Raw genomic sequence first — 50,669 nt, forward strand, 5'->3', positions numbered from 1 at the left:
TCGCGAGAGGTTTTTTGCCGCAAGACCTCGTTTTTTGTACTCCTCTTTAAAGGCATCACCGCACAGCAGCAACGGTAAGGTCCCATTTGCCGTGCAGGCACAGATGGTAAATGTCGTCACAATCGTGGTAGCCACCAGGCGGAATGTGGATTTAACGCCTTTTGTCAGCGCGTTTATCACGGTGTGCAGAGAGCCTGTCGCACTCATTGCCCCGGCAAAGCTGAAGGCGCTGAAAACGGTAACGAAGCTGCTAAACATTGAAATAGCGCCGCCTCGCTCCAGTAAGCGGGAAACATCGGAAGACAGTGTCGGCAGATTATCTCCGGTAAGCATTGCGAGCTTAAAGCCACTGACCACGGATTCGCCGACAGAGGATGCCGTAAATTGCTGAAAGACTAACGCCAAAATCATTGAGACTATCGTAGATAAAAAGAGCATCGGAATGGGCGGTCTTTTTGACAGTGAGCCATATAAAACGATGATCGGCGGGAGTAGCAGCAGAATATTAAAGTGATAAATCTGACCAATAGAATTCATCAAGTTGGTAATGTTTTCTGGCGCGCTGGACGAGGCATCAATGCCCATGCCCATATAGCTGTAAACGACGCAGCAGATAATAAAACCCGGGCCGGTAGTCCACAGCAGGTGGCCGATATGCGAGTACAGGTTTACCCCGGCAGCCAGTGCAGCCATGTTGGTTGAATCAGAAACCGGTGAGAGCTTATCACCAAACCAGCAGCCTGAAACAATAGCACCAGCGGCAATGGGCAGCGAGACATTCAGACCAATCGCTACGCCAATCATGGCAATACCAACGGTCCCGATAGAACCCCAGGAGGTACCGGTGCATACTGAGATTAGTGCCCCCAGCATAAATGCCGAAATATAGAAATACTGCGGGTTAATCCACTTCAAACCATAATAAATCATCATTGGAATAGTGCCTGACACCATCCATGCGCCAATTAAGAAACCGATACTGGCGACAATTAATATGACCGGCAGCGCTTCAGATATTTTATTGCAAATAGATTGTAGAATGTCATCCCACGTGTAGCCGTGAGCGATGGCGATAAACGAGGCGGTTGCCGTTCCCATCAGGATCATGGGTTCAGCACGAATATTGAAGATAAAATATCCGATGCTAATCCCGCCCAGCATGACTACCATGGGTAAAACTGACCAAAAGAAAGACAATGGCTTTCTGTTATTGGCGGTGCAGTTATTTAATTCCATAATTCCATCCCAATCGTTAATGGTTGAACACGTCAAATAAATACCTGCTACAGGTCACTCATGTCTGAGCAACATAGTTGCCAGAGCTCATGGCTGAACCCTATTTTATTAACTGCTGCAGATTATCTTTTTTGACCTGCTATTCTGGTGCTTATATTTTAGTAGTAAGGTAAGAGAACGTTTGTTGAATAAATTACCCCTCGGCATAAGGTGAATGATGTCGGCGTTGTTGACTCAATTTGCGATACTGCTGTGGCGGCATGCCGACGTATTTATGGAACGAGCTGTAGAATCGACTGCTGGAGCGAAATCCTGCAATTGTAGCGATATCCAGAATTGTTTTATCCGTATCGCTGAGTAAAGCCCGCACATGGTTAATGCGCATCGCGGTAATATACTGTTTCATCGTCAGTTGCATCACCCGGTGAAAAATACCCATCGCATAATTGGGATTGAGCTTTACGTGTTCGGCAATAGCATCGACAGTAAGCTGTTTGTCGCAGTTGGCGGCAATAAACTCCAGCATCTGGCTTACGTAAAACTGTGAATGCCGTGAAATACTGTTTTTCTGGGTGCGCGACGTTTTGTTACCCAGTACCGGCCGCCAGCCAGCGAGGCTAAAGCGCTTGAGCATTAGCGCGATTTCATCAATGGCTAACTGGCGAATTTGTTCGTTATCGCTATTGAGTTCATTCTGCCAACGCTGTACTTCAAACGCGCTCAGTTGCTGTGAAGCCAACGAAGTAATCACCATCCCGTGGGTCACGTGATTAATCAGCTCCCTGTCCAGCGGCCAGGACAAAAACAGATGCATCGGTAAGTTGAAGATGGCCATCTGTTTACAGTGCCCGGCATCCGTGAGTTGATGGGGAGTACAGGCCCAGAATAAGGTGATAAAACCCTGTTTGCTCTTCACCACTTCGTCATTAAAGAGATACTCCACATCACCATCAAATGGCACGTTCACCTCAACCTGGCCATGCCAGTGGCTGTAGGTCATAGCCAGCGGCGCCCGCAGTTCGACATCCATACGCTGATATTCGGAATAGAGCGCCAGCGGACTTCGCGACTTTTTCTCATAGCTGCGACACATATGAGGGTCGAGCGGCAGCTGCGGGGTACTTTTTGCCATTATGGTTGGGTTCCTGGATAGTGATTCCGGCCATGGGGTAACGCCAAAGCATGAACATAGCTTAACCGAAAAAAAACGTCGTTTTCTCTCCATTTTCGCGAAGTTATTCCCAAAAACTCAGATCCTGTGCCTGTCGCTTGCCGATCTGAGATAGCGGGAATGGCGAGCTGTAATCTCAAAAACGCTCAATCTGGGGAGTCCATGGCAAAGCAACATCGTTTATTTGCCCATAAATCGGAGTTGAAGCGATAGCCAGTATTCAGCGAATACCGTACATTTTTATTTGTATCCACAGCTTAAGGAATCATCATGTCCAGGCTTCGAACTTTGGCCGCGGCGGTAGTTGCCGTTGCTGCGATGACGATGTGTGCCACTCCTGTGTTGGCTAACCCCGGTAATGGCAACGGAAATGGTAACAGTGGCAATCATGGTAATAGCGGGAACAAGGGGAATAGTGGTCATAGCCAGAAAGGACACGCGGACCAAAAAAATAACGCACAATCAGAACAGCGTAAAAATTATGGTAAGCCGGACCATGTTGATAGTGACATCAGCTATAACGTGGCCAGGCAGTATGCCGTCAGATACGGTCTAACGGGCTATAAGTCACTGCCTCCAGGTATTGCCAAAAATCTGGCGCGAGGAAAACCGCTTCCTCCGGGGATCGCCAGGAAGAGCGTTCCGCCATCAATGTTGAATCAACTTCCGTATTACCCGGGCTATGAATGGCAGGTTATTGGCGATAATCTGGTGCTGATTGCACTGAGCACGGCGATTGTCACCGCTGTTATTAATGGTGTGTTTGATTAAGTTTCAACGCCATGTCCAGACGAAAGGCCATGTTATTAACATGGCCTTTTTGTTGTGCATTATTCACTAAGGATCACCTGCATAGTCAAAGAATTATATTTTGCACATTTCCCAGTTAATATCTGATAGTTCCGACACGGATCACAATCGCAATTAAATAAGTTGGCTTGCCGTTGGAGCATCTCCATTATGTGCCTTTTCTTAACAAGGATTACGTTTTATGAACATTCGGCCTCTCCTCGCCTTCACTTTCATCGGAATATTGTGGGGTGCGGGATCTTCACAGGGACAAGCAAAAGAGTGGAATAAAGAACCTGTGGCTGTTTTACAGCAGGGTGCTGAGGCGGGAGATGCGCAGGCGCAGTTTGTGCTTGCAACCGTGTACTTAAAAGGTAAAGAGGTAGAGCAGAATTTCAGTAAAGGCAGCGAGTGGCTGACCAAATCGGCTGAGCAGGGTAATGCGAGTGCTCAGCATCTGCTTGCACTGATGTACTATGAGGGCAAAGGCGGCCTGAAAGATGACAAGAAAGCGGCCGAATGGTTTAGCAAAGCGGCGGCTCAGGGGAATGTCGATGCCCAATACTATCTCGGTGTACTGTATTTCGAAGGTAAGGGCGTGCAGCAGAATGACAAGAAAGCTGTTGAATTGCTGACCCGTGCGGCTGAGCAGGGCAATCTCGATGCGCGTTATCTGCTCGCCTTAGTCTACTTTGATGGTGAGGGCGCGCGCTGGTATGACGGTAAGGTCATTGAGTGGTTTGACAACGAAGTCGGAAAAGGCAATAAGCAGGCCGTCGAGTGGTTAAGCATTGCTGCCGAGCGCGGAAACTATCATGCCATTGAGTGGCTCCATCGTGCGGTTGAGAAGGGCAATCCTGACGCAAAGCGTTTCCTTGAAAGTAAGGCGTCGCTATTAGAGGGCTACAACACCGTTAAGTCATTGAGTAAAGCGGCTGAACGAGGGGATGCCAAAGCGCAGGGATTACTGGGCAGAAAGTACTTTGAAGGTGATGGTGTCGGTCTGGATACTGACAAAGCTTTCGCGCTGTTTAAACAGTCCGCCAGCAAAGGGGACGCGCTGGGCCAGAGCATGCTCGGCGCGATGTATTACCTTGGCGAGGGGGTTGGCGTGGCTCAGGACCACAAAAAAGCGTTTGAGCTGTTTAATCAGGCAGCTCTTCAAGGGGATATGCTGGCCCAGGGCATGCTTGGCATGATGTACGCAAAAGGAGAGGGAACGGCCCAGGACAATAAAAAAGCGGTGGAGTGGCTGGAGAAAGCCGCGGCCCAGGGAGATGCAGGCTCGCAGAAAGATCTTGGCTTGATGTATTTAGAAGGTAATGGCGTTGCCCAGGATGATAAAAAAGCCGCTGAGTGGTTTGAACAGGCCGCAAGAAAAGGAAATGCGGAAGCTCAGGGGATGCTGGGAACCATGTACCTTGAAGGCAAAGGGGTAACTCAGGATTATGCTCAGGCGTATATCTGGAGTGCGGTGGCCTTTGCTAATGGGAATTCTGATGCACAAAATGGACTGGATATCGCGCAGAAGAACCTGAATCCGACAGCCCTGAAAGAAGCTGACGACAAGGCCAGACGCTATTTCGAGCAGCATCGAAATCAATCGGCCCTGTAACGCACTCGGTTGCACAGTATGGTTTTACGTGAGCCTCTTCGTTAAGAGGGGGAGGCTCACAAACCGTACAGTTTTATTTTTCTATAGAGCGTGGCAATGCTGATCCCCAGTTCTGTCGCGGCTTGTTTTTTCCCCTCAACGCTTGAGCCGAATCGCTGGATGACGTTTTCGATAGCTTCCCTTTCCGCCTGTTTTCCTTTGCTGGCAAGCTGACGGGGTTGCGCGGTCATCGTCGTTTTTCTACCGTCAGCGGCGGTGAGCAGGTAAGGGGGAAGATGGCTGGCGTTGATCCCGGCGGCTTCTCCGCGCATCACAAAAATGTATTCGATCACGTTGCGTAATTCACGAATGTTGCCCGGCCAGTGCCAGGCATAAAGGCGGTTAATAACGTCATCAGGCAGTTTTTGCGGTGGTCGCTGGTAACTGACCGAGAACTCATCGGCAAAATACTGTGCGAGGACCGCGATATCAGCCCGGCGTTCACGCAGGGAAGGAAGTACCAGAGGGACCACGTTCAGGCGATAGAAAAGATCTTCGCGAAACTGATTATTCTCCACCATCGCATTAATGTTTTTGTTGGTCGCGGCAATAATGCGCACATCAATATTGATGGTGTTATTAGAGCCAACGCGGGTGATCGCCTTTTCCTGCAAGACCCTGAGCAGCTTGGCCTGCAGGTGCAACGGCATATCGCCAATTTCATCCAGAAACAGGCTGCCGCCGTTGGCCAGTTCAAATTTTCCCATTCGTCCTTTGGGATCGGCCCCGCTGAATGCGCCACGAACATAACCAAACAGTTCGCTTTCCAGCAGTTGTTCGGGGATAGCCGCGCAGTTGATTGTCACGAAAGGCGCGGCTTTACGTGGACTGCTTTGGTGAATGGCAAAAGCCACGACCTCTTTCCCCGAGCCACTTTCCCCGGTGATGAGCACGCTGGCGTAACTGTTGGCGATTTTACCGATGGTGCTTTTGAGTTGCTCCATTGAGGGAGAGTGACCAATCAGTCGCACCTGCATGTCAGACTCATAAGGGGATGGAGTAAGGTTACTCAGGTAGTCGTGTGCATCACGAAAGATAACCATGGTTAAGCGATCGTTATCCTGCGAGGAGAGCGAAATTTGTTTGCACAGTACATGATGTTTCTGACCTTCAAGCGTCAGCCACGCTTCTTCATCGCCATACAGGCTATCCCCGGTTGTTTCAATGGTCAGTGGTAATCCCTGAACCTCACGGTTGAGGATGCGGTCGGCTGAATGATTGGCATGCCAGATAAGACCCTTGCCATCAATTGCCACCACGCCGCGGTCCATAGCATCGATCAGACGCCGAAATGCGCCAAGCGTTTCCTGCGCGCGTAAACGCTCCAGGCATTCAAAGACCTTACTGGAGATCATTACGGCGATTTGCTCAATAAAGGTGACAAATTTATCAATCTGGCTCAGTAACGTGTCACGCTGTGCCTGGGTTGAGCAAATAATCCCGATCACGCCAATCACGCGATTATTGAGAAAAATTGGTGCGTTCAAATCCAGCATTTCAGAACAGTAGTGGTGTTTTTCACATAACTGACACAGCGGATGCTCGCCGGGATTTTTGATCAGTACCGTTTCTCGCACCTGCAAAACGTGACGATAGATGTAGCCATTTTTGGCCACGTTCTCATTGAGCATATGCCGATATTTCCCGGTACCCGCGATGCGCATTAAAGATTCATCAATGATTTCAACGTCCGTGCCCGTTATGCCAGAAATAGCGTCGGCATAATTGCATATATCATCCTGAATATTGCTGAGTACTGAAATCATGGTACTTCTCCGGCAGTGTGTCGCATTTCTCAAGGAAAATGATAAATAGGCGAAGCAATGCAAAAATGATTTGCGAAAAATCAATCTATCACGCTGTTTTTGGATGTTTTTCTTATTTTATCTTCAGCGATCACACTATTTATCAATAATGAGAATTTATCAAAATGAGGCGATAAACTGACGCAGTGATGTTTTTTGGTGTCAATTTTTATTTCTATTTAATTTATTGAAATTAAAGCCTTTATTAAAATATTCATAAGAATTTACTCGGTTAATAAAAAGCTGGTAAGCATTTTGCTCTATTGCCAATACCGATAACGGAAATATCTCTGTATTGCACCGATTACAGGGAATGAAATACCAGGACAATGAGGTTTTATGATGCAGGAAAACTTATCATTTTTTATTAACCAGACACCGTTTACCGAACATCCGAACGCGCCGTTGGCACCGTTTAGCCGCCAGGAACTGGTAAAAGCGTTGAATTTTCATCGGTCTATTCCGGGTTACGCGCCGACGCCGCTGTATACGCTACCGGCGCTTTCACAAAAACTGGGCGTAAAAAATATCTACCTCAAAGATGAATCTCAGCGTTTTGGCCTGAAAGCCTTTAAAGCGCTGGGTGGCTCCTATGCGATGGCGTGCCATATCGCTGAATTAGTTGGTAAGGATATCAGCGAACTGCCGTTTGACGTGATGACCAGCGAAGAGGTACGCCACGATCTGCAAACCGTCACGTTTGCCACCACTACTGATGGCAACCACGGTCGCGGCGTGGCATGGATGGCGCGCCAACTGAAGCAAAACGCCGTGGTGTATATGCCGAAGGGCTCTTCGCAGCAACGTCTGACCTCTATCCGTAACGAAGGCGCTACCGCTGAGATCGTCGATATGAACTATGACGATGCGGTTCGTATGACCGCAGAACAGGCCGAAAAGTATGGCTGGATTGTGGTGCAGGATACCGCGTGGGAAGGATACGAAAAGATCCCGCAGTGGATTATGCAGGGCTACGGCACGCTAATGCTGGAGGCGATAGATCAGCTGCATCAGGTTGCGCCGACGCACATTTTTGTGCAGGCAGGCGTCGGCTCGTTTGCCGGAATGGTTCAGGGAATGGTGACGGCAGCCTGGGGGGAGAATCGCCCGAAAGTGATCGTCGCCGAAGCGTTAATTGCCGATTGCCTCTACCGCTCAGCCCGTTCGAAAGAGGGAGATGCCATTGCGGTGGGCGGTGATTTACAAACCGTGATGGCCGGTCTCGCCTGCGGTGAAGCGAACAGTATCGGCTGGAAATTGCTGCGCGATTATGCCAACGCATTTGCCTCCTGTCCTGATGAAGTTGCAGCGTTGGGCATGCGCATGTTGGGCAACCCGCTGGCAGGTGATCCACAGATTATTTCGGGTGAGTCAGGTGCGGTTACTACCGGTCTGCTGGCGCTGCTGATGACCTCGCCTGAACTGGCGCAAACGCGTGAGCAACTGGGGTTGGATGCGCACTCTCGTGTGCTGTTAGTCAGCACCGAAGGGGATACCGACCCGCAACAATATCTGGATATTGTCTGGGGCGGTCAGTACCCGGGCATCAACAAATAATTCCCTGATTGAGAGATATAACGGAGAAACCCATGTTATCTGCAAACCGCATTGAAGAAGTCATTAAAAACTGTCAGGCGCTGATCCAACAAAAAAGTTATTCCGGTCAGGAAGGGGAAGTGGTTAATGCCATAAAAACAATGATGCAGCATTACCAATTCGATGACATCCACGTTGATAAGTACGGCAACATTGTTGGCGGCATTGTCGGCAACCAGCCGGGGAAAACGCTGGTTCTCGATGGACATATCGATACCGTGCCGGTGAATGAAGAGAAGTGGTCCCGCAACCCATACGGCGGCGATATTGAAGATGGCAAAATTTATGGTCGCGGCACAACAGACATGAAAGGCGCCGTGGCGGCGATGATCTCCGCCGTGGGCTTTTTCGGTCAGGACAATCAGCGAAATTTTGCCGGGAAAATCTACGTTGCGTGCATCGTGCATGAAGAGTGTTTTGAAGGTATTGCTGCCCGCCTGGTCAGCGAGCGCTATAAGCCAGACTACGTGATCATCGGTGAAGCTTCCGAGTTAAACCTGAAAATTGGTCAGCGTGGCCGTGCTGAGATTGTGGTCGAAACCTTTGGTAAGCCCGCGCACTCCGCTAACCCACAGGCGGGGATTAACGCGGTGTACAAAATGGCGCAATTGATCGACAAAATTCGCACGATCACGCCGCCGACGCATCCGGTTCTGGGGCCTGGCATTCTGGAACTGACCGACATTAAATCTTCGCCGTACCCGGGAGCCTCGGTGGTACCGGATTACTGTCGCGCAACCTACGATCGCCGTTTGCTGGTGGGTGAAACCAAAGAAAGCGTGATTGCTCCGCTGGAAAATGCGCTTGCCGAACTTATTGCTCAGGATCCGCAGTTTAAGGCCCGAGTGTCCTACGCGGTGGGTCAGGAGTCTTGCTATACCGGCGCCGCGATTGAGGGAGAGCGTTTCTTCCCAGGCTGGGTGTACGACGAGTCCGACGAATTCGTGCAGGCAGCGTTGGCGGGCGTTCGCGAGGCTGGCTTTAATCCAACCATTACGCAGTACTCATTTTGTACCAACGGTAGCCACTATGCGGGCGAAGCGGGAATCAAAACCATCGGCTTCGGTCCTTCACGAGAAAACCTGGCACACACCATTGATGAGTATATCGAGATCGATCAGTTAACCGGCTCAGCCAGCGGCTATTACAGCATCATCCAGACACTCTATCGCCAATAAAAATAAAGATAACCACCTCTTACCTTACAGGCGGTGTCGCTCAGCAGCACCGCCATGGAGAATAACGATGAAAACCATTTTCAAAAACGGAAATGTAATCGATGGGACAGGCAGTGAAGGCAGAATTGCCGATGTGATGGTTGATGAAGGACGTATTGTCGAAATCGGTCAAATTGAAGTTGGCATCAATGAACAGGTAATTGATGCAACAGGAAAAATTATATGCCCTGGCTTTATCGATACCCATACGCACTCTGACCTGTCGGCCATTATTAACCCCGCGCTGTCGGCAAAAATTCGTCAGGGTATCACCACCGAACTGTTGGGCCAGGATGGCGTCGCCTTAGCACCGCTACCTGAAGAATATATTCCAGCCTGGCGTAAAAATATCGCAGGACTGGACGGTGACACCGACAAAATTGACTGGAAGTATAAAAATACAGACGGTTATCTCAATCTGCTGGCATCGCGTCATCCGGCGACAAACCTCGCGTATTTAGTTCCTCATGGCAACGTGCGCATGGAAGCGATGGGTCTGGATGGGCGTCCTTCAACCCGTGAAGACGTGGCGAAGATGTGTGAAGTCCTTGAGCGGGAGCTAAAGGCCGGGGCATTTGGACTTTCCACAGGACTTATCTATATGCCTTGCGCCTTTGGTGATACTGCCGAAATGATTGAACTATGTAAGGTCACGGCGAAATATGACGGGATCTTTGTGGTGCATCAGCGCAGTGAAGCTGACGATATTATCAACTCAACCCAGGAACTGATTGATATCGCCAAAGCCACTGGCGTCTGGCTACATATTTCGCATATGAAGGTTTGCGGCAAGAAAAACTGGGGGTTGATCGACCAGATGCTGGGCATGCTGGAACAGGCGCAGGAAGAGGGAATTCGTATCTCTTTCGACCAGTATCCGTATGTGGCGGGCAGTACGATGCTTGGCGTGATCCTGCCGCCCTGGGTTCACTCCGGTGGTACGGACAAATTACTTGAGCGTCTCGCCTCGCCCGAACTGCGCGCCAAAATGATTGATGATATTCAGCAGGGTATTCCTGGCTGGGATAACTTTATCGATTTTGCCGGTTTGGACCAGATTTTTGTCACCAGCGTAAAAACGGCAAAAAATCAGGATGCTGTCGGTTTGAACCTCGTCCAGTTGGGCGAGCTGCGCGGAAAAGATCCGTACAACGCCACCTTCGATCTGCTCTTTGAAGAGGAAAACGCCGTGGGGATGGTCGACTTCTACGGTACCGAAGAGCACGTGATTAAGTTTCTCTGTCGACCTGAGCAAAACGTCTGTACTGACGGCTTAATGGGGGCTGGCAAACCGCACCCGCGCGTGTTTGGCGCATTCCCTCGCGTACTCGGTAAATATGTCCGTGAAGAGGGATGTCTGAGCTGGGAAGCGGCAATCCGCAAGATGACGGGAAAACCTGCTGAAGTATTGGGTTTGCAGGATCGCGGACTGCTGAAGGTGGGTTATGCAGCGGATATTGTGATGTTCGATCCGAACACAATTACGGATAAAGGCACTTTTGTGGAACCCAATCAGTACCCGGAAGGGATTGAAATTGTCATGGTTAATGGGCGCATTGCCTTAATCAATGGCACGGAAAGTTATGCCTGTAGCGGTACGGTTATTAGAAAACAATATTAATAAATAACGCTAAACACGCATGGATCTATCGCGACTATTTATGGCCGCGGTAGATCACTACACCCTAAGGACATCATAATGAACCTACAAACGTCTTTACCTTCAGGTAAACCCAAGACCTGGAAAGCAAGATATACCGTCCTGACCCTGATCTGGCTGGCGTGGCTGCTCTCTTTTCTCGACAGAATGGTGATGAGCGTTTCGCTCCCTTATATTGGCAAAGATTTAAATCTTGATACGACTCAACAAGGTTTAATTATTAGTGCCTTTTTTATTGGTTATGCCGCGTTTCAAATTCCCGGTGGATTACTGGCGGATAAATTTGGCTCGCGCAAAATCATGGCCATTGGTATTGCATGGTGGTCTGTGTTCACCAGCTTAACCGGCGCTGTGCTGACGCTGCCGCTGATGTTAGCAGTACGGTTCTTCTTTGGTATCGGTGAGGGATGTTTCCCGTCGGCCTCATGGAAGATGATATCAACCTATTTCCCGTCGAAAGAGCGTGGTCGCGCCACGGCGATTCAGTCAACGGTTAACACCTTAGGCCCAGCGCTGGCGGTAGTTGTGGCGGCAAGCATCATCGGGGCATTTGGCTGGCACATGGTTTTTATCGTGCTGGGTATTCCCGGTCTGTTTATCGCGGCAGGTATCTACTTATTTACGCGTGACAACCCGAAAGATCACCCTGCCATTACGCAGCAAGACCTGGCGGAGCTGGCTGCTGACGATCAGGGGAGCCTGCAAAACACCAGCGCTATCGCGTTTAAAGACGTACTCAAAATGCCGGTGCTCTGGCAAATGGCCAGTATCTGGTTTTTGTTTGATATTACCTTCTGGGGTTTTTCAACCTGGCTACCAAGCTACCTGATTACCGTACGAGAGTTTTCTCTGGCAAAGACCGGTGTCATGGCGGCCATTCCCTTCCTGTTCGGGGCAGGCGGAACATTATTAGGCGGTTATTGCTCAGACAAATTCAAACCCCAGCGTAAAACGCTGTATGTCGTAACCTCTGTTATTGCCGCGGGATTCCTGTATCTGACTTTCAGCGTGAGCAGTGCAGATATGGCGGTGGTTTATCAGTGTGTCTCAGCCCTGTTCATGTTCTTTGCCATGGCGACGTTCTGGGGCATTCTGATGGATACGATCCCGAGCAACATCATGGGGCGGGCATCCGGTATTGTTAACTTTGGCGGCCAGATGGCAGGGGTTGTATCAGCGCCGATCATCGGCTGGCTTATCCAAAGTAGTGGCGGAAGCTATAACAGCGCCTTTATCTTTATGATTGCTGCACTGTTGTGCTCAGCTGTCGTTACGCTGACAGTCAAAAGCTCGCACGCAGTGGGAGCGTTGCCCAGTAAAGCCTGATTAATGTCTCTCTCTTGTGGCTCTGCTGTTCCAGAGCCACATTAAGGATTACGGAAATAAGTGATTAAGAGCCTATCCCATTAGGCTCTTAGTGGAAACTCAGGAATCGGTTTGAAAGAAATGCAGAGGATCTTTTAATCGTTTTCTCTAAGGAAAACAGTATAGGATTTTGTAAACTACAAAAATGAGATGTTTTGTTATCTCTTTTATCTATAACAGGAAAGGGGTAAAAAACCTTATTTTTAGGGAAGCATTCTGTATAAATGCTCATATGGTTTAATACTTCGCTGTTCAATGGTTTGGCCTTGTTACATATCTCGTTGGCGAATGCGCTGCATTTGCTGCAATTACAACGACATGCAGAATATTCAGTCGAGGTGAGGGAATCATTATTGCCAATATTAAATCCTAGCTTTCCTCGCCGGATATAAGCATCCATTATTCCACTGGCTTCATATTTTAGCAGTAATCCCTCCCGTTCACTCCGCGTTAAAGATGGCGATAATATATAACTCAGCAACAAGGTGGTTCTTTCATTTATGGATGGATATAGATTTAACTTGTTGATCTGTTTCGTCTTAATGATGAAATAGGACGTGATGACAAAGCCAAGGCATCGAGCGGTACTCATCTGCAGATCCCAGTTGTCTTTTTGTACGGTATATTCGTAAGTTACAGGCATGAGTGAATGTTCGTACGCTAGAAAGTCGGCAATAAACTCCATGGTCCTGACATACGGAAGTTGGTTGCCATTCATCTTGATGTATTGATGCTGGCAACACATCAAATGAACCAATTCATGAAAGAAAACGAAGTTCATAAAAGAGCGGGCGGTGTTAAGAGATACCTCTACTGAATGTATGTCAACGCGATTGGCTATAATACATAGCGCTGTATCGGCTAAGGCTGTGTGTTTAAATATGGAGGCAAGATCGAGACTGATGTTTAAGTTGTATGTTCCTGCAACAATAATTACCCATGAATAGAATCTGTGATTAATTGCAATATATGCAATATCTTCGTGGATAACTATCTGGATTAATGGTTCATTTTCGTTCACAAAACCCCATACGGTTTTGTTCACCGGGATGAGAGAGTCTTTACCCAACCAGGCTTCGATCATCAAATCCAGCTCAGTAAATGAGTACCATGTAATATCGGTATCAATATTTTCAGGTGAACACCAGGATTGATAAGGCCATGCGTCAGGCATTGTGTCAGGGAATACAACATTGTTTAATGATTCTCGTATTTGATTCATTTTGCTATACGCCATCAATCAATTGCTTTGCTTACTACCAGAAGAGAAGCGTAAGTTGCTGTTCTGGTAACCTATTTTTCTCCTTAGAATGTGAAAGTGGTGCTTTTAACGTTGGCCGGTTTTTCTTCCCGCCAGGTTGTGCCAGTGTACGATCCTTCTGGATTTACAGTTTCTCCAAAATTCAGGTTAGTAAAATTGTTATCACCCGAAAGTATGAAAAAATGCTCTATCTTATTTTTTTAGCAGCGCATCGATGTAACCTGGAAATTTGAAATGCGCTGTTTCTGCTCTATTTAAGCATAAAGACAAGTGTAGGATAATTTCATATAGAAATAAAATTAACAAAAAACTGTCGTAGGCAACGTATTGAAAAATAATATTTGTTTTTAATGTAAAGTTGCTGGCATAGAAATGTGCATAGGAATGTTCAACGTAAGCGGCCATTTGATGGCGGTTTTCCACCATGCCACCCTAACGGAATGATCGTCAGATGAGGGGCATTTTCCGTATTTTTACGGTTCTCATGCTTACTACGCTATTGATATTAATAACTTTGTTAAGAATGAACCCTAATAAATGAAAGACCTGTCCTACATGTGTAGGAATTTTCCTTTACGTTGTGTTAATGATTTGATATTTACAAAGGTTTAAAGTTTAATTTTTGTAAATCGAAATGTTATTTTTATGATTTATTCATTCGGATTATGAAAAAATAATAAAATATACGCGTGGCTATGCTAGAATTTTCCTCTTAAAGTCTTGCGTTTATAAAACATAATATTGAAGACTCATCTGCTCTATAGCCATCGCCTCTCTTTATTTATCGGGATTCTTATACGCAATGAACGCGATAATCGTTGACGATCACCCATTGGCTCGCATTGCCATCCGCAACTTACTCGATACCAATGGTATCGCTGTGACCACCGAACTCGACAGTGGAGATCAAGTGGTTCAAACCGTTGAAAAAACCAAACCGGAGCTGTTGATTATCGATGTGGATATTCCGGGTATCAGTGGCATCGAAGTGCTGGAGCAGCTGAGAAAGCGGCACTATGCTGGTGTAATCATTATCATTTCAGCCAAAAATGAATTTTTTTACGGCAAACGTAGCGCCGAATACGGTGCTAACGGATTTGTGAGTAAAAAAGAAGGTATGAATAATATTCTTGCCGCAATTGAAGCAGCAAAAAATGGCTATAGCTATTTTCCCTTTTCCCTTGAGCACTTTACTGGTTCATCCGTCAGCGAGCAGGATAAGCTTGATACGTTGTCGAACCAGGAAATGAGAGTATTGCGTTATATCCTTAATGGCATGGATTACAGCACAATTGCCAGCAAAATGAATATCAGTAATAAAACGGTAAGTACCTATAAAAGCCGGTTGATGGAAAAATTAGATTGTTCATCATTAATGGAAATTTATGATTATGCGCAGAGAAATAAAATAGGATAGAGTAATGCTGGAACGCTTTTTTATTTTTTTGATGGTCATCTTTACCATCGGGTTGTCTACGGGTGTAAGCTCAGCTCGGCAAGTTGAGCTAAAAAGTAACTATAATACCTCAGTGCAAAATATCGGCTTGAACAGGGAAGAAACAAACTGGTTAGCGCATAAAAAAACCTTGGTTGTTGGCACCTGGTTACCGGAAGTCTCCCCCATTGTTTATCAAAATAGCGGTGAATATTATCGGGGTGTCAACGCGGATTACCTTGCGTTAATGCAAAAGAACCTCAATCTAAAAATCATTATAAAGCAGTATGATAATGAGCAAGAGGCGCTGGCCGCGCTCGCCAATAACGATGTTGATACGCTGATAACCCAACTGTCCCGACGCCAGGATGTTGGCGGGAATTTGTTGCGTACTTCGGCATTGCTGACCACGTGGCCGACGCTTGTAACATCGCTAAAAAACACTCTGCTGCCGCTGACCACGAACCATCAGGTTAGCGTCGCGTGTGTGCGGGATTGCCCTTTTCTCGATGTTATCCAGGGGGCTTTTCCTGAGGCTAAAGTCTCATTTTATGACGATGAGTATCAGGCTATGGCGTCGGTAGTGAATGGCGATAACCAATATTATATTGGTAACAATATCACCAGCAGTCATTGTATCTCTCGATACTTCTCACAATCACTGGTTATTACGCACTACTTTGATAAGCAAGAACAATATAATTATTTTGTCGTTAACGAAGATCAGCCTGTATTAAGAAATATTCTTGATGGTTTCATTACGTCAATCAGTAATGAAATTCATATGCAAGTCATGCAGAACTGGCTGAACCGCGGCAACCTTGCCTATCTGAATGCGCCTATTCCTTTCACCGATCAGGAAAAAGCGTGGTTGAAGAAAAAGCATGTTATCCGCATTTTAATCAACCCAGATTACTCGCCCTATACGCTGGTCGATCGCAGTGGTGAGTTACGCGGTATTATTGGTGATTTGCTGAATATTATTCATCTGCAAACGGGGCTCGATTTTGAACCCATTTTAGCTAGCTCCAAAAGTGAGCAGACAAAGCAAATAAGCGGCGAACAGTGGGATATGTATCCCACTATCACGCTAACTCATCAAAACCCGAGCAATTCGGCCTTTAGCGATCCGCTGATGAATGTGGCATTTGTGATGATCACTTCCCGTGAGGAAACCGCCGAATCGCTACTGGAGAAGCCGATACGCATTGCTTTGCCTGCCGGGCATGTGCTGGAAAGCGAGCTGAAGCAACGCTATCCGCAGGCGACTTGGGTGAATGCGGATACTGGCAGTGTTGCGATGGCCATGGTTAAGGAGGGCAGCGTTGATGCGGCAATCGCTACCGAATTGTCGGCAAGATTTATGGTCGATCATTACTACCAGAAAAATATGCACTTTTTTAGGCTTCCAGATATGCCTGGTGCGTCGGTAAGTTTTGCAATCTCTCCCCGCGAGCCGATGTTGAAGTCTGTTATGGATAAAGCGCTACAGGCCATACCGCCACGTGAAATTTTGCAGATGACGGAGAGGTGGTCGAAAATTTCCAATACGCAGGTCGATTTCTGGAGTCGATATAGCAAACAGTTCTATCAACTGGGGATATTCGCGCTGCTGCTGATAGCAATTAGCCTGATCTGGGGGATCTCACTCTCCCGTGAGGTAAATAAAAGGAAACAATCGCAGCGGCTACTGGAAGAGCAGCTTCATCTCAAAGAAGCATTATCTCAAGAACTGGAAAACGAAAAGAATAAAGCGATTGAAGCAACCAAGGCCAAAAGTCGCTTTCTGGCGAGTATGAGCCATGAATTACGTACTCCGGTAAGTTCGATTGTTGGCTTTGTGGAATTACTGTCGAGTTCAGAACTCAGCCCGGCACAGCGAAAAGAGGCGATTGCCCTTACCGGGGCGACGGCCCAGTCATTGCTTGGACTGATCGGTAAGATTCTGGATGTGGATAAGATTGAGTCTGGTAAATACCAGGTTGTTCCTCAATGGACGGATCTCTCGCAACTCATTGAATTGCAGTGCCACTCTTTCGATGCCTTAGCCAGACAGAAAGGCATTACGCTTGCCTGCGTTAGCCAGTTGCCGGCGAACGAGCGGGTATTTGTCGATCAGCAGGCTTTGCGGCAAATTCTCACCAACCTGGTGGGTAATGCGTTGAAGTTTACCGAGCAGGGCAGCATTCATGTGACGGCCCGCTTGACGCCTGAGGGGGAGAATCACGGTACCCTGACCATCGCCATTAGCGACACCGGTTGCGGGATTAGTGAAGATGAGCAGGCGGGGCTGTTTCAGCGTTACGCTCAGGGACGCTGCGGGCGTCAACAAACCGGTTCCGGTCTTGGGTTATTTATCTGCAAAGAACTGGTGACGTTGATGGGCGGGACGCTGGAGTTGATGAGCGTCCCGTTGCAAGGAACCACGTTTACCATAACGCTGCCGGTTGAAACGGCTCGTCAGTCGATTGTATCGGATGGCGATGCGCCCGGTACTCTGTTACCGCTTCCGTGTCTGTCTATTTTGATAGCTGACGATAATCCAACCAATCGCCTGCTGCTCAAGCGACAGTTGAATGCCATTGGCTACAGCGTGGATGAAGCATGTGATGGGGAGGAAGCAGAAGCCAAACTGGCGAAGAAATCGTACGATCTGCTGATAACTGATGTAAATATGCCGAAAAAAGACGGGTTTGATCTCGCGGCTTCGCTACGTCGTCAACAGCCGAATTTACAAATATGGGGACTGACGGCCAGCGCACTTCCACAGTCACGCGATCGATGCCTGCAAAATGGTATGAACTTGTGCCTGTTCAAGCCTGTGTCGATTCAGACACTGACCCATGAATTGAGTAAAATCGAAACCGGTTATGCGTCTCCTTGTACAATCCGGCATTTGAAATTCAATGTGTTGACGGAAAATACCGGCGGCGATCGCACACTGATGAACGAGATTCTCGAGACATTTCGCGAGGCAACGCTGAATGATATACAAGCGGCTGAGAAAGCCGTTCTGCAAGATGAACCTCAGCTGTTTTTGCGAGCCCTTCACCGGTTGCATGGCTCGGCGCAAATTCTGGGTATCACTGCGCTACAGAACCTGTGCGAACCTTTCGAATCCAGACGACATGACGATCTTTCTCTGTCAGAACGCGAGGAGGCATTGCAGAAGATTATTGCTGTTATGCGGGAAATTGAGATTGAGATAGACAGTCTGATTAGCCATTAATCCCCCTGATCGGGTAGCTGTAGCTGCCCGATCAGGAGAGAAAGTCCTGGTTCAACACTCCGTAGTGCTGAGTACTACTGGCCTGCGCCGATCATCTCGCTATCGACCACAATGCCATCTTCAGCACCTTTTAACACAAGGTTTGCTTCATAGTATTTACCGGAAGTCAGCAGTTTTTGCGCGCTAGCAACGGCTTTACGAGTCTGATTCAGAGGCATCAGGTATTGGGTCTGAAGCACGCTGATACCAGCCAGTTGCAGAGTATCCACTGCACCTTTCCAGTCGCCTTTGGCCATTTTGCCATTCGCTGTTTTGATAGCGGATTCTTTGGCCGGAGTCGCAATATAGTCTTCTGACAGCGCGACCGTAGCGTTAATAACCACGTACTGATCGTCAATCATCTTGGCTTTAGGCGCAGCTTTTACAAATTTCGCCCAATCTTTGCTGTCGCCTGCCAGCAGGGAAGCCGCGTCATCGGTTAATTTTTTAGCGCTGTCAGGCTGTCCATGAAACAGGGCCAGACGAGCAAGCTGAATATCACGCATCGCATTTGCGCCTTGCACTGCGACCTGCATAACATCGGCAGCTTCTTTTTGTACATTTGCGGTAGCAGCTTGCGCCGGAGTGGTTGTGGTAGCAGTAGCAGCCATCACTGGTGCTGAACCCATCATGGTTGCAAGCACACCCGCAAGAATAATCTTTTTCATTACTTTCTCCTGAATAAATTTGGTATATGTCACCAAACGCAATAAGCATATTAAATAATGTTAAAGAGAGGAATCAGAGCCAAGATAGAATAATGACCGTTTAATCCTACAAGTGTCAGATGTCTGACATGTGTAGGAATATACGCATAGCGACATTCTCTTGTTCTTATATACGCTTCCTTAGTGGAAGTCTTATCATTCCACTGTAAGTAACATATGTTGAGTGAGTAATAATTCTTGTGTCAACAGGTTACATTGCGTTTATGTATAACGGAGGATGTATGTTTGTTTTTAATCAGCGTAGCCTGAGAGCGTTTAATGAAAAAACACTCGTTCATTATAAAAAGCACGCGACGATTATGGCGGTGTTGATGTTGATTTGTGGCATCTGCTGCTTGATTTATCCGATTGCTGCAGGTGTTTATTTAAGCTATGCAACCGGTTTTATGTTCCTGGTATGTGGTTTCTATTCTATTTATAGCCTGTTTAGTTCAGGTAAAAAGCAATTGAAAGCCAAATTTACCTATGCCTTTTTTGCTATCGCGTGGTTACTGCTGGGTTACTGTTTCCTCGTGAATCCTGTGATAGGCATGAATTCACTGGCAATGGTATTTTGCTGCCTGTTTATTCTGGGGGGGATTTTTCGTATCGCCTCTGGGGTCAAACTGTTTCGTAGCCCGGGTTATGGATGGAACATTTTTATTGGTATTTTTGACCTGCTTATTGCCGGCGTATGGCTGAATATGGATCCCGACAGATCGTATGTATTTACCTCAATTTTTATTGGTGTCGAGATGATCTTTAGTTCTTTAGCTTTTATCAGTCTGCGTAGAAATGCGACGCTGGTTAAAACTGATAAGCTCGCCGATAAAAATTAATGCTAACTCTGGAGCGCATAGTGAATATTAAGATGATGGTTTCTGCAGCTATTCTTGTGACCTCTGTTATGGCACCAATGACCCGTGCTTTTGCTACTCAGGCAACGGAAGCTGCGCCACAAGATATGACCTGTAAAGAATTTGTTGATATGAGTCAGCAATACAAGACGGCAATTGCCTTTGTGATTGTTAATAAAAATTCTGACTTTAAAGGCGATGATTATGTTCCCCTGCATGAGGTGGAAACGGAAGCTGTACCGAAAATGGTTAAAATGTGCCATCAGCATCCGAATACAAAACTGGGTGAACTGGCTGTAAATCTGAAAGGTTCCGGTCTGCACTATTGATTAACCGTTTTGATAGCCTGGCTTTAGTTAGAATTGACAACCTCTGTTCCTACCCTCAGTCGTTCCTTATAAAAAATCCGCGTAATGCTTACCCTGCTATCCACGAGAAACTCGCTGGATAGCCGTGCCCGCTAATAACCGTAGACCTGACAAACGAAGCCCCATCCCTGGGAATTTAATAATCTAAACCCAGGGATAGGGCAGGGGATCAGCGTCGAGCTTTAAATCGCGCTAACGTATTTTCAACGAGGACAAAGAACACTGGAACAAAATAGATTGCCAGTACCGTCGCGGCCAGCATCCCACCGATAACCCCCGTACCGACGGCATTTTGCGCACCAGAGCCCGCGCCGTTGCTTATTGCCAGTGGAATAACCCCCAGGATGAAGGCCAGTGAGGTCATCAGAATTGGACGTAAGCGCATTTGCGCGGCTTCCACCGCAGCCTCAAGCGGCGTTTTCCCTTCTTTCTGCATAATCTCGACGGCAAACTCGACGATCAGAATGGCGTTTTTAGCCGACAGCCCCATGGTGGTGAGCAGGCCGACCTGGAAATAAACATCATTGCTCAGGCCACGCAGATCGGTAGCCAGCAAAGCGCCGACCACCCCGATTGGCACAACCAGCATCACCGAGAACGGGATCGACCAGCTTTCATACAGTGCCGCCAGCGCCAGAAACACGACGATCAGCGAAATGCCGTACAGCATTGGTGCCTGGTTTGTGGATAGCGCCTCCTGATAAGACAGACCGGTCCAGGCATAGCCGACGCCTGCGGGCAGTTTATTAATCAGCGATGCCATAAATTTCATCGCATCACCGCTGCTTTTCCCTTCAACCGGCTGGCCCAGAATTTCCATTGCTGGTTGGCCGTTGTAGCGTTCAAGGCGAGGAGAACCGTAGGTCCACTCGGTGGATGAGTAGGCGGAGAGCGGCGTCATGGAACCGGAGGCGTTACGTACGTACCAGTGGTTGATATTGTCCGGCAACATACGGAACGGCGTATCGGCCTGGACATACACTTTTTTTACGCGCCCCTGGTTCAGGAAATCATTGACATAGCGACTACCAAACGCGGTGGAGATGGTCTGATTAATATCCGATAACGCAACGCCCATAGCTTCAGCCTTTTTGGCGTTGACGTGAATGCGGAACATCGGTGTATCTTCCAGACCGTTCGGACGCACCCCGTCGACCTCACCGGATGACTGGTTGGCCAAAGCCAGAAGCTGGTTCCGCGCCTGCATCATTTTTTCATGCCCAAGATTACCGTTATCCAGCAGCTCCATATCAAACCCTGATGCGGTGCCCAATTCTGCGACCGCCGGTAAATTGAACGGATAAACGACGGCATTATTGATGGCGCTTAAGGCCATCATGGCCCGTCGAATAATGGCGGTAACCGAGTTTTCTTCGCCAACGCGTTCTGACCAGGGCTTCAGGCTGATAAACGCCAGACCGTTGTTTTGTCCCTGGCCGCTGAAACCAAATCCGCCGACGGTGAAAACTGAAGCAACGTTTTTCTGCTCTTTCGTCAGGTAGTAGTCGGTTATTTCCCCGAGCACTTTACTGGTGTTCACCATCGTTGAACCCGAAGGCAATTGTGCCGTGGTCATGAATACCCCTTGATCTTCTTCAGGCAGAAACGAGGTCGGAGTGCGTAAAAACAGCACAATCATGCCCGCGCCAATGACTAAATAGACGACCATATAACGGCCTGTGCGACGTAGCAGTCTACGGGTGCTGTCCGTGTAGTGCTGAGTGCATTTCTCCATGAAGTGATTGAAACGGGTAAACAGAAAATGTGTGTTTTCCTTTTCTCCTTCGTGGGATTTCAACAACATAGCGCAAAGTGCAGGCGTCAGGCTCATTGCCACAAATACCGACAGTAGCATGGAGGAGATCAAGGTGATGGAAAACTGACGGAAAATCTCACCCGTTGCCCCGCTCATAAATGCCATTGGCATAAACACGGCGGATAAGACGACGGCAATACCGACCAGTGCTCTCTGGAGCTGACCCATCGCTTTATGCGTCGCCGCTTTTGGTGACAAGTGCTCTTCGGCAATAATACGTTCTACGTTCTCAACCACCACGATGGCATCATCGACTAACAGCCCTATCGCCAGCACCATGCCAAACATCGTGAGCGTGTTAATCGAAAAACCGGCGACGTCGAGTATTGCAAAGGTTCCGAGGATAACCACCGGAACGGCGATAGTGGGGATAAGCGTCGCACGGAAACTCTGCAAAAACAGATGCATGACGAGGAATACCAGAATGATTGCCTCGATCAAAGTATGAAAAACACCCTGAATCGAAATCTCGATAAACGGCGTGGTGTCATAGGGATAAACGGTTTTCATACTGGCCGGAAACCAGGCCGATAATCTGTTCAGCTCTTGTTTGACCGCCTGGGACGTTGCCAGGGCATTGGCACCAGCGGCAAGTTTAATCGCAATCCCGGCGGCGGGTTTGCCGTTGTAACGTGCAACCGTTGCATAATTTTCTGCACCCAGCTCAATGCGCGCGACATCGCGCAGCAGAACCTGAGAACCATCTTGCTGAACTTTAAGGAAGATCTTGCCAAATTCATCGGTCGTTTGCAGACGCGTCTGGACGATTATCGACGCATTTAACTGCTGATCGGCTGACTGAGGCATACCCCCCAACTGCCCGCCAGATATCTGATTATTCTGCACTTTGAGCTGGGTAATGACGTCCTCGGGAGTGAGGTTATACTTGTCGAGCTTTTGTGGATCCAACCAGATGCGCATGGCGTATTGCGAACCGAATAACTGTACGCTCCCCACCCCGGCAGTGCGGCTTAGCGGATCTTTAATGTTCGAGGCTACATAGTCGGCAATATCATATTGGCTCAGGCTGTTATTATCAGAGATAAAACCGGCAACCATTAAGATATTGCTGCTGGATTTATCAACGCTGATCCCTTGCTGTTGTACTTCCTGTGGCAAGGAAGGCATCGCCAGCTGCAGTTTATTCTGTACCTGAACCTGCGCAATATCGGGTGACGTACCCGTTTTGAAGGTCAGGATAATCGAGGCATTACCTGCCGCATCGCTGGTGGATGACATATACATCAGGCCATCAAGACCATTCATATTCTGTTCAATCACCTGGGTGACGGAGTCTTCAACGGTCTTTGCGTCAGCCCCTGGGTAGGCAGCGCTGATGGTAATGGTTGGGGGCGCAATTTGTGGATATTGGGCGACAGGCAGGTTCATTATCGCGATACCGCCCGTAAACATCATGATAATAGCGAGCACCCAGGCGAAAACCGGGCGCTCAATAAAAAAGTTGGCCATGAAGAAAGTGTCCTTAATGCCTGAAATATTACTGTTCAGCTACCGTGTCAGGTGTGTTCAGTTTTGAAGGGAGGACCCGGGCTTTGATTCCCGGACGAATTCTTTGTAATCCGGACACAATGACCCGATCGCCAGGATGTAATCCCGCGGTCACTAACCATTGATTACCAACGGCCTTCACTGCGTTTATTTCACGCAGTTGCACTACGTTTTCCTGGTCAAGGATCAGCGCGGTGGCTTTTCCTTGCTCGTTATGCGTAATTCCTTGCTGGGGGACCATCAACACGTTTTGTTGACTGCCTTCGTCCAGCAACGCCGTGACATACATACCGGGTAAAATTTCACCTTCAGGATTGGGAAATACGGCGCGCAGGGTTACCGAACCGGTGGTCTCATCAACAGCGGGATCGGAAAACTCAAGCGTACCGGTATGGCGATAGGGCTTGCCGTTTTCCAGCATCAGTTCAACCGGAATTTTGCCTTGTTGCTGGGCGATTTGGCCGTTGGCTTTCTCTTCTTTCAGGCGTAAGAAGTCCTGTACTGACTGGGTTAAATCAACATAAATCGGATCTAATCTCTGAACGGTAACCAGCGCGTTTTCCTGATTGGCAGTAACCAGGGCACCCACGGTCACGGAAGATTTGCCGCTAATGCCATCAATGGGCGAGGTAACATTGGCGTATCGAAGATTGATGGTGGCTTGTTCAAGATCCGCTATAGCGACGGCAACATTGGCTTGCGCTTCATTAAGCTGTGAACGCGTCGTGTCATAGTCCTGGCGGCTGACGTAATTAGATTTTATTAACGCTGACTGCCGATTGAGTGTCAGACGAACATTATTGGCGGTAGCCTGTGCCTTTGCCAACGCGCCTTTGGCTGAGTCCAGTCGTGCCTGCAGCGGGGCTGGATCAATTTGATACAGTGATTCTCCTTTGCTGACTTTATCACCTTCAACAAAGTTGCGTTTTATGATGATCCCACCAACCTGAGGGCGGATTTCGGCGATCTCGAACGCAAGCGCGCGACCCGGAAGTTCACTTTTAATATTTACTGAGGAGGGCGCTAAGGTAACAACGCCGACCTCGGGCTCCATGGCGGTTTTTACTGCAGGTTTATTATCGCAGGCGGTGATGATGACGCTACTAAAGAATAATGGTATCAACAGTAAGCATTTTCTGTTCATAGTAATCCCTGAATAATGTATAAACACAAATGTTCTTTTATTGCATGCAGGGTGGGGGAGTTGTCGGTAAATAACAAAAGATGGTCAGGCATGAGAAGGGTAAAGCCCATTTCTTCGCTAAAGAATTAGCGGTTAAAAATTATATGTAACAGGAAGAATGCATGTTAAGCGAAGGATCTCATGAAGCAGGATGGCGCAATAAGATAAACGCGGGGTGATGAGAAGGGTTGTTTGCCAACACCTGACTCCGGAATATAGTCGCGCCATCTTACCTCTGGGATTATTTCACTAGCTCCGGAGTTACCTGAGTGACTGTATTGGCGTAGTAAGGCGCTCCCCACATCGGCTCAGGCCAGAATGCGCCGTATCCATAATCCCACATGTTATAGGTGGTGTTGACAGACTCAGTTAAATGCCAAACCTGAATTCCTTGTAAATCAACTTTAACAAAGTTGTACGGGACTTTGTTGATGAATCCTGACTCATCTCCTTGAATTGTTCCCAAAATGGTCACGAAATGGTTTCTGTAGTTTACCGGATCGAGGAAACCTTTCTGCTGGGCAAGAATACGTCCCTGATAGCTCGCGTCTATTTGTGGCTTAGCAGAGTCGTTCAGTGGCAAAACGGCGATTTCCAGCAACGTATCATTTTTGGTGTTAATCACATTGATGACTTTACCACCAAAGCGAGCCTGTTGACCGGTATATAAACCGGGCTGGTTATGCACGGAGATAAAGTTTTTTTGGATATCGGGTTGATTATTACCTTTGATATTCTCAGGAATGGAAGCACATGATGCCAGGGTGAAAGCAAGGGCAATAATCATCAACCCTTTTGTATTTTTCATTTTACTTTCCTGCTTAAAAAAGACAGGTCTATAGTAAACCTTTGCGTATTATTGTCAGCATGCGCATTGTTGATTATCTAATATTAATATAATTGTAGCTTATGGTAATAACGGATTGTATTTTATCTGGTCGCTGAATGAGGGCGATATTTTCAACGACCATAAAAGTAACGGCTGGCATCACGGTTTCACGTCACGCTGGCGGGAATGTAATAAAGCGGAACGTCAATTTTTGCGGTGCTCATCACCCGACAGAATGACCGCGTTCATTACTCCCGTCACCCAGACGGTAAGCCAGAGCCACCACTAGCGACTGCACCAGGCACAGCGTCGCAGACTGGGATCGAAACGCGTCAACCTGCGCCTCTTTCACCACAAAGCAGAGATCGCTGAATGTGGCCAGCGGGCTTATCTGGCTGTCGGTAATCACGATCTGGCGCGCGCCGGCATTGGCCGCAGTTTCGCTGACCATCACCGTTTCTTCCGCATAAGGCGAGAAGCTAATCGACACCACGATATCCTGCGCTTTGATGCGGTTAATCTGCTCGCGCAGCATTCCGCCCATTCCGTCGAGCAAAATAGGGCGACATTCAAGATGGCTCAGCGCGTAGGTAAGATAGGCTGCTACGCTAAACGAACGACGCAGACCTGCAATGTAAATGGTGTCGGCTTCTGCCAGCAATTGTACGGCGCGTTCCAGCATTTCAGGTTCGGCACGGGCTGCCAACTGCTGGAGCGCCTGGGTATTCGAACGGGCGAACTCCTGCAGGATATCGAGCGGGGTTTCCGGTACGGCTTCGCTTTCCATCTCACGGAACATGCGCGCGCGGTCGCTGTAGCTGGCGGTTTCCTCTACCAGGTTCATACGAAACAGCTGTTTCATTTCGTTGAAGCCGGTGAAGTCAAAGGCGTTGGCGAAGCGGATAAGCGTAGAGGGTGGCACTCCGGCACGTTCAGCAATGACGGCAACCGTATCAAAGGCCACGCTATTGGTATTATCCAGCACATAGCGGGACACCTGCTGCAGCCTCTTACTCAGGCTATCGTAGCGATCGCGGATTTGCTGCTGCAGCTCGTTCAGGCTGGTTGCTGTTGTCATTTTACCTCCTGGTACATAGTTTTATGATTCTAAACGCAAAACCGCGTCTTTGAAATGTCACTCATTCATCTGGCTGTAAAAACGAAACAAAAGCTTCAGGCTTGTCGTCCGCTGAAACGTTATGCCAGTGCACGCTAATCATGCGATTCCGCTTGTTAACATAAAAACCCATCCTTGATCACATTAATCATTATTTATTTTATTTCAACTTAAAATGGAATGTTTGTTTCATATATAGTACACAGATAACAGTGTTCAGGTAACAGTCACGTATCAACAGCGAGAGGTTAAGGATGGAGACAGTAGCGAATTTTATCCACGGCGAATGTGTCACCGGTTCAGGCCAGCGCGTTCAGGCAATCTTCAACCCGGCCACCGGCGAACAGATCCGCCAGGTGGTGATGAGTACGACACAGGAAACCGAGCAGGCCATTGCGGCAGCGCACGACGCATTCCCCGGGTGGGCGCGCCATTCTCCGTTAAAACGTGCGCGAGTGATGTTCCGCTTTAAGGCGCTGTTGGAAGAAAACATGGAGAGGCTGGCTCGCATCATCAGCGAAGAGCATGGCAAGGTATTCTCTGACGCAGTTGGTGAGCTGACCCGCGGCCTGGAAGTGGTGGAGTTTGCCTGTGGCATCCCACATCTGCAAAAGGGCGAACACTCAGCCAACGTAGGGACCGGCGTCGATAGCCATTCGCTGATGCAACCGCTCGGGGTTTGCGTCGGGATCACGCCGTTTAACTTTCCGGCAATGGTACCGATGTGGATGTTCCCCATCGCGCTGGCAACAGGGAATACCTTCGTGCTGAAACCCTCAGAAAAAGACCCTTCTCTCGCCCTGGCTCTGGCCAAACTGCTGCAAGAAGCCGGATTGCCGGACGGCGTGTTCAACGTCGTGCAGGGGGACAAAGAGTCCGTTGACGTGCTGTTAACTGACCCGCGTGTGCAGGCCGTGAGCTTTGTCGGCTCTACGCCGATTGCGGAATACATTTATCAGACGGCATCGGCCCACGGTAAGCGTTGCCAGGCGTTAGGTGGCGCTAAAAATCACTGCATTTTAATGCCGGATGCCGACATGGATATGGCAACCAACGCCATTATGGGGGCCGCTTACGGCGCGGCGGGTGAACGCTGCATGGCGCTTTCGGTCGTGCTGGCGGTAGGGAATAAAACGGCAGATGAGCTGTGCTCGAGACTGGAAAAACAGATTGCGGCGCTGCGTGTCGGGCCTGGTCTTGACCAGACACCGGAAAATGAAATGGGGCCGCTTATCTCCTCTGTACATCGTAATAAAGTGCTCGGTTATATCGACAGTGGGGAATCGCAGGGGGCCAGCCTGCGCGTGGATGGTCGACGTTTTAGCGTTAAAGGCCATGAGCAGGGTTATTTTGTCGGGCCGACCCTGTTTGATAACGTCACGCCGGAGATGACCATCTATAAAGAAGAGATTTTTGGACCGGTGCTTTCTGTGGTGCGCGTAGCAGATTACAGCAGCGCGGTGGAACTGATTAACCGTCATGAATATGGTAATGGCACGGCAATTTTCACACGTGACGGCGGCTGTGCACGTCGCTTCTGCGAAGAAGTGCAGGCGGGCATGGTGGGCGTAAACGTTCCAATTCCGGTGCCGATGGCGTTCCACAGTTTTGGCGGCTGGAAGCGGTCCATTTTTGGTGCGCTGAACGTTCATGGTAACGATGGTGTGCGCTTCTACACCCGGATGAAAACAGTCACCGCACGCTGGCCGGAGATGCTGCAGGACACAGGGGCCGCGTTCTCCATGCCAACGCTGGGCTGACAGGAGGGTTTATGCAAACCGAACGTATGACCATGGCTCAGGCGCTGGTCAAATTCCTTAATCAACAATATATCTGTGTCGATGGCGTGGAAACGCCCTTTGTCGAGGGCGTCGCCACCATCTTTGGTCACGGTAACGTGCTTGGCATTGGCCAGGCGCTGGAGCAGGCACCCGGTCATTTGCAGGTGATGCAGGGATGTAATGAGCAGGGAATTGCGCACATGGCGACCGGATTCGCCAAACAGCATCGGCGCCAGCGTATTTTTGCCGTGACGTCATCGGTTGGGCCGGGAGCGGCAAACATGGTGACCGCCGCGGCAACCGCGACGGCGAACCGTATTCCGCTGCTGCTGTTGCCTGGCGATGTCTATGCCAGTCGTCAGCCGGACCCGGTATTGCAGCAAATTGAGCAATACCATGACCTTGGCATCAGTACCAACGACTGCTTCCGCCCGGTCTCGCGTTACTGGGACCGGATTAACCGCCCGGAGCAGTTAATGAGCGCGATGCTAAACGCGATGCGAACGCTTACTGACCCCGCAGATACTGGTGCCGTAACTATTTGCCTGCCACAGGATGTGCAGGGGGAAGCCTGGGACTATCCGCAGAGCTTCTTTGCGCGCCGCGTTCATTTGATCGAACGTCGACCACCCGACCCGCAGCGTCTGGCGATGGCGCGGGCGCTGATTGCCCGCAAACGCCGTCCGCTGGTGGTATGCGGCGGCGGGGTACGATATTCCGGCGCGCATGAGGCGTTTCGTACGTTTGTTGAAACGCTGCAACTGCCGTTTGCCGAAACTCAGGCCGGAAAGGGAGCGCTGGTTGGTGACCACCCACTTAACCTCGGAGGCATTGGGGTAACTGGAGGGATGGCAGCGAATCAGCTCGCACCGCAAGCCGATCTGGTGATCGGCATTGGTACGCGCCTCACAGACTTTACCACCGGTTCGAAAGCGCTGTTTTCTCATCCGGAGGTTGAGTTCCTGCTGCTGAACGTGGCGGAGTTTGACGCACTGAAGCTTGATGCTACTGCGCTTATCGCCGACGCCCGTACCGGGCTTACGGCATTAACTGAAACACTGAAAGACTACCGCAGCGATTGGGGGAAGGAGGTCGCTAAGGCGCAAGAGGCCTGGCGCGATGAGTGCCAACGTTTATGGGAGCGCGACTGGCGTCCCGATGACGAACCCGAAGTGGCTGGGCATCTTGACGTTCAGCTGGCGGAATATGGCGACACGCTAAACACCCGGTTGACCCAGACGAAGGTACTGGGGCTTATCAATCAGCACATTGAAGATAACGCTATCGTCGTAGGGGCCGCCGGATCGCTACCTGGCGATTTACAGCGTATCTGGCAGGTCAAAACCCCGGACAGCTATCACCTGGAATACGGTTACTCCTGTATGGGCTATGAGATTGCGGCTGCTATTGGAGCCAGGCTGGCGAAGCCGCAGCAGCCGGTATATGCCATGGTGGGGGATGGCTCGTACATGATGCTGCATTCCGAACTACAAACCGCCGTCCAGGAGGGGATAAAAGTCACTATCCTGCTGTTTGATAACGCCAGCTTCGGGTGTATTAACAACCTTCAGATGGGGCATGGGATGGGGAGCTTCGGTACGGAAAACCGTCACCGTAATCCGCAAACCGGACGGTTGGATGGGCCGTTGGTGAAGGTCGATTTTGCTAAAAACGCGGAAAGCTACGGCTGTCGGGCATGGCGTGTACATGACGAGCAAAGCCTGCTGGCGGCGCTGGAAGCCTCGCGTGCGCATTCGGGGCCTGTGCTGCTGGATATCAAAGTCCTGCCGAAAACCATGACCCACGACTATGCCTCCTGGTGGCGCACTGGCGATGCGCAGGTGGCAGAATCTCCGTCGGTGCGAAAAGCGGCTGAGCAGACGTTTGAGCAGGTGAAAAACGCACGTCAGTACTAAAAGCGATTAATGCCGGATGGCGCTGCGCTTATTCGGCCTACAGCGGATTCTACCCCCAGTCCGGATAAGTCGTTAGCGCTGTCATCCGGTAACGTGCGACAACGAAATTTTCATTTCATTTTTCCTTTCTCTTCATCCATCGCCTCCTTCCTGAACGGAAGGGGGCCAATTCCTGCATCTTTCCTGTTGTTATGTTGTGATATTGATAACAGATTTTATCTCACTCATCTCAAAAGTGTTAACTTGCACCCAAAAACATAATTTTCACTATTTATAAAAATGAAATAAATGTTTTATTTAAAGGGTCGTTAGTTCATCGCATTCACCAACACCGGGAGCCGTTATGTTTAACATTGCTTTACTGGGCGCTGGCCGAATTGGCCAGGTACATGCAGCTAACATTGCCAGTCACAGTGCCACTACCCTCTGGTCCGTCGTCGACCCGAATCAGGAATTTGCCACCCGTCTTGCCACACAGTACCAGGCTCGTTTGCAAAGCCTGGATGAGGCGATGACGGACCCTAACGTTCACGCCGTGCTGATTGCCTCCGCGACCGATACCCATGCTGATCTGATTGAAATGGCCGCCCGCCACGGCAAAGCCATCTTCTGTGAAAAGCCGGTCCACCTGGATCTGGCCCGTGTACGCGACTGCCTGAAAGTAGTCAAAGAGTACGACGTACCGTTGTTTATCGGTTTCAACCGCCGCTTCGATCCACAGTTTCGCCGTGTGAAAACTGACGCACTGGCCGGGCGTATCGGAAAGCCGGAATCGCTGCTGATCATCTCCCGCGACCCGTCTCCGCCGCCTGCGGAATACGTGCGAGTGTCCGGCGGTATGTTCCGTGATATGACCATCCACGATTTTGATATGGCGCGCTTTATCATGGGCGAAGAGCCGGTTTCGGTGTATGCCCAGGGCAGCAATCTGGTGGATCCGGCGATTGGCGAAGCGGGCGATATCGATACCGCGTTCATCGTACTGAAATATTCATCCGGTGCGATGGCGACCATCGTCAACAGCCGCCGTTCTTCTTACGGATACGATCAGCGCCTTGAGCTGCACGGCTCTGAAGGGCTGCTGTGCGCGGGCAACATTCTCGAAAATCAGGTGCAGCACTACGCGAAGACCGGCTGCACCAGCGCGTTACCTGAACATTTCTTCCTGCAGCGTTATAAATCGGCCTATGCCGCGGAATGGGAACACTTTGTTGCGGTACTGCGCGGCGAAGCGGTCCCTGATTGCAGCGGGGACGATGGCGAGCGTGCGCTGTATCTGGCGGATAAAGCGCTGGAGTCACTGCATAGCCAACGTGAAGTTCTCCTCTGATTGTCACCACAACCTACCCTACACAGAGAGACATAATAATGAAAAAACTGATCTTAGCTGTCCTCATCGCCATGACATCCGGGGCAGCCATTGCTGAAAATGAGCAAATTGTTTTCAGTACGCCAAACCTGGCGATGCCATTTGAAGTTCACATGCAGCGCACGGCGGTGAAAGCCGCAAAAGAGATGGGCGTGAATTTACAGGTCCTGGACGGGCAGGGTAGCTCGCCAAAACAGGTCGCTGATCTGGAAAACGCCATAACTCGTGGCGCACAGGGCTTTATTGTTTCACCGAACGATGTCAACGCGGTGTCCAGCGCGGTAGATGAAATTCAGGATGCGAAACTGCCCGTTGTTACCCTCGACCGCTCCGTTGACAGCCAGAAAAAAGTGCCGCACTTCGGCGCGAACAACTACAAGGGCGGTCAGGCGATTGGCGACTTTGTCAAAACCAAATTCCCTGACGGGGCAGACATTATTCTGCTGACCGGCCAGCCAGGCTCCTCCTCCAACATTGAACGTACTAAAGGCATTCGCGACAGCCTGAAGGCGGGTGGTGAAAAGTACAAGATCGTTGCCGATCAGACCGGTAACTGGATGCGTTCTGAAGGGATGCGCATTGTCGAAAGCGTTCTGCCTTCGTTGCCGAAGCGTCCGCAGGTGATCCTCTCCGCTAACGACGATATGGCGTTGGGCGCGATTGAAGCGTTACAGGGACAAGGACTGAAACCGGGTGAAGTTCTGGTCACGGGCTTCGATGCCGTGCCGGAAGCACTGGCGCGTGTGCGCGACGGCTGGCTGGCAGTGACGGCGGATCAGCGTCCTGGCTTTGCGGTGAAAACGGCCATGAGCCAGTTGGTGAATAACGTCCGTGAGAAGACTGCGATCACCGGGGCTGACTACCCGCCAACGCTTATCACCAAAGAGAACCTGCAGCAGGCCGAGCGTATTAGTGAGGCCGGTAACTGATATGTCCGCAGCCGCCGCGCAAGTGGCGGCTCTCTATGAGGAGGAGCAGACCGATGTCGCAACCCTTACTGAAAGTGACCGACCTGGCGAAAAGCTTTTCCGGCGTTTGGGCGCTGAGCAGCGCACAGCTGACCGTCGGAGCAGGCGAAATTCATGCGCTGTTAGGTGAGAACGGTGCCGGAAAATCGACCCTGCTGAAAGCGCTGGCGGGCGCGCAGCCGCAAACACGCGGGGATATTTGGTTCAACGGCGAAACATTGCCGGTAGAAGACTCTCCGGTTGAGCGGCAGAACAAGGGCATTATCACAATTTATCAGGAATTTAATCTGCTGCCCAATATGACCGTCGCCGAGAATATGTTTCTCGGACGCGAACCGCGCAAACGCAACCTGATTGTTGACGAAAAGGCGGTAAATCAGGAAGCGCAGGTGATTCTGGATTACCTGCAACTGAACGTTGCGCCAACCACGGCTGTGGCCCGACTGAGCGTGGCGCAGCAGCAGATGGTGGAAATTGCGCGGGCGCTGACGCTGAACGCAAAACTCATCATTATGGATGAACCTTCCGCCGCGCTGAGCGACAGCGAAGTGGAAAGCCTGCATCGTGTGGTGCGGGAACTTAAAGGGCGTGGCGTGAGCATTATCTACGTCACCCATCGCCTGCATGAAGTTTTTCAACTCTGCGACCAGTTCACCGTTTTCCAGGATGGACGATTCACCGGGAATGGCGCGGTTGCACAGACCACCGTAGAACAGCTGATCCGCCTGATGGTGGGGCGCGATGTGGCCTTTAATCGCCGTCCGGCCAGCGAAACTCACCATGAAGATAAACCTGTGCGTCTGGCGGTGAAGGGGCTTAGCCGCGAAAAACCGCCGCTGGATCCGCACGGTATCGCGCTGCACGACATTAGCTTCCACGTGCATGCTGGCGAAGTGTTAGGCATTGCCGGACTGGTGGGAGCCGGGCGCACCGAAGTGGCCCGCTGCCTGTTTGGCGCCGATGGTTTTACTTCCGGCAGCTTTGAACTTGATGGCGTGCCATATCAGCCGCGCGATCCGCTGTTTGCGCTGGATCAGGGGCTGGCGTTGGTACCGGAAGATCGTAAAAAAGAGGGCGCGGTGCTTGGGCTGTCGATCCGCGACAACCTGTCGCTCTCCAGCCTCTCGTCACTGCTGCACTGGCGCTGGTTTGTGAATACCCGCAAAGAGGATGCCCTGATCGAGTCATACCGCCAGGCGCTGCAGATCAAAATGGTCAACAGCGCTCAGGAGGTGCGCAAGCTCTCCGGCGGGAACCAGCAGAAAGTAATCCTCGCGCGCTGCATGGCGCTTAATCCTCGGGTGTTGATCGTGGATGAACCAACGCGCGGCATCGATGTTGGCACCAAATCAGAAGTCCATCAGGTGCTGTTTGATATGGCGAAAAAGGGCGTGGCGGTGATCGTGATCTCCTCCGATCTGCCGGAAGTCATGGCGGTTTCCGATCGGATCATCACGTTGAGTGAAGGCCGGGTGACTGGCGAGATCCACGGTGACGACGCTAATGAAGAGCGGCTAATGACGATGATGGCCATCAACCACAACGCCCTGAATGCGGCATAACGGAGTGATTCATGACGCAGATTATTTCTAAAACGCAGGTTCCTGCCAAACGCGGCGGACGTCTTGATCCCATTGCCTTTTTTGAGCGCTTTGGGGTACTGATTTTCATGATCCTGCTGCTGATTTTCTTTCAGTTGCAGAACAGCAATTTTCTTTCTGAACGCAATATTTTCAACATTCTGACCGAAGTCTCCATCTACGGGATCATGGCGGTGGGGATGACGTTTGTCATTCTGACCGCCGGGATCGATCTGTCGGTGGGCTCCATCCTGGCGGTCTGCGCCATGACCGCCGCGTATGTGATTAAGGGCGATAACTTCACCACCGTCGACCCGAACGCCTGGGGCGGCATGAGCTGGCTGATTGGCCTTGGTATCTGTATGGCGATGGGCACCGCGATTGGTTTTCTGCATGGCCTCGGAGTGACCCGCCTGCGTCTGCCGCCGTTTATTGTCACCCTCGGCGGGATGACGATCTGGCGCGGCCTGACGCTGGTGATTAACGACGGCGCACCAATTGCCGGTTTCGACGCGGGATACCGCTGGTGGGGACGCGGCGAACTGCTTGGTATCTCCATTCCAATCTGGATATTCGCGCTGGTGGCGGTAGGCGGTTATCTGGCGCTACATAAAACCCGCTGGGGGCGCTTCGTGTACGCCATCGGCGGCAACCCGGAGGCGGCGCGTCTGGCAGGGGTTAACGTGAAGCGCGTGCTGGTGAGCGTCTACGTGTTAATTGGCTGTCTGGCAGGGCTGGCGGGCTTCATTCTCAGCGCGCGGTTGGGCAGTGCAGAAGCGGTCGCCGGGATCTCGTTTGAGCTGCGCGTTATCGCCTCGGTGGTCATTGGCGGTACCTCACTGATGGGCGGCTACGGGCGTATTGGCGGCACCATTATCGGCTCGATCATCATGGGCATCCTGATTAACGGTCTGGTGCTGATGAACGTCTCGGCTTACTACCAACAAATTATTACCGGCTTAATTATCGTTCTGGCGGTGGCGTTCGATACCTACGCCAAGAGCCGTCGCGGCGCATTGTGAGGATCATGATGAAAGAAGTTCGTATTGGATTGATTGGCACCGGGTATATCGGCAAGGCGCATGCCATCGCCTATGCCCAGGCCCCGACGGTGTTTAACCTGCGCGGCAAGCTGGTGCGCGAAATGGTGGCGGAAGTCTCTCCAGAGCTTGCCGCCGAGCGGGCGCAGGCGTTTGGCTTCAATCGCTCAACCGGAGACTGGCGTGCGCTGGTGGCTGACCCGGCCATTGATGTCGTGGATATCTGTTCTCCTAATCATCTACACAAAGAGATGGCGCTGGAAGCGATTCGCCATGGCAAGCATGTGTACTCGGAAAAGCCGTTGGCGCTGAACGCCCACGACGCGCGTGAAATGGTTGAGGCTGCACAGCGTGCAGGAGTGAAAACGCTGGTGGGGTTCAACTATATGAAGAACCCAACGGCGCAGCTGGCGAAAGAGATCATTGCGCGCGGAGAAATTGGTGAGGTGATCCATTTCTACGGCACTCACAACGAAGACTACATGGCCGATCCGCTTGCGCCGATCCACTGGCATTGTTTTAAAGAGACCGCCGGACTTGGGGCGCTTGGCGATCTGGCGGCGCATATCGTCAATATGGCGCAGTACCTGGTTGGGGATATTAAGCAGGTCTGCGGCGACCTGAAGATCGTGGTGCTACAGCGTCCGGCGAAAGTCGGTTCCTCGCAAATGGTGACGGTAGAAAACGAAGATCAGGCCCACGCGATGGTGCGCTTTGCAGGCGGTGCGCAAGGGGTGATTGAAACCTCGCGCGTTGCCTGTGGCCGCAAGATGGGGTTGTCGTATGTGATTACCGGGACCAAAGGAACCATCAGTTTTACTCAGGAGCGTATGGCTGAGCTGAAGCTCTATCTGCATGACGATCCGGTCAACCGCCAGGGGTTTCGCACTTTACTGGTTGGCCCGGCGCACCCGGACTACGGCGCGTTTTGCATGGGAGCCGGGCATGGTATCGGCTTTAACGACCAGAAAACAGTAGAAGTACGCGACCTGGTGGACGGCATTGCCGCCGATGCACCGATGTGGCCGGACTTTGAAGAGGGCTGGAAGGTGTCGCGCGTGCTTGACGCTATCGCACTCTCGCACCAGGAAGGCCGCTGGCTGAACGTGAACGACATTGTCTGAAGAGGTATCAACGTGGAAAAGCAGTTTGATGTGATATGCATGGGCCGCGTGGCGGTTGACCTCTACAGTCAGCAAATTGGCGCGCGCCTGGAAGATGTGTCGAGCTTTGCCAAATACCTTGGCGGCTCCTCCGGTAATGTGGCTTACGGTACGGCACGTCAGGGGCTGCGTTCTTCAATGCTGGCGCGGGTTGGCGACGAACATATGGGGCGTTTCCTGCGTGAAGAATTAAACCAGGTAGGCTGCGATACCAGCCATCTGATCACTGATAAAGACCGCCTGACGGCGCTGGTGCTACTCGGCATTAAAGACCGGGACACCTTCCCACTGATTTTTTACCGTGATAACTGCGCGGATATGGCGATTACCGCCAGCGATGTTGATGAACAGTACATCGCTTCTGCTCGTTGTCTTGCCATCACCGGGACACATCTTTCTCATCCGCAAACCCGCGAGGCGGTGTTGACGGCGCTCGCTTACGCCCGGCGTCACGGCGTGCGTACGGCGCTGGATATCGACTATCGCCCGGTGCTGTGGGGGCTTACTTCCTTAGGCGACGGCGAAACACGCTTTATCGCCGCCGATCAGGTCACCCGCCAGTTGCAGGAGGTGCTGCATCTTTTTGATGTAATTGTCGGCACTGAGGAGGAATTTCATATCGCGGGCGGCAGTACCGATACGCTGCAGGCGCTGTCGCAGGTTCGCGGCGTGAGTCACGCGACGCTGGTCTGCAAGCGCGGTGCGCTTGGCAGTTCGGTGTATACCGACGCGATCCCGGCCCGGCTGGACGATGGCCTGACGGTCACCGGCGTACGCGTAGAGGTGCTGAACGTGCTGGGGGCGGGGGATGCGTTTATGTCTGGCCTGCTGCGCGGCTATCTTAACGATGAAGGGTGGGAACAGGCGTGCCGCTATGCAAATGCCTGCGGCGCGCTGGTGGTATCTCGTCACGGCTGTGCGCCAGCGATGCCGAGCAAAGTTGAGCTTGATGATTATCTTTCCCGCGCTGCAGAGGTTCCACGTCCGGATCTCGATCCGCATCTCAACCATTTACATCGCGTGACGACTCGCCGCCGCACATGGCCGGAACTGTGCGTGATGGCCTTCGATCACCGTAGCCAACTGGAAGAGATGGCGTTGCAGTGCGGCGCGTCTTTGAAGCGTATTCCTGCATTGAAACAGCTTATTTTGCAGGCCAGCCGTGAAGCGGCCAACAGCGCCGGGCTGGAGGGCAAGGCCGGGCTGCTGTGCGATGGTACGTTTGGTCAGGATGCGCTGAATGCGATAACCGGAGAGGGCTGGTGGATAGGTCGCCCTATCGAACTGCCGGGGTCGCGCCCGCTGGAGATGGAACACGGCAATATAGGCTCGCAGCTCATTAGTTGGCCGCAGGAACATGTGGTGAAGTGTCTGGTCTTTTTCCATCCGGAAGATGCCCACGCGTTGCGTCTGGAACAAGAACAGAAAATCGCTGAGGTGTACCGCGCCTGTTGCCAGTCCGGGCATGAGCTGCTGCTGGAGGTGATTTTACCGGCCAGTATGCCGCGCAGTGATGAACTGTATTTGCGCGCCATTTCCCGTTTCTACAACTTAGGGATCTACCCCGACTGGTGGAAACTCCCACCGCTGACTTCTGCTGGCTGGACGGCGTTGAGTGACATTATCGAACGGCGCGATCCGCACTGCCGTGGCGTGGTGATCCTGGGTCTGGACGCTCCGGCAGAGCAACTGCGTGCTGATTTTAAAGCGGCTGCGGGTCATGGGGTGGTGAAAGGATTTGCCGTGGGACGCACGCTGTTCGGCGACGCTTCCCGCGCATGGTTGAAACACGATATTGACGATGCGCAGCTGGTGGCGCGCATTAAAGATAACTACCTGCAGCTTATCGCCTGGTGGCGCGAGCGCGGACAAGCATAATTCAGGAGAAGATGATGACGGTACAATTAGGTATTAATCCACTGACATGGACGAATGACGATCTTCCTTCACTGGGCGCTGAGACGTCGCTTGATACGTGTCTGAGCGAGGGCAAAGAGGCTGGATTTGCTGGTTTCGAACTGGGCAACAAATTCCCGCGTGAGGCGCGACTGCTCGGCCCCATTTTGCAGCGCCACGACCTGCAACTGGTTTCCGGCTGGTACTCCGGACGTCTGCTGGAACGCAGCGTGGAGGAGGAGATTGCCGCCGTGCAGTCACATCTGACGTTACTGCGCGAACTGGGAGCGAAGGTGCTGGTCTTTGCCGAAGTCAGTGGCTGCATTCACGGCGAGCAGCAGACGCCGGTACATCTGCGTCCGCGCTTCCCGCAAGAGCGCTGGCAAGAGTACGGTGAAAAGCTCACCGAGTTTGCGCGCTACACCCAGCAGCAGGGGGTACAGATTGCCTATCACCACCACATGGGAACGGTGATTGAATCTGCTGAAGATGTGGATAATCTGATGACGAATACCGGTGATGAAGTTGGCTTGTTGCTCGATACCGGGCATTTGACCTTTGCGGGTGCCGATCCGTTGGCTGTGGCGCAGCGCTGGGCATCACGTATCAACCATGTTCACTGCAAAGACGTACGTGCCGACGTGCTGGCGGATGTCAAAAACCGCAAAACCAGCTTCCTCGATGCGGTGCTGAGCGGCGTCTTTACCGTACCGGGAGATGGCTGCGTTGACTATCCGCCAATCATGGCATTGCTGAAGGCGAACCAGTATCAGGGGTGGCTGGTGGTGGAGGCGGAGCAGGATCCAGCCATCGCGCATCCGCTGACGTATGCGCGTCTGGGCTATAACAACCTTAGCCGTCTGGCACGGGATGCCGGGCTTATCTGAGGAGGTGATATGTCACGTTTATTATCACGCTGGCAGCAGCCGGACGCGCAAGGGTGTACGCAGTCAGTGACGCCGGAAAGCGCCGGTTGGGGATATGTTGGCTTTAGAGCGTATGAACTGGAGGAAGGGCAGCAGCTTACGCTGCCCGCCGTCAGCGAAGAACGTTGTCTGGTATTGGTTGCCGGACGCGCGACCGTCACCACGCCGGGCGCAACTTTTACGGATATCGGTGAGCGGATGAGCCCGTTTGAACGCATCAAACCGTGGGCGGTTTATGTCACTGCTGGTGAAACAATACAGGTTCAGGCGGTGACCAGACTGGAGCTGGCGGTCTGCGCTGCACCGGGGAAAGGCACGCACCCAACACGGCTGATCGCACCTAAGGATATCGACGGGGAAGCCCGCGGCAAAGGGCACAACCAGCGCTACGTGCACAACATCTTACCGGAAGATAAACCCGCAGATAGCCTGCTGGTGGTGGAGGTGTGGACCAACGAAGGTTGTACCAGTTCTTACCCAAGCCATAAGCATGACACCGATAATCCCCCGCAGGAAACCTATCTGGAGGAGACTTACTACCATCGCCTCAACCCGCCGCAGGGATTCTGTATGCAACGGGTGTACACCGACGACCGATCGCTTGACGAGTGTATGGCAGTCTATAACCGCGACGTGGTGATGGTGCCGAAAGGGTATCACCCGGTGGCAACCCTGGCGGGATATGACAGTTACTACCTTAACGTGATGGCCGGCCCGGTTCGCAAATGGATGTTTACCTGGGAAGATGAACATGCGTGGATTAACAGGGATTATCCGGTTGATAAGTAAGGTCATGAATGGCTTTATTAAAAGTGAGTCGTTTTTTTCCCTCCTTTTGATGAGTAAAAGGGGGAGGAATGGGATGATGGTTGGCGCTATTTAAGTGCTCATTATTCTCATCGCTCGCCTGGCCATGAGAATAATGCAAGCGTCGATATATTTGAGTTTATGGCAGTAGCCGGGGTGCTCTCGAAAACACCCCGGCTATCTTTTGTTGAGGGCTAATTAGAAATGATATTTCAGTCCTAACGTTGCCGAGCTGTTGTTATAACCGTTGTCTCCCATCTGGACGCCCACATTACCCCACAGATTTAAATCTGGTGTAATCTGGCCTTCGACACCCAGTTTAATCTCTCCCAGATTGCGTGCACCTTCCTGGCTGACGCTAACGTCGTCCATTTTAGTGCTAAAACTGCGTGTATTATGGAGCCAGTTAGCTTCAATAAATGGCTGGAATTCGCGGCCTTTGCCCTCATCCATTTTATTAAAGCTTTTCAGGTAGGCTCTGGCTCCAAGACGGGTTTGAATATTACCGTTACCATTCATCTCGATACGCGTTCCGTTAGCTTCCCGATGGTCATCAGATTTGACCCCCATCCAGGTAACCTGCGCCTGCGGTTGAACATACCACTCATTAACGGTTCCTTTGCTGCCAGAGAATTCGCCAACTTTAAAGGTATATCCCGTTTCAACAGAAGCTGTCAGACCTTTGGATTTATAGGACTCAGAAGCCAGTCCTTCACCTTTGACATGGTTGTCAAACCATCCATATTGTGCCCAACCGTCGAGGTACAGGCCTTTATGGTCGGTGTTATCGGCAAACCATGTAGCATAAAGGCCAGTGCTATAGCCATTGACGCTACCTCGCGAGGTGTAACCCGTTGCTGATGAGCGGGTCTGATTATTGTCATGACCATACCCGGCCATGATCCCGAAACGCCAGCTATCATGCCCGTTGGTTGAGCCCTGCGCGATATCGCTGCCGAGCTGCATCACATAGCGATTACTTTGAGTACGTAATTGGCTGCTACCGTCATACCAACTTTGGTGGCCACCTGCCTGACGCATCCACATACCGGTGGTTTTCATCTCTCCGGTTGACACATCTGTGTACTGAGCTTTGCCCGAGCGATCGTGTAACTGCATGTTAAACATGGTGTTTACGGCAGCATGGTTCGCGGTATAGGTCCCTCCTTCCGGGCGAAGCATATGCTCTGTGGGCGAAACCGGTTTTTCGGGTATTTCAGGCTTATTCAACTGACTGGTCAGATACCAGTGATTATTGTTAGCCCCCTGACCTCGAACCAATGAATAATCATACGCGCCCGCAGTGATACGCCCGCTCTGAGTAAAATCACCATCAGAACGGCCATCAACATGAATAAGCTCAATCCCCTCCAGAGTTTGTGAACCCTGGCCTCCTGCATTGGTGACACTTACTTGAGTATTGCCAGTGGTATCACCTTTTACAATAAGCTTATCGGTGACCGAACGGTCGTCCCCCAGAACCGTATCAAAATTAATAACACCATTGCCGCCGTGGTAATTTCCTTCAACAATCAGCTGATTGCCTGCGGACTGTCCAATATTCCCTAAAGATATCGCACCCTGGTTGGTGAGATCTCCGCCAACAGTAAAGTGGCCTGATGCTCCATTTCCGGCAACAAACAGTCCGGCATTATGGATACTGCCTAGTACCGTTCCCGCACCTGAAAGCATACCGGCAGAAGATATATTGACCTGCTGGCTCGCTAAGGTAACAGGTGCATCCTCCTGACCCAGCATCAGACCCCCTTGTTGAATATCAGTGGTGCCGGTATAGGTGGAATCTGCAGTCAGAGTGATAGTGCCCTGACCCTGCTTGATGACATTACCGCTGCCATCGACCTGGTTTTGCATGGTCCAGTCATCCAAGCTGTTAAGGATCATGTCACCCTGATTATGAATGGTCGCCTCCCCCAGATGTTCGGCGGCTGACGCCACTAATTGTGTGTTTTTATCCAGGTTAAGCTGGCCGCTAAATCCACTGTTATCCCCCTCAAGAGCGACGTTAGATTCGCTGAATGAAACTTCACCCTTACCGCTAAGGTTGTTGGACAAGTGTCCCTCAACGGCATTGAGATTGAGGTGGCCATCGGAAATAATCTCCCCGGTCCCCAATCCCTGAACATTATCCAGAGTGACCTCTGCGCCGGAAGCGATGGTCGTTGTTGCGCTTAAGGACGCATTATTGCCCTTCACGCTAAAGACACCGTTATCTATATTCAGATTACCGCTGCCGACCAATGCTCCTGCGGATGTTCCGCCGTTAGAAATCGTCAGGCTACCGCCATTAATATTCAGAACTGATCCCACCGCGCTGGTTAGCTGCCCAATCGTCTGGCTATGCCCATTCATATCCAAAACGGTCTCTTCTGCCATCTGCAGACCTGCTGTATGGCCCAGTACATTATCATTGAGCATCAGTAGATTACCGCTGCGCAAATCGGTCAGACCGGTGTAATCATTATTCAAACCTGACAGTGAAACTGTGTGGCCTTTCTGGCTGTCGAGCGCCAGATCCCCGGAGCCGGTCAGGCGGGAACTCAATTCCGCAGCCGCTCCGGTTTTTCCGTTGGCGTTCAGGATCAATGCATTCTGACCCTGTCCTTGTAATTCAATCTGTGTCAGACCGTAGCCCACATAAAGGCCGTCATGATTTTGCCCACTGGTCAGGCGATAGTCATACGTTCCCTTTGCTACAACCTGTCCGTCCTGGCTGATGTCATGCTGAACAGCATCTGTTATCGCGTTACCGTTCAGATCCTGTAGTTGCAGGTTTCCGGCATCTCCTGTTACAACGGTTGCTGAATTGGTGGAAACCAGCTTAATTTCCGCATTGGCGTCTTCCTGCTCCATTAAGGAGAGACCGGTATCAATACCCTGAGATATGGCGTCCACTACGCCCACAGGATTCACCTGCACAGCACCAGACCCAGTCAGGTCTAACTGATCTTTAACATTCACCATTTTGTCGGTTTGGTGTATGCCGGGGGTAATGTTACCAAACTCAATGGTACCGCCAGAAAAGGCCAGGCTTCCAATGGACTGTGTGCCAGTGCCCAGTGAAATTTCACTTCCTTTTCCTGCAATCAGCCCTGCTTTTGCAAGAGCATCGGTGTTGGTTCCCTGCAGGTTGAATGTCGTATTCTGTAACGCCAGTGCACCAGTGAACCCAGAGGTCGCTGTGCTATTTTTAAAAGAGAAAGCGTGATTTCCCGTATCGACACTCAGGATGCCGGACCCAGAAATCTTGTGGTTAAACAACCAGTCGCTGGTGCTATTGAGCTGCAGTTTCCCGGCAACGGATAACCCGGCAGAGCCCAGGTTTTTCTGATCGGACACGGTCGCAACGGCACCCGATTCAACATTGATCTTGCCTTTAAAGGCGCTGTTATCACCCATTAACGCCACATTTCCAGCGCCGACGGAGATAATACCGTTCCCCGTAATCTTATTGGTGAACTCCATGTCATCTTGAGCGTTCAGCAAGAGTTTGCCGCTATTGCTAATATCAGCGGTTCCCAGGTTCTGCGTAACCCCAAGGGTGGCATTCCTGGCAATTTTTACTTTGCCGCTAAATTTTGAGTTATCTCCGGACAAAAACGTTGTGCCATTAAGCGCATTGATATTACCCAGCCCCTCACTGCCGCTTGATATATCAGCTGTTATATTGGCGTTATCACCGGTGTGGTTCAGTGTTATTTTTTTATTGTCCGTACTAGCCCAAACGAATTCTATTTTCTTGGCGTCAATAATCCCAGCAGCTTTAGCTTTCTCTCCTTCTTGAGCGCCTAATGCTAATTCTGAGTTCGTACTCAAACTAATTTCTGGAGCAGAGATTTTTCCCATATCAGATACCACTAAAGTGGTATTTGAGTCTTGGTTAAAATACCCCAGACTTAATTTCTCACTGGCGTTAATTTCTCCCTTGTTATTAACCGACAGGAATTGATCGCCACCGTAGCTCTTGAAAACACCCATGAAGAATGTTTGAGTATTTACCTGGCTACCTTCGCCGCTAATGTTTCCCCTTTCATAGGTAAGACGACTGGTCCCTTTAACATGAATCTTACCGCCATCAGACACGTTAAAATAACCGCCAGTTCGCCAGTTGTCTGATGCGCTGTCATATAAGTCGTCAGCATAGAGTTCGCTGCCTGCATTGGACACGTTAAGGTAACCCGTACCTCTCAGCAGAACGTTTAGCTCACCATTGATACGCACTGTTCCTTGGGTAATATCCAGCCCACCACCTGATGTGAAGGTCAGGCGGGGGCGAGAGTCCGGCGCATTAATCACCAGGTTGGCGTTATCTTTTACATTGATATGGTAATTAATGGAGTGACTGTTTTGGCCAAAATCAATGGTGTTATCTGTGATGACATCAATATCATCAGCAAAAGCCATTGATGAGCATAGCGCTACAGCACCGGCTAATAACGCCCTGGACTTTTTTTTCGTGTTCTTCCTTCCCAGTTCGGAGCACACACACCAGCAATTACGGACTTTACTCCATTTTATTTGATATATTTTGTTCATAAACTCTCCGCAAAATAATCATAATAAAAATTTAACACTTTTGGGGTGAAATATTTATCGGGATACATTTTTGAGAGTGAAAATGTAGATCTCCGAATTGATGATATATGTCACGTGTCATTAATGTGATGTAAACATCGATACCGGATACTCGATTCAAGTCTCCCTGCGTAGTTTGTCACGTGATAAATTAATTTTGATAATATAGCCATCTGGTTGGAAATATTTTACCTGAGGTTTTGTCGATATTTCCAGCCCCTTTATTATATTGCTGCTTGTTTTCAAATCAACGGGGGAAGGGGAATCATCGAGAGTGAACTTAGCTTTGCTAAAGCTATTACAGTTCTGAGTCTTAGTGGGTAGAAGACGCGTGGACAATATATAGAAAGGGAGATAGCCGCCACGCTGCGGCTATCTCCTGTTTATATCCCGATCAGGAATTTGGTTGATGGTTCTCAACTACCCAGACGGTGAGTACTTTTTCCAACGTTTTATCTCCCGTCGTTGCCTTCGCTCTTACCCAACTTACACCGGCCGTATCCGTTCTCAGTTCAGAGTAAGCATTCCCTAACTTAAAGTTGGTTTTATCCGGCGTCATCGTAAAGGTTCCGCTGCCGGGTTTGGCTTTGCTGCCTGCGCTAAATTCGACACTGCCGTTTAACGGGTTACCGAATTTATCCTGCAACCGGGCCATAAAGCCTACCGGCTCAAGGTTGGCAACGGCATAGCCAGGATCCTGCTCCAGAGTGAGTACTGGATTCTGGGCGTCGGCATTCAGCGTTAGCGAAGCATTTGCCGAGACATTGCTACCGTGTTCAGCCAATGTGGCGGTCAGCGTGTAACGACCCGCCTTATTACCGTGGACATTTACCGTCGCAGTACCGGAACCATTGGTGGTGACAAGCGTATTGTCAATCACCAGAGGATCGCGTGGCGATGGGCCTGTAGCCGTAATTTTCAGCTTACGGTTGCTGACGCCGTTCCCTGATGTATCGGTCAGATGCAGGGTAAACGCCACGTTATCCACATCACTGACTACGGCGGATGTCGTTGACGGTTCGATCGTCAACGCGGCATTTTGCAGATCCGATACCACCTCAATCGCCTTACTCGCCGTAACGCGTTTACCCTCTTTGATGAAGGTTGCCTGCAATTGATAGTGCCCAGCTTCTGCGGCAATAAAGGTTGTTGATGCCATTCCTTTCTCATCCAATGTCAGTTCGGACTGGCCCAGTTTTAATCCACTGGCAGGGGAACTGGTCAGGTGCACGTCACCACTAAATGGGTTGTTTTCACCGTCGACAACCTGTACCTGAATTTCATGTGCCGCTGATGCGTTTGCCACAATGCTCTCAGACGGTGCGGTCAAATTCAGCACTGCGCTGTTAATATCAGGTACGAATTCCAGGTCAACGCTTGAGGACTCAACGCTGTGCTGCCCATCTGTAACCCTGGCATTAACGGTGTAATGACCTGCCTTAACCGTAGTTAACGTTACCGTCGCGTAACCGTCTTTATTGGTGGTGATTTTCTCCGGGTACACGAGCCCTTGTGGCGTTACGATAAGCTCCACTTTCTGTCCTTCAACCGACGCGGCGGTATTGTTGAGCATGATCTCAAGCGTGGCACCATCGCGACCGTTTGCTGCAATATTGGTGATTGCGCCATTGTCTTTGGCCGTCAGAGACAATGTTGCCCCCTCCATTGCAGAGGCAAATGTTACGCTTAGCGATGAGCTGATGTTCCCCGCGCTTAGCGTAATATCATAAGTTCCCGGCGTTGAACTGGTCAGTGAGAATCTTGCTTCACCTTTGGCATCGGTCTTCACAACGTTCTCCCCATTCGCGATCTTAACCTGTGGCGGTAACGCCAGAGTGACCGTGTATCCGGACAGCGGGTTCCCATAACGGTCGGTCAGGGTAACGGCCGCGACATTACTCTGTTTGCCATCCGCCAGCGCATTGTCCTTGGTCAGGTTAAAAGCCTGCACCACCGGCTGCGTTTTGTCGGCAATCCAGTTGGCTTGTTTTTCCAGCCCAGAGAAATCATGTTTTTGTGACGTCACACCAATGCGTGTCGCCTGAGCCAGTTCAGACGTTGCCTTAGCGCTGTACACGCCGTCTTTCTCTTCTACTGCAGTAAAACGGACCTCGCCGCTGGCTGAAACTGCATAAAAACGTAAGCTGTCGTCGCCGGTGATGGCATTCCCGTCTTTATCTTTTGCTTCTAACGCCAGGCTAATCGGATGTCCAACGACCTGCTCCATGGGCATTACCGTGAATGTCGATTTTGCCGCCTCTGCGGAAACCGCTTTTAGTTTCACCGTCAGGGTTTCTGTTTTACCCAGGACTTTAGCGGTGATGCGTGCCGTCCCCGCTGTTAAACCCGGCGTCAGCGTGGCGGTATACACCCCGGAGCGGGTTTCCTGCACTTCACCAAGTTTTGGAGCCTGTGCTGAACGCTCACGATTTCTCTGTGCGTCAGGCGTAAACGCTAAAGACAACTCAATGTCATGTGCAAGCCCTGTTAACGGGTTACCATTGGTATCTTTAAGCACCAACGTAACCGGATGCTGTGACTTCCCGTCAGCCGCGATGATCGGTTGCTGCTCGCCGTTCAATGTAAAATCCATTGTGCCGACAGAGGCCGAACTCCTCGTCACCGTCACGTCCATCACCGCATAGTTAGAGGCGTTTCCTTTAACATCTCGCGCCGTTGCACCGATTTGCCAGTGATTAGTGCCGCCTGGTGTATAAGCGGGTAACGTCAGTTGCCATGATGTGCCGCTACCGGAAATGCGTCCGCCAGCGGCGGTAAATGCGCTATCGTTCCACTCTACCGACTGAATGCCCCAGTGGGATTTATCCAGCGAAATAGTCACCGGAATAACGGCGCCACCTTCCCCCTGTACGCTTTCAGGCAGGCGGATTTTCAGAACCGATTTTTTGCGGTATTCCAGAACAATATTGTTATTTCGTTCGACAAAATCGTAGCGTCCGTGCTGAACTTCGCGCATTAACGCAACATTGTCGCTGTCCAACTGCTTCGCCAGCGGGATGCCGGGGCGATAGTTAATCTCTATGCCGAAGCGTGAATCATGAGTATTGCTCTGCCCCTGCTTGTGTTCAGCGGAAAGCGTAACTAGAGGAACCGGCGTATAGCTGATCCCGCCAGTAAAGGCGTACGGATTTTCCTGAAGATGATAGCTGCCAAAGAGGCCGACATTCTTGCCGTAATACTTTTCATATTTAAGCGATGCGCCCAGTTGCGGATACGATGGCAACCAACCTTGGGTATAGATATCCCATCCATCCGCCGGACGTTCCTGATAATCATCCAGATCGTGGGAATCCTTCCATTTTGATAATCTTAAATAAGCATTTGCGCCTGCGCGTAAATAATCTCGCCAATACTCAACGCCTGCACCCATACGTGCGTGATGACGACTTAAATCGTAGTCATAAAATAAGTTTGCGCCAAGCATTGAATTATCCGCCGTGAAGTAGCGATAACCCATACCGATATTAGTTTGGGTTCTGTCATCGGTACGGTGAAGCGATGTCTGGCTAAATAAAACATGCTGCTTTGTATCAACCCACGGATAAAGGAAATCGAACGCCGAATCTTTCAACGAGAAAGCGTCATCGACGTTGAGTTGAATACGCGCATTACCGTACTTCTGTAGCCACTCTACCACCTCCTTCGTTGCCTGTGCTGAGACGGTATTGGCAGCAAAACTGCCCGCATGGCCGTTTTCAATACTTCTGCCAGCCTGCGCGGCGAGAGAAGACAGGCCGCGCAGTTCTTGCTGTTCTGCGGCGGCCTGCGATGCCTTAACGGCTGACGCATGGCTGATGGTTGGCGTGAAGCTAAGAAGGGCAGGATACAGAGCCTGCAAAGCGATTGTTGACCATGCGACAACCTTATTAACGGGGCCTGTTGCCCCATTGCTCCGCGAAATTTTCTTATTTGACATTTGTAACTCCAATATCAATTAAAAAAATCAAAGGTTATTCCATGTACTGAACGGGATGCGTAATATATGTATTTAGTAGGAAAATTCAAGAGTTGTTCATGGAGAAGTTAACTGGATATTTTTACACTATGCGGCATTGTGGGCTGTTTAACGATGTCGAACGTTTAAATGACGAATGTATTTAAAAAATACGTTTCTTTTTATCGTGATGATTTTAAGCCTGTAGGGATATTATTTAACCATGGTCGTTCACTGTTAAATAAAAAGAGTTATCAGGAAACTAATCTGCCTGTTCGTATTCTGCTATCATCACGTTCTCCGGATCTAAGTCTGGAACGTGTCAACGCTATTCAGGACTAGTCAATAGACACAAAAAAGCCCTCAGCTTGCGCTGAGGGCTTTTCGCCGGTGTTTGGGCTGGCGTCCTTGTAATTGGTGGGGGAGGTAGTTGAGTTTGTTGGGGATTTTGATTTTTTGCGTTGAAGGGAAGGTGCAAAAAGGGTGGCGACGGTATTGATATGGAAAGTGTTATTTATCTATTTGATTTTTTATTGATATTTTTTGGGTCTGAATTTTGCGTGATGACTGATGCTTCCAGGACAAGTCGTAGAATTGTCGTTTGAATCGCCACGGGTTTAACAGACACCTCGGAGTCATTTAAGATGACTTAAAGAGAGGTGCCCATGAGCGGTAAACGTTATCCCGAAGAGTTTAAAATTGAAGCAGTCAAACAGGTTATTGATCGCGGTCATTCTGTTTCCAGCGTTGCAACACGTCTCGATATCACCACCCACAGCCTTTACGCCTGGATAAAGAAGTACGGTCCGGACTCATCCACTAATAAAGAACAGTCAGATGCTCAGGCCGAGATCCGCCGACTCCAGAAGGAGTTGAAGCGGGTTACTGACGAACGAGACATATTAAAAAAAGCCGCGGCGTACTTCGCAAAGCTGTCCGACTGAGGTACGCCTTTATTCGTGACAACTCCCGTTGCTGGCCTGTTCGTCTGCTCTGCAGGGTGCTGGATGTTCATCCCAGTGGCTTTTACGCCTGGTTTAAGCAACCGTATTCTCAGCGCCACCAGGTAGATCTAAGACTGACGGGACAGATCAAACAGTTCTGGCTGGAGTCCGGTTGCGTTTATGGTTATCGCAAGATCCATCTGGACTTGCGGGATAGCGGTCAACAGTGCGGAGTGAACAGAGTCTGGCGACTGATGAATCGTGCCGGGATAAAGGCTCAGGTCGGGTACCGGAGCCCGCGGGCACGCAAAGGCGAGGCCAGTATCGTATCGCCCAACAGGCTCCAGCGACAGTTCAATCCGGATGCTCCGGATAAGCGTTGGGTAACGGACATAACCTACATCAGGACCCACGAAGGCTGGCTGTATCTTGCTGTGGTTGTTGATCTGTTCTCACGCAAAATTATCGGCTGGTCAATGCAATCCCGGATGACAAAGGACATTGTCCTGAACGCACTGCTGATGGCTGTATGGCGGCGTAATCCCCAAAAACAGGTGCTGGTTCATTCGGACCAGGGCAGTCAGTACACAAGCCATGAGTGGCAGTCGTTCCTGAAATCACACGGCCTGGAGGGGAGCATGAGCCGTCGCGGTAACTGTCACGATAATGCGGTTGCAGAAAGCTTTTTCCAGTTGCTGAAACGCGAACGGATAAAGAAAAAGATCTACGGAACGCGGGAAGAAGCCCGCAGCGATATTTTTGATTACATCGAAATGTTTTATAACAGTAAGCGTCGGCATGGTTCGAGCAATCAGATGTCACCGACAGAATATGAAAACCAGTATTATCAACGGCTCGGAAGTGTCTAGATTATCCGTGGCGATTCAA

At 50.5% G+C, this 50,669-nt stretch carries 32 protein-coding genes (1 of these 32 cut by a window edge); 21 read left to right on the forward strand and 11 right to left on the reverse strand.

Annotation, left to right across the window (positions count from 1 at the left end; genetic code table 11):
• Both nhaC and melR read right to left on the reverse strand, forming a co-directional pair.
• Positions 1-1,236, reverse strand: the 5' portion of a protein-coding gene (gene nhaC / locus OGX90_RS04140) for a Na+/H+ antiporter NhaC (RefSeq protein ID WP_286623210.1). It extends 225 nt beyond the left edge of the window; the window shows 1,236 of its 1,461 coding nt (coding positions 1-1,236); its start codon is at positions 1,234-1,236; its stop codon lies off the left edge, out of view.
• Positions 1,237-1,429: 193 nt separating this feature from the next.
• Positions 1,430-2,368 (reverse strand): transcriptional regulator MelR, encoded by a 939-nt coding sequence (melR, locus tag OGX90_RS04145; protein ID WP_003826064.1) that lies wholly within the window; start codon positions 2,366-2,368, stop codon positions 1,430-1,432.
• A gap of 309 nt (positions 2,369-2,677) precedes the next feature.
• Between melR and OGX90_RS04150 the strand changes: the two genes are divergently transcribed.
• Together OGX90_RS04150 and OGX90_RS04155 are read left to right on the forward strand one after the other, a co-directional pair.
• Entirely contained in the window at positions 2,678-3,178 is a 501-nt protein-coding gene (locus tag OGX90_RS04150) for an anti-virulence regulator CigR family protein (protein ID WP_048215725.1), read from the forward strand.
• Between the two features lie 220 nt (positions 3,179-3,398).
• Complete coding sequence (locus OGX90_RS04155; RefSeq protein WP_267452733.1) at positions 3,399-4,811, forward strand: tetratricopeptide repeat protein; 1,413 nt, start codon at positions 3,399-3,401, stop codon at positions 4,809-4,811.
• Between the two features lie 56 nt (positions 4,812-4,867).
• On the opposite strand, the gene OGX90_RS04160 is transcribed toward OGX90_RS04155, so the two are convergent.
• Positions 4,868-6,616 (reverse strand): sigma-54 interaction domain-containing protein, encoded by a 1,749-nt coding sequence (locus OGX90_RS04160; protein WP_286623213.1) that lies wholly within the window; start codon positions 6,614-6,616, stop codon positions 4,868-4,870.
• Between the two features lie 381 nt (positions 6,617-6,997).
• Here OGX90_RS04160 and dpaL point away from each other — a divergent pair, with 381 nt between their 5' ends.
• The 4 genes from dpaL (at position 6,998) to OGX90_RS04180 (ending at position 12,454) form a co-directional block, all read left to right on the forward strand.
• The gene (gene dpaL / locus OGX90_RS04165; RefSeq protein ID WP_020996285.1) at positions 6,998-8,212 is read left to right on the forward strand and encodes a diaminopropionate ammonia-lyase; all 1,215 of its coding nucleotides are present in this window, start codon (positions 6,998-7,000) and stop codon (positions 8,210-8,212) included.
• A gap of 32 nt (positions 8,213-8,244) precedes the next feature.
• Entirely contained in the window at positions 8,245-9,429 is a 1,185-nt protein-coding gene (locus OGX90_RS04170) for a YgeY family selenium metabolism-linked hydrolase (protein WP_267440089.1), read from the forward strand.
• A 67-nt stretch (positions 9,430-9,496) separates the two neighbouring features.
• Positions 9,497-11,089 carry an N-acyl-D-amino-acid deacylase family protein gene (locus OGX90_RS04175; RefSeq protein WP_008785573.1) on the forward strand — a complete coding sequence of 531 codons (1,593 nt, stop codon included), beginning with the start codon at positions 9,497-9,499 and terminating at the stop codon, positions 11,087-11,089.
• Positions 11,090-11,167: 78 nt separating this feature from the next.
• Complete coding sequence (locus OGX90_RS04180; protein ID WP_003826074.1) at positions 11,168-12,454, forward strand: MFS transporter; 1,287 nt, start codon at positions 11,168-11,170, stop codon at positions 12,452-12,454.
• 88 nt (positions 12,455-12,542) lie between these two features.
• On the opposite strand, the gene OGX90_RS04185 is transcribed toward OGX90_RS04180, so the two are convergent.
• Positions 12,543-13,715, reverse strand: coding sequence for a hypothetical protein (locus tag OGX90_RS04185; protein WP_286623215.1), 1,173 nt, complete (start codon positions 13,713-13,715; stop codon positions 12,543-12,545).
• A gap of 841 nt (positions 13,716-14,556) precedes the next feature.
• Here OGX90_RS04185 and evgA point away from each other — a divergent pair.
• Both evgA and OGX90_RS04195 read left to right on the forward strand, forming a co-directional pair.
• Positions 14,557-15,171, forward strand: a complete 615-nt coding sequence (gene evgA / locus OGX90_RS04190) for an acid-sensing system DNA-binding response regulator EvgA (RefSeq protein WP_008785570.1) — start codon at positions 14,557-14,559, stop codon at positions 15,169-15,171.
• 4 nt (positions 15,172-15,175) lie between these two features.
• Positions 15,176-18,418 (forward strand): ATP-binding protein, encoded by a 3,243-nt coding sequence (locus tag OGX90_RS04195; RefSeq protein WP_286623217.1) that lies wholly within the window; start codon positions 15,176-15,178, stop codon positions 18,416-18,418.
• 74 nt (positions 18,419-18,492) lie between these two features.
• On the opposite strand, the gene OGX90_RS04200 is transcribed toward OGX90_RS04195, so the two are convergent.
• Positions 18,493-19,125, reverse strand: coding sequence for a YfdX family protein (locus OGX90_RS04200; RefSeq protein WP_003826081.1), 633 nt, complete (start codon positions 19,123-19,125; stop codon positions 18,493-18,495).
• Between the two features lie 281 nt (positions 19,126-19,406).
• Between OGX90_RS04200 and OGX90_RS04205 the strand changes: the two genes are divergently transcribed.
• Both OGX90_RS04205 and OGX90_RS04210 read left to right on the forward strand, forming a co-directional pair.
• Complete coding sequence (locus OGX90_RS04205; protein ID WP_003826082.1) at positions 19,407-20,003, forward strand: DUF308 domain-containing protein; 597 nt, start codon at positions 19,407-19,409, stop codon at positions 20,001-20,003.
• Entirely contained in the window at positions 20,003-20,350 is a 348-nt protein-coding gene (locus tag OGX90_RS04210; RefSeq protein WP_057068467.1) for an HdeA/HdeB family chaperone, read from the forward strand. The genes OGX90_RS04205 and OGX90_RS04210 overlap by 1 nt, the downstream gene beginning before the upstream one ends.
• A 208-nt stretch (positions 20,351-20,558) precedes the next feature.
• Here the strand turns inward: OGX90_RS04210 and OGX90_RS04215 are convergent, their stop codons facing one another.
• From OGX90_RS04215 to OGX90_RS04230, 4 genes are all read right to left on the reverse strand, one after another.
• Positions 20,559-23,675, reverse strand: a complete 3,117-nt coding sequence (locus OGX90_RS04215) for an efflux RND transporter permease subunit (protein ID WP_286623219.1) — start codon at positions 23,673-23,675, stop codon at positions 20,559-20,561.
• 28 nt (positions 23,676-23,703) lie between these two features.
• Complete coding sequence (locus tag OGX90_RS04220; RefSeq protein WP_286623221.1) at positions 23,704-24,858, reverse strand: efflux RND transporter periplasmic adaptor subunit; 1,155 nt, start codon at positions 24,856-24,858, stop codon at positions 23,704-23,706.
• A 280-nt stretch (positions 24,859-25,138) separates the two neighbouring features.
• A complete protein-coding gene (locus tag OGX90_RS04225) occupies positions 25,139-25,705 on the reverse strand; it encodes a Slp family lipoprotein (RefSeq protein WP_003826090.1) in 567 nt (188 codons plus the stop codon).
• A 244-nt stretch (positions 25,706-25,949) separates the two neighbouring features.
• The gene (locus tag OGX90_RS04230; protein ID WP_234096591.1) at positions 25,950-26,804 is read right to left on the reverse strand and encodes a MurR/RpiR family transcriptional regulator; all 855 of its coding nucleotides are present in this window, start codon (positions 26,802-26,804) and stop codon (positions 25,950-25,952) included.
• Between the two features lie 293 nt (positions 26,805-27,097).
• Here OGX90_RS04230 and OGX90_RS04235 point away from each other — a divergent pair, with 293 nt between their 5' ends.
• The 10 genes from OGX90_RS04235 to iolB all read left to right on the forward strand — a co-directional run bounded on the left by OGX90_RS04235 (position 27,098) and on the right by iolB (position 40,271).
• Complete coding sequence (locus OGX90_RS04235) at positions 27,098-28,603, forward strand: CoA-acylating methylmalonate-semialdehyde dehydrogenase (RefSeq protein ID WP_071444945.1); 1,506 nt, start codon at positions 27,098-27,100, stop codon at positions 28,601-28,603.
• An 11-nt stretch (positions 28,604-28,614) separates the two neighbouring features.
• The gene (gene iolD / locus OGX90_RS04240) at positions 28,615-30,540 is read left to right on the forward strand and encodes a 3D-(3,5/4)-trihydroxycyclohexane-1,2-dione acylhydrolase (decyclizing) (protein ID WP_286623225.1); all 1,926 of its coding nucleotides are present in this window, start codon (positions 28,615-28,617) and stop codon (positions 30,538-30,540) included.
• A 343-nt stretch (positions 30,541-30,883) separates the two neighbouring features.
• Positions 30,884-31,870 carry an inositol 2-dehydrogenase gene (gene iolG / locus OGX90_RS04245; protein ID WP_032944644.1) on the forward strand — a complete coding sequence of 329 codons (987 nt, stop codon included), beginning with the start codon at positions 30,884-30,886 and terminating at the stop codon, positions 31,868-31,870.
• 38 nt (positions 31,871-31,908) lie between these two features.
• The gene (locus tag OGX90_RS04250) at positions 31,909-32,838 is read left to right on the forward strand and encodes a sugar ABC transporter substrate-binding protein (protein WP_003839787.1); all 930 of its coding nucleotides are present in this window, start codon (positions 31,909-31,911) and stop codon (positions 32,836-32,838) included.
• 53 nt (positions 32,839-32,891) lie between these two features.
• Entirely contained in the window at positions 32,892-34,439 is a 1,548-nt protein-coding gene (locus OGX90_RS04255) for a sugar ABC transporter ATP-binding protein (RefSeq protein ID WP_003839789.1), read from the forward strand.
• A gap of 11 nt (positions 34,440-34,450) precedes the next feature.
• Positions 34,451-35,479, forward strand: a complete 1,029-nt coding sequence (locus OGX90_RS04260; RefSeq protein ID WP_003826102.1) for an ABC transporter permease — start codon at positions 34,451-34,453, stop codon at positions 35,477-35,479.
• An 8-nt stretch (positions 35,480-35,487) separates the two neighbouring features.
• Positions 35,488-36,621, forward strand: coding sequence for a Gfo/Idh/MocA family protein (locus OGX90_RS04265; protein WP_286623227.1), 1,134 nt, complete (start codon positions 35,488-35,490; stop codon positions 36,619-36,621).
• A gap of 12 nt (positions 36,622-36,633) precedes the next feature.
• Positions 36,634-38,538: a bifunctional 5-dehydro-2-deoxygluconokinase/5-dehydro-2-deoxyphosphogluconate aldolase gene (locus OGX90_RS04270; protein WP_057068476.1), complete on the forward strand. Its 1,905-nt coding sequence runs from the start codon at positions 36,634-36,636 to the stop codon at positions 38,536-38,538.
• 14 nt (positions 38,539-38,552) lie between these two features.
• Positions 38,553-39,443 (forward strand): myo-inosose-2 dehydratase, encoded by an 891-nt coding sequence (iolE, locus tag OGX90_RS04275; RefSeq protein ID WP_060683363.1) that lies wholly within the window; start codon positions 38,553-38,555, stop codon positions 39,441-39,443.
• A 9-nt stretch (positions 39,444-39,452) separates the two neighbouring features.
• On the forward strand, positions 39,453-40,271 hold the full coding sequence (iolB, locus tag OGX90_RS04280; RefSeq protein WP_048215741.1) for a 5-deoxy-glucuronate isomerase: 819 nt from the start codon (positions 39,453-39,455) through the stop codon (positions 40,269-40,271).
• Between the two features lie 216 nt (positions 40,272-40,487).
• Here iolB and OGX90_RS04285 read toward each other — a convergent pair whose 3' ends face one another.
• Positions 40,488-44,843 (reverse strand): autotransporter outer membrane beta-barrel domain-containing protein, encoded by a 4,356-nt coding sequence (locus tag OGX90_RS04285; protein WP_286623230.1) that lies wholly within the window; start codon positions 44,841-44,843, stop codon positions 40,488-40,490.
• A 433-nt stretch (positions 44,844-45,276) separates the two neighbouring features.
• On the reverse strand, positions 45,277-48,819 hold the full coding sequence (locus OGX90_RS04290) for an inverse autotransporter beta domain-containing protein (RefSeq protein ID WP_286623232.1): 3,543 nt from the start codon (positions 48,817-48,819) through the stop codon (positions 45,277-45,279).
• Between the two features lie 683 nt (positions 48,820-49,502).
• On the opposite strand from OGX90_RS04290, the gene OGX90_RS04295 reads away from it, so the two are divergent.
• Positions 49,503-50,650 (forward strand): IS3 family transposase gene (locus OGX90_RS04295; protein WP_155959297.1). Its coding sequence is split into 2 segments (ribosomal slippage): positions 49,503-49,740 and positions 49,740-50,650, totalling 1,149 coding nucleotides; the frame shifts between segments, so codons are not numbered across the junction.
• Positions 50,651-50,669 lie beyond the last annotated feature (19 nt).

Origin of the sequence: Citrobacter sp. Cpo012 (genome assembly GCF_030333015.1) — a bacterium.
Classification (GTDB): Bacteria; Pseudomonadota; Gammaproteobacteria; order Enterobacterales; family Enterobacteriaceae; genus Citrobacter; species Citrobacter portucalensis.

Coding starts and splice junctions, on each gene's coding strand:
- iolG (WP_032944644.1), top strand. CDS start 30,884: ATGTTTAACATTGCTTTACTGGGCGCTGGCCGAATTGGCCAGGTACAT.
- melR (WP_003826064.1), bottom strand. CDS start 2,368: ATGGCAAAAAGTACCCCGCAGCTGCCGCTCGACCCTCATATGTGTCGC.
- OGX90_RS04170 (WP_267440089.1), top strand. CDS start 8,245: ATGTTATCTGCAAACCGCATTGAAGAAGTCATTAAAAACTGTCAGGCG.
- dpaL (WP_020996285.1), top strand. CDS start 6,998: ATGCAGGAAAACTTATCATTTTTTATTAACCAGACACCGTTTACCGAA.
- OGX90_RS04160 (WP_286623213.1), bottom strand. CDS start 6,616: ATGATTTCAGTACTCAGCAATATTCAGGATGATATATGCAATTATGCC.
- OGX90_RS04290 (WP_286623232.1), bottom strand. CDS start 48,819: ATGTCAAATAAGAAAATTTCGCGGAGCAATGGGGCAACAGGCCCCGTT.
- OGX90_RS04230 (WP_234096591.1), bottom strand. CDS start 26,804: ATGACAACAGCAACCAGCCTGAACGAGCTGCAGCAGCAAATCCGCGAT.
- OGX90_RS04265 (WP_286623227.1), top strand. CDS start 35,488: ATGAAAGAAGTTCGTATTGGATTGATTGGCACCGGGTATATCGGCAAG.
- OGX90_RS04175 (WP_008785573.1), top strand. CDS start 9,497: ATGAAAACCATTTTCAAAAACGGAAATGTAATCGATGGGACAGGCAGT.
- evgA (WP_008785570.1), top strand. CDS start 14,557: ATGAACGCGATAATCGTTGACGATCACCCATTGGCTCGCATTGCCATC.
- OGX90_RS04200 (WP_003826081.1), bottom strand. CDS start 19,125: ATGAAAAAGATTATTCTTGCGGGTGTGCTTGCAACCATGATGGGTTCA.
- OGX90_RS04185 (WP_286623215.1), bottom strand. CDS start 13,715: ATGAATCAAATACGAGAATCATTAAACAATGTTGTATTCCCTGACACA.
- OGX90_RS04260 (WP_003826102.1), top strand. CDS start 34,451: ATGACGCAGATTATTTCTAAAACGCAGGTTCCTGCCAAACGCGGCGGA.
- OGX90_RS04225 (WP_003826090.1), bottom strand. CDS start 25,705: ATGAAAAATACAAAAGGGTTGATGATTATTGCCCTTGCTTTCACCCTG.
- OGX90_RS04195 (WP_286623217.1), top strand. CDS start 15,176: ATGCTGGAACGCTTTTTTATTTTTTTGATGGTCATCTTTACCATCGGG.
- OGX90_RS04215 (WP_286623219.1), bottom strand. CDS start 23,675: ATGGCCAACTTTTTTATTGAGCGCCCGGTTTTCGCCTGGGTGCTCGCT.
- OGX90_RS04235 (WP_071444945.1), top strand. CDS start 27,098: ATGGAGACAGTAGCGAATTTTATCCACGGCGAATGTGTCACCGGTTCA.
- OGX90_RS04150 (WP_048215725.1), top strand. CDS start 2,678: ATGTCCAGGCTTCGAACTTTGGCCGCGGCGGTAGTTGCCGTTGCTGCG.
- OGX90_RS04210 (WP_057068467.1), top strand. CDS start 20,003: ATGCTAACTCTGGAGCGCATAGTGAATATTAAGATGATGGTTTCTGCA.
- OGX90_RS04180 (WP_003826074.1), top strand. CDS start 11,168: ATGAACCTACAAACGTCTTTACCTTCAGGTAAACCCAAGACCTGGAAA.
- OGX90_RS04250 (WP_003839787.1), top strand. CDS start 31,909: ATGAAAAAACTGATCTTAGCTGTCCTCATCGCCATGACATCCGGGGCA.
- iolE (WP_060683363.1), top strand. CDS start 38,553: ATGACGGTACAATTAGGTATTAATCCACTGACATGGACGAATGACGAT.
- OGX90_RS04255 (WP_003839789.1), top strand. CDS start 32,892: ATGTCGCAACCCTTACTGAAAGTGACCGACCTGGCGAAAAGCTTTTCC.
- iolD (WP_286623225.1), top strand. CDS start 28,615: ATGCAAACCGAACGTATGACCATGGCTCAGGCGCTGGTCAAATTCCTT.
- OGX90_RS04155 (WP_267452733.1), top strand. CDS start 3,399: ATGAACATTCGGCCTCTCCTCGCCTTCACTTTCATCGGAATATTGTGG.
- OGX90_RS04205 (WP_003826082.1), top strand. CDS start 19,407: ATGTTTGTTTTTAATCAGCGTAGCCTGAGAGCGTTTAATGAAAAAACA.
- iolB (WP_048215741.1), top strand. CDS start 39,453: ATGTCACGTTTATTATCACGCTGGCAGCAGCCGGACGCGCAAGGGTGT.
- OGX90_RS04285 (WP_286623230.1), bottom strand. CDS start 44,843: ATGAACAAAATATATCAAATAAAATGGAGTAAAGTCCGTAATTGCTGG.
- OGX90_RS04220 (WP_286623221.1), bottom strand. CDS start 24,858: ATGAACAGAAAATGCTTACTGTTGATACCATTATTCTTTAGTAGCGTC.